The organism is Actinoplanes derwentensis (assembly GCF_900104725.1).
GTDB lineage: Bacteria > Actinomycetota > Actinomycetes > Mycobacteriales > Micromonosporaceae > Actinoplanes > Actinoplanes derwentensis.
On the sequence record NZ_LT629758.1, the window covers coordinates 2447354 to 2505024 of the forward strand.

Here is a 57671-nt window from a genome sequence, read left to right on the forward strand (position 1 = left end):
GCCGAGGACCTGCACGTAGACCATGCTTCCCATCCCCGAGACGCCCTGAGTTGCGGGACGCCATAGTGGCACGGGCCGGCACCCGGCCGGGAATCCGTGTGGCCCCACCGCGTCGTCAGCGAAACGGCCTTGCCGATCAGTCGAGGGCGATCAGTCGAGGGCCGGCAGCGAAGCCTTGCCCTTGTCGGCGATCACGAACGGCGTGTCGATGTCGGCGGTGCCCTCGCCGATGGTCACCGCGGCGACGCCGACGCCGGTGCCGGCGATCTCGCCGGTCGGATCCTGGATGATGAATGTGTCCGCGCCGGTCCGGATCGTGTAGGTGGGCTTGCCGTTCGACTCGCCGGTCTGCCGGAACCGGAAGATCTGGTCGCCGGCCGTGGCGTCGCAGCCGGCCGTCACCACAGTGCCGGGCCTGCCGCCGGCGCCGAGTTTCGCCGACACGCACAGCGCCTCGCCGCCGGCGCGCAGCTTGCCGGTGCGGATCTGGAACGTGTCGCCGCCGCGTGTGACCGGTGTGAGCACGAACAGCTCGTTGTCGCCGAACGCCCCGGACAGGCCGATCTTGCCGTCGTTGACGACACCGAGGGTGGCCTCACTGTTCTTCGGCAACAGGTAGACCTGGCGGGTGCCGCTGAACACGTCGCTGCCGGCACCACCACCGGCCGCAGTGGTGGTCGCTGTGGAGGCAGGGCGCGACGCGGGACTGGTGGTAACGGCGGCGGTCGTCGGCTCGGCGGCCGGAGCCGGCCACGCCGACGACGATGCCGGAATCTCCGCGAGCGACGGCGCCGCCGCCGGAGCGGGATCGCCCGTGCCGCTGTTGCAGGCGGAGGTCAGCAACAGACCGGCGAGGACCGCGGTGGCTGCGGGAACGCGAGCGGAGGAAAGCACAACGGACTCCTAAGGCAAAGGTATGTGCCGAAGTGTTTCCGCGGGGTCCGGGCCGCGACCAGCGGTGGAGGCGAACCGGTGACAAAGAGGCAGTCGCCGTGGGCCATTCCGCGCAACGGCGTGATGACTGCGGGCGAGCCGGTGGTTCACTCCTTGTTCGCAGCGGACACGTCGACGCAGACGATCCCCTGGTTGCCGTCCTGGTCGGCGATCACGGTGAGCGAGGGCGCGTTGCTGTCGTCGACGACGGTCCCGCCCGCGGCGACGGCTGCGGCGATCCGCTGCCCGGCCACTTCGGGCGCCACATAGACCTCGATGTGGAACCGCTGAACCGGCTCCTCGGCGTCCCCGAACCACAGGTTCGGCACCCGCCCGGTGGTGTCCCGGATCTCGTCGCCGGGTGACCCGTGTCCCTGGGCCTCGAGGTTCCCAGTCAGCAGGGCGGCCCACACCGGGGCGATGGTCGCGGAGTGGGCCGTGTCGAGACCGAGTTCGATCATGCTGACCGAGGCCGGGTCGGCGGCGGCCCCCTGGCCGGCGGCGATCTCGGTGATCCGCCGCGCGAGGTCGACGTCCTGCTGGGTCACCCACTGGAGAATGTGCTCGGTGCCTTCGTCGTCGCGATGGACGGCGTCGTCGGTGACCAGCTTGAGATCGACGAACCCTTTACCGATCGACACGTGCGGGTGATGGCCGAGCACATCACCCGCCTCGCCCACTGCGGCGACGAACCGTGCACCGGCGCCGAAGTCGTCGACCAGATAACGGGCATGCAGTCCCTGGGCCAGCTTGCGCCAGTCGGTCAGGTCGGCCCCGGCGATCTTCTCACCCGTCAGCATGTCCATGCACGAGGACCCTAGCCCGGATTCAGCCGCAGCGCGCGCTTCCCGCCCCTGGTCACCCGGCCCGCCCGAGGGCTACGGCTGGGATCGGTTACGCCAGGTGGGGCTGTCGAAGTAGTGGTTGTCGAACTGTTCGGAGGACGCGCCGATCTCGCTCGGTTCGGCCTCACCGCGGTAGACCCGTTCCAGCAGCCGGTAGTAGTCGAATCGGGCGATGCCGGGAGTGAACGTGACGAGGATGTCGGCATGTGCGCCGGGGACCGGCGCGAAGGCGTGCGGCAGTCTCGGGGGAATCACCAGGAGATCACCCTGCTCCAGGGTGCGGATCTCCTCGCCGGCCAGGACCAGCAACGTGCCGTCGAGAACGAAGAACGTCTCGGTCGTCTTCGTGTGGAAGTGTGGCGGCGCACCGGGCGAGCCCGGCTTGAGCAGGGACCGGTTCACGGTCAGCGCGCCGCCGGTGGCGTCCGCGTCGGCGAGTAGCGTGATGAGACTGGTGGCCCCGTCGGCGAGGGTCTCCGCGTCGGCCGCCGTGATGTGCAGGGGGGACTGATCGACGGACATCAGGTTCTTTCCTTTCTCGTACGCATCAAGGAACGGTCGCGAAATGCCGGACGGGGCCGACCGGTCAGCCGGTGACCTCGAAGGTGCCGGCCAGGTCCGCGGTGCTGCTGCCGCCGATCCAGAGGTCGAAGGTGGAGGCGTCCAGGACCGGACCGCGACTGACCGGGTGCCAGTATCGGCGATGCTCGGGACCGATGGTGAACCGTACCCGCCGGGTGTCGTTCGCCGGAATTATCACCCGCTGGAACGCTTTGAGCTCACGGGCCGGCCGGGAAGCGCCGCCGTGGCGCTGGTGCAGGTAGAGCTGGACCACCTCGGGCACCTCGCGGCCGGCGTCGTTGGTGACCTGGACGGTGACGGTCACGGTGCCGTCCAGGCCGATGGTGGTCTGGTCGACGGTGAGGTCGTGGTAGCTGATCCGGCCGTATCCGAGGCCGTGACCGAAAGCGAACAGCGGGGTGCTCGGCTCGTTGAAGTAGCGGCGGCCCTGGTTGTCCGGGTCGTGCGAGCGGGTGTGCGAGTGGATCATCGGGATCTGCCCGATGGTGCGGGGCCAGGTGAACGGCAGTCGCCCGCTGGGTGAGACGGCACCGAAGAGCAGATCGGCGACGGCGTTGCCGCCCTGGGTGCCGGGGTACCAGATGTCCAGGATGGCCGGGACGTTCTCGGCGGCCCAGCGCAGGTCGAGGGGCCGCCCGTTCATGATCAGCGCGACGGTCGGGGTGCCGGTGGCGACGACCGCCTGCAACAGGTCGAGTTGGCGGCCGGGCAGGTCCAGCGACGAGCGCGAGGCGGTCTCCCCGATCATGTTCTGCCACTCCCCCACCACGACGACGGCGACGTCCGCGGCGGTGGCGATGCGGATCGCGCGGGCGAACTCGGCGTCCGTGTCGAAGCCCGCCGGGTCGGCCTGGACCTTCGCACCGTCGCCGTCGAACATCGAGGGCACCAGGCGCTGGACCACCGGTACGCCGGCGGCGTGGTCGACACCGATCCGGTCACCGGCTGCCTGCCGGATGCCGTCCAGCACGGTGACCGTCTCGTCCAGGTCGGCGTCGAACACCCACGGGCCGAGCGTGTCGCGTTTCGAGTCGGCGAGCGGGCCGAGCACCGCGATCGATCCGAGGGTCTCCGGGGCGAGGGGCAGCAGGTCGCCCTCGTTGCGCAGCAGGACCGCCGAGCGCCGGGCGGCTTCCCGCGCGACCTGCCGGTGTTCCGGGTCGGCGAGGATCTCGCGGGCGCGGTCCTCGTCGGCGTACGGGTCGTCGAAGAGCCCGAGCCGGGCCTTCGCTTCCAGGATGCGGCGCACGCTGACGTCCAGGGCTGCACTGTCCACGGCGTGCGGGAGGTGGTCGTTGGCCGGGTCCTCGCTGGCCATCTCCATGTCGACACCGGCGGCGAGCGCGCGGGTCGCGGCGTCCGGCAGGTCGCGGGCGAACCCGTGGGTGACCAGGCTGCGCACCGCGTTGGCGTCGGTGACCACGAACCCGTCGAAGCCCCAGGTCTCGCGCAGCACCTCGGTGAACAGCCAGTGGCTGGCGGTCGCCGGCACGCCGTTGAGGTCCATGTAGGCGGTCATCACGTTGCCGGCACCGGCAACGACTGCGGCCCGGAACGGCGGGAAGTAGACGTTCCACAGTTCGTAGTCGGACAGGTTGACCTCGTCGTAGTCCCGCCCGCCGAGGGCCGCGCCGTAGCCGCCGAAGTGTTTCGGCCCGGCGATGATCCCGCCGCTCTGGAATCCGCGGACCTGCGCCGCGGCGACGGCGGCGCCCAGCACCGGGTCCTCTCCGGCGCCCTCGATGATGCGGCCCCACCGCGGGTCACGGGCGATGTCGACCATCGGAGCGAACGTCCAGTGGATGCCGACCGCCCGCGCCTCCCGGGCGGCGACGGACTGGCCGCGCTCGATGATCTCCGGATCCCAGGAGGCGGCCATCGCGATCGGCACCGGGAGGATGGTGCGCAGGCCGTGGATGACGTCATAACCGAACAGCGCGGGTACGCCGTGCCGGTTGCCGTCGATCGCCAGGCGCTGCAGCCGGTTGATCTCGGCGGGGTCGTGGACGAACAGCAGCGAACCGGCCCCGCCGCGTTCCAGCGCCGCTTCCACCGCCTTGGGCTGCTGATCCTTGCCGGGCGGTGCCGCGAAGTAGAAGTACTGGATCATCTGGCCCGCCTTCTCGGCAGCCGTCATCGTCTCCAGCAGCTCGTCGACCCGTTTGTCGGTCATCGGCTCTCCCCACGTCCACTCGGCGTTGCGTGTCCGAGGCGCACGCTACCGATGGGAGCGCTCTCAAATCCAGGGTTCAGGTCGCGGCGGGGGCGGGGATGTTCACGTTTGCGCCGTTAGGCACCGGCAGGAAGGTCGGGCAGCCCGCCCGGGTCTCACCGGTCAGGCACTGCTGCATGACCTCGTAGATCACGTAGCCGTCCGGGCCGAGCACGTCGACGAGCTTCTTGATCTGCTTGAGCTTCTCGTCGACGGTGGCGTTCTGCTCGATCACCGCCTGCCGCTGGGTGATCGCCACCTGCGCGGCGGCCAGCCCGTCCACCAGTTCCTTGCGCGGCTGCGGTTTCTGCAGGGTCAGGTTGAAGTCCACGAAATACCCTTTGCCGCCGGTCGTGGCGGACACCGCGGCACTGAGGTTGGCGTTGATGTCGGTCTCGAACCGGGTCCGGGTCTCCGGATCGTTGTAGAGCGCCATCCAGTCGTACTTCTGCGCCTCGGCGGCCAGCGCCCGGCTCAGCGGGTGGCCGATGTAGAAGCGCAGCATCTCCAGCCACGTCCCGGTGGTCTTGCCGTCCTCGTCGATCACCGGCTGGAACTTCAGCCCGATGTCCTCGTGGAACCGGCGCAGCATCCCGCCGTCCGGCTCGCAGCCGGTGTCCAGGTGGAAGGTGAGGCCACCGGCGACCGTCATCTCCTGGTTGTCCTTGGACACCACGGTGTACGGGGCGCTCTCGGAGTCGTCACTGCCGGTGAAGTCGAAGTTCCGCTGCCCGGCCGGGTAGGTGTAGTACTTCTCCCCGAGCCCGTCCCAGGCGCGGTTGTTCTGCGTCACACATTCCTGGTAAGTCGTACTGGAGAAGGAACCGGCGTCGTAGTGCAACGCCACCTGGTCGGATTCCGTGCTCACCGTGGTGCAGCCCGCCAGAAGCAGAGCCGCCACCACGACCACCGTCGAGTTCCACCGGCGCATATGGCCTCCCCGAGACGTTCCGGCCCTCAGCATAGAAATGAACGTCAATACGGCCGTCGGTGCAGAGGACGACGGTTCCGAATGTGCTTTCCTGATCTCTCGTTCAGAGTCACGGAGGTTGTACGGTGTCCGCCTTCAGTTCCCACCTGCGCGCGCTGCGGCAGGACGCCGGGATGACGATGGAACGGCTCGCGGAGACGTCGGGTGTCAGTGCCCGCGCGATCAGCGACATGGAGCGCGGGCACAGCCGGGCCGCGCAGGCGCGTACGCTCGCCGCTCTCGCCGACGGGCTCGGCCTGGACCCGCGGCAGCGCGATGAGCTGGTGGAGATCGCGCGGCAGAGCCGGTCCCGGACCGGTGCCGGGCGGCCACGCCTCTGCGAACTGCCCCGTGCGGTGGGCGACTTCGTCGGCCGGACCGCCGAGTTGGAGCAGGCCGCCGCGCTGGCCGGACCTCGGCCGCCGGACGTACCGGCGCCGGTCGTGGTGGTGCACGGGCAGGCGGGGCTCGGTAAGACGGCGTTCGCGGTGCGGCTGGCCGACGAGGTGGCCCCGGAGTTCCCGGACGGCTGCTTCTACCTGGATCTGCGAGGCACCGACGAGACCCCGATGCCGGTCGGTGAGGCCCTGATCCGGCTGTTGCGGGCCGCCGAGGTCAGCCCGCGGCGGATCGCCGAGACCGACGAGGAACGCTCCAGCCAGCTGCGGGCCGTGCTGCGTGAGCGGCGCTGCCTGTTGGTGCTGGACAACGCCGCGAACGAGGCACAGGTCCGGCCGCTGTTGCCGGGCGACGGCCCGGGGCTGGCCGTGGTGACCAGCCGACGCCTGCTCGGCGGGCTGGACGACGTGCTGCGGATCGGGTTGGAGCCGCTGGCACCGGCCGAGTCGGCACGGTTGCTGGGCGGGATCGCGGCACAGGCCGTCGACCCGGGTGCCGCCGGTGAGGTGGCGTCGGTCGCCGACTTCTGCGGGCATCTGCCGCTGGCGCTGCGGATCGCCGGGACCCGGCTGGCCACCCGCCCGGCCTGGACGGTCGCTCACCTGGTGTCCCGGCTCGCCGACGCGGACCGGCGGCTGGCGGTGCTGACCACCGGTGACACCGGGGTGGCCACCGCGTTCGCCCTGTCGCACGCGCAACTGCCGGAGGCGGCGGCCACGCTGTTCCGCAGGCTCGCGCACGTGCCGGGTGTCGACTTCGCCGCGCCGATCGCGGCCGTACTCACCGGGACCAGCCTGCCCGAGGCGGAGGACGGCCTGGACCTGCTGGTCGACCTGGGCCTGTTGCAACCCGACGGCGCCGACCGGTACCGGTTCCACGACCTGATCCGGTTGTACGCCGCGGAACGGTTGCGGATCGAGGAGCCGCCGGGCGGCCGGGCGGCGACCGCGCTACGGATGCGGGAGTGGCTGCTGGAGACCGCGATCGTGGCCGGGCGGTGGTTCGAACCGGAGTACGGATGCCTGCCCGCGGGCTGGACCGGGCTGGTGCCGCTGGCCACCGAGGAGGAGGCCGACGCCTGGTTGCAGGCCGAGTCGGACAACTGGCTGGGCGCGCTGCGCGCGGCGGCCGCCGCCGGGGACGACCGCCGGGTGGTGGACGTGGCCGAGGCGATGCACTGGTTCTCCGACCGGATGGTGTTCTGGGCCGGCTGGTACGAGGTCTACGGTTTCTCCCGGGCCGCCGCGGCCCGGCTGCCCGACCGCCTTCAGGAGCTGACCCACCTCAACTACTTCGCCTGGGCCGCCACGCACGGAGCCCGGCGGCCGCAGGAGGGCGCCGAGATCGCGATGGCGGCGTACGAGCTGGCGGTGCAGATCGGGGACCGGCGGCAACAGGGCTGGGCGTTGCAGTACGCGGGCACCGCCTGGCGATTCAGCCGGATCGACCGGGACCGGGCCCTCGCGGCGTACCGGCAGGCGCTGCAGTTGTTCGACGAGATCGGCGATCACGACGCGTACGTGCAGCAGTTCCAGGGCATCGGCCTGCTGCTGATGGAACAGGGCCGCTCGGACGAGGCGATCGAACAGTTCCAGACCGCGATCCGGGAGGTCGGTGCCCGTCCGGTGGCGACGGCACCGGCTCGGGGCGCGCTGGCCGGGGCGCACACGTTCATGGCCGAGGCCCTGGTCCGAGCGGGCCGGTGGGCTGCGGCGCTGGAAACCGCGCAGGTGGCGTTGCCGCTGGTCCGGGACTACGCGAGCACCACGATGACCGGTCAGGTGCACCTGACGCTGGCCCGGGCCCGGATCGGCCTGGGCATGCCCGCCGAGGCTCGTGACGATCTGGTGCTGGCGTTGCGGATGCTCGACGACAACCTGCCGGAACACCTCGACCTGGCCCGGGCGGAACTGGCCGCACTCGACGGTTCTGCCTAATTTCCTGCGTGGTCCCGGCCGCCGGGTATTGGTTGCATAGTGAGGAGGCGGTGCCGCTCCGGTACCCCGTACGAAAGGACCCTCATGGGTTTTGTCACCACGGCCGACGGCACGCAGATCTACTTCAAGGACTGGGGCGCCGGCCGGCCGGTCGTGCTCAGCCACGGCTGGCCGCTGAACTCCGACAGCTGGGAGGCGCAGCAGTTGTTCCTGGCGAGCAACGGCTACCGGGTGATCGCCCACGACCGTCGTGGTCACGGCCGGTCCGAGCAGACCTGGCACGGCAACGAGATGGACACGTACGCCGCGGACCTGGCCGCCGTGATCGAGCACCTCGACCTGCGGGACCTCACCCTGATCGGGTTCTCCACCGGCGGCGGCGAGATCTCCCGCTACATCGGCAACCACGGCACCGCCCGCGTCGCCCAGGCGGTGCTGGTGTCGTCCGTACCGCCGCTGATGTTGCAGACCGACGACAACCCGGGCGGTCTGCCGCTGTCGGTGTTCGACGGCATCCGGGCCGGTTCGCTCGCCGACCGCTCGCAGCTCTACCAGGACTTCGCGAACGGCCCGTTCTTCGGCGCCAACCGCCCCGGCGCGCAGGTGTCGCAGGGCATGAAGGACGCGTTCTGGCTGCAGGGCATGACCGCCGGGCACCGCAACACCTACGAGTCGATCGCCGCGTTCTCGGCCACCGACTTCCGCGGCGACCTGGCCAAGTTCGACGTTCCCACCCTGGTCATCCACGGTGACGACGACCAGGTCGTGCCGTTCGAGGCGGCCGGCAAGGCGTCGGCGGCGCTGATCAAGGGCGCCGAGCTGAAGGTGTACGCGGGTGCGCCGCACGGCATCACCGACACCCACAAGGACCAGCTCAACAGCGACCTGCTGGAGTTCCTGAACTCGTACGCCGCCTGATCCCGGCCTCCGGTGCCGCCCTCGCGGCGGCGCCGGGCACGGTCAGCGCGGCCACCCGGCGAACCGGGCCCGGATCGCCACCGCTCCGGCCGCGTCGACACCGTAGGCGACGAAGGCCCGGTCCGGGGTCCGGTCCAGACGCCGGCCGGCCGCGGTGACGTCCTCGTCCTCCAGCGCCGGATCGACTCGGCGCGCGGCGTCCAGCAGTTGCCCGGCGTCGCGGTCCGCCAGGAACACGGCCACGTCGATGAAGTCGCGGACCTCGGCCCGGCCGACCAGCGCCGCCACCTTCCACGCCAGCAGGTCCTCGACCGCCATGACCGGGCCGATGTCGAGCACCACCGGCGGGTACGACCGGTCCAGAAACCCCAGACTCACCCGTAACCCGTCCCGATCGTCCGGGTCGCGGAACACCGTCAGCTCCGCCATCTGGTAGGCCATCCCGGCGATCAGTTCCGCCAGGTCACTGTCATGATCGACCGCTTCGACCCGCAGACCGGCGCGCACCAGCGCATCCGTCACCGCCGCGGTCGCCGCGGCCACCGAGCCCTCCCCGGACGCGAACAGGTCGACGTCCTCGGTCGGGCGGACGACCAGGCCGTGTTCGATCAGGGCGAGACCGCCGCCGAGGACGAATCCGTACCGGTACGCGGCCGTCAGCGCCGTTCGTGCCACCAGCTCGTGAAACGGGTCGGGACGGTCGGTCAACCCGCGACCCGCACCGCGGCCAGCACCGGATGCCGCTGCTCCCACGCCGCGCGGACGCCCCGGGGCAGGAACAGCTCGGCCCACACCCGCGAGAGCACTCCGGCGTTCAGCATGGTCCGCAGCTCGTCCCATCGGACGGCTTCCCGGAGCACGATCTCGCACATCCGGGGGCGGTCGTAGTCGTCGGCGAGGTCGAACCGGCGGTCCCGCGGCGGCAGCCACAGCATCCGGTGCGGCAGTTCCACCACTCCGGTGTCCGGGCCGCGCAGCTCAGCGAGGTCGGCGACGACCAGCACCGCCCGGCCGGGCCGGGCCGCCGGCCGGCTCGGGGAACTGTGCAGCACCGATGTCATGCCCCCAGCGTAAGCGACCCGCCACTTCATCCACCAGGACGGCGCCCGGACCGGCTGGTTCACCGGACCCGGCGGCCGTTCCGGCGGACCCCGAATGGGCCTGTCCGGAAACCCGCCGGGCAGATCTCGGACGGGGGTTCGTTCCTGTGCTGCCGTGCCGGAGCCATGACGAGGGTGCGATACCTGCTGGTGTCCGGCCCGGACAGCAGCAACCGAGCCGCAACCGGAGACGCAACCGGTTCGAACCCACGGCCGGCAAGCATGGAGGCTCCCGAGCTGAGGAGCTTCTCCATGCGGATGCGCCGTACCGCTGTCGCCCTTGCCATGGCCACCGCCGTCGCTGTCCCCGCCGTCACCACCGGCATGGTCGCGTACGCCCAGACGAGTTCGCCGTCCGCCACAGGCCACATGTCGGCGGCTGAGAAGCCGACCGCGAAGCCGACCCGGAGCCCGTCCAAGAAGGTGAAGGTGAAGTTCTCGGCGACCGGCACGGTGACCACGGTCGACGCCGCGGCGAGCACGATCGCCCTCGTGGTGAAGGGCGGCACGAAGGACGTCAAGGGCAAGACCGTCACCGTCAGCGTCCCGACGAGCGTGCGGATCCTGCTGAACGGCAGGAAGGTACAGCTGAGCGCCCTCATGGCCGGGCAAAAGATCACCGTGACCGGCACCCGGATCGACACCGCTTACACCGCCGCGAAGATCCAGGCGACGGGCAAGGACAAGAACAAGCCGGCACCGACGCCGAGCGCCACCGCCACACCCACCACGCCGGCGTCGCCGACCGCTACACCGTCAGCGTCGCCGACCGAGTCCGGCGACCCGGAGACAGCCGAGGCGCCGTAGGTGCGAGACCCCACGGCCGCTGTCAGTTCCGGAGTCCGGTGAGAGAGGAAGCCTGGGGCGTGGCGATGTCAACGTCATCGAGCGGCACGCCGGCGACGGCGTTCGTGGTGACGTGCCGGAAGTGGCTGAACAGGAACGGCGGCGGGCCCGCCAGCCGAGCCGATGCGGAAGTCACCGCGTCGGCATCCGCGATGTACGGGGCACGCTCGGCGTCCCGCGACGGTGTCGCCGGGTACCAGACCTGTGCCATCAGCTCTCGATGGGCGGCCGGGTCGGCGGTGAAGAGCTCGGGCCTGGCCTGATCCACCCAGTGGTAGGTCACGGTGCCGATGCCGTAGCGCCCGGTCGGTACCGGGAAGTGAAACACCGGCAATGCCACTGACACGACCAGCATGATCACGCCCCCCGCCAGACCGGCGACCGTCGCGGTGCGCACGATCCACACCCGGGCGTCGAACCGCCCCACCATCGGCCGACGCAGTAGCCGGACAAACGGCAACACCAGTGCCAGCACGTACGCGGGTACCACCTGGCACCGGAAGTCTTCGGGTGGTGAGCCCACTGACGCACGACGGGGTCAGGTTGTTGTCAGGTCTCTCGACGGAACTTCGTGTTCCTCGACACAGGCTTTCGTCCACCGATGGGCATCTATATTGACGGGCAATGATTCCCGTTCCCATGGGAGGACACATGCGCCGACCGAGTGTGCCCGCGGTACTGCTGGGCATAACCACCGTCGTCTTAGGGTCCACGGTGGCCGGCAATCCGGCCGCTGCCATTCCACCAGAGAAACCGGAAAACACCACCGCGACGACCGCGACCGAGCGGGCCGCCACCGCCAAACCCGTCACCGTCACCCTGATCACCGGCGACGAGGTCACCGTTCGCGCCGGCGGCCGGCCGTCGGTGCGGCCCGCGCCCGGCCGGGAGAAGGTCGGCTTCGTGTCGAGCCGGGCCGGTGGCCGCAACCTCGTCGTGCCACGTGACGCGCTACCGCTGCTCACCGCCGGTCGCCTCGACGAACGGCTGTTCGACATCGACACCCTGGTCGGATTCGGGTACACCGACGATCGCACCACCGAACTGCCGCTGCTCATCGCGTACCCGGACAAGGGTGCCGATCAGGCCCGGACCACGACCGTGACCGCCGGGACCAGAGTGACCCGCGACCTGCCCGCGGCCGGGGTCCTCGCCGTGAGCGCGACCGCGACCGGCCGCAGCGGGCTCTGGCAGCAGCTCACGCAGGGAACCCAGCAGGCCCGCGCGCTCAAACCGGCCGTCGCCAACATCTGGCTGGACGGCAAGCGTGACCTGGTCCTGGACCACAGCGTGCCGCAGATCGGCGCCCCGACCGCGTGGGCGGCCGGTTACGACGGCACCGGCGTCAAGGTCGCCGTCCTGGACACCGGCATCGACGCCGACCACCCCGACCTGGCCGGGAAGGTCGCCGAGGCGGCCGACTTCACCGGCTCGGCGAGCGGCACCGACGACGTCGAGGGGCACGGCACGCACGTGGCCTCCACGATCGCGGGCACCGGCGCCGCGTCCGGCGGTAAGTACAAGGGTGTCGCTCCGGGCGCCGGCCTGGTCATCGGCAAGGTGTGCGGCGACCTGGGCTGCACCGACTCCGCCATTCTGGCCGGTATGGAGTGGGCGGCGAGCCGCGCCGAGGTCGTCAACATGAGCCTCGGTGGCGGCGACACCGCCGCGATCGACCCCCTGGAAGCCGCGATCAACAACCTGACTGAGCAGTACGGCACGCTGTTCGTGGTCGCGTCCGGCAACGCCGGCACGTTCGCACCGGTCAGTTCACCCTCCACCGCCGACGCGGCTCTGTCGGTCGGCGCCGTGGACCGCGAGGACCAGTTGGCCGAGTTCTCCAGCCGGGGCCCGCGCACCGGGGACGGCGCCGTCAAGCCGGAGATCACCGCGCCCGGCGTCGAGATCGTCGCGGCCAGGGCCGGGGGCACGACCGGGGAGGACGCGTACGTCGCGTACTCCGGCACCTCGATGGCCACGCCGCATGTCGTCGGGGCCGCCGCGATCCTGGCCCAGCAGCACCCGGACTGGACGGCGCAGCAGCGCAAGACCGTGCTGATGGGCTCGGCCGCGCCGATCGACGGCACCACCGCGTACCAGCAGGGCGCGGGCCGTGTCGACGTCGCCCGGGAGATCACCCAGACGGTCGCCGTCAACGAGGGCGCGATCAACTTCGGCATCCAGCGCTGGCCGCACGACGACGACCAGCCGGTGACGAAGACCGTCACCTACCGCAACGAGGGCACCGCCGCCGTCACGCTTACTCTGGCCCTGACCGGTCAGGCGGGCGTGTTCACCGTCGCCGACACCACGCTGACCGTGCCCGCGGGCGGCACCGCCACCACCACGGTCACCGCCGACACCCGCGGTGACCTGCCCGATCAGCCGCTCAGCGGGCATCTGATCGGCACCGGTCCCGGCGGCGTGCGTGTCTCGGCGCCGCTCGGTGTGGTCCGTGAGGTGGAGAGCTACGACGTCGAGGTCGACGTCGTCGAGCCGGTCGACTTCACCTATGTGGTCCTGGTCGAGTTGAACTCGGGCGAGTTCGCCGAGTGGCTGCCGGGCGGCGGCACGCTGCGGTTGCCCAAGGGCGAGTACGCCGTGGCCGCGAACGTCGAGACCGACGCGACGAGCGCCTGGCTCTACCACACCCGGTTCGCGGTGACCGGGGACCGGACCCTCACGCTCGACGCGCGCGACGCGAAACCGATCGCCGTCACCGTGCCGGATCCGGCCGCCGCCATCAGCTTCATCGGCATCGCCGGTGAGTGGGACGCACCGGCCGGCTGGGTCGACCTGTCGTTCGCCGGGTTCGACCCCGGCAACGCCTCGATCGGGCAGATCTGGGGCGCTCCAGCCGACAATCGGTTCCTGGGTTCGGTCACCGAGAACTGGGCCCGGCCCGGTGCGGACGGGCTGTTCACCGACAGTCCCGTGACGTACGACCAGACGTACTTCAAGAAGGGTTCGCAGTTCACCGGCTTGAAGAAGCGGACCCGAACTGGTGACTACGCCGCCCTGCGCACCACCTACCACGTCGACGCAGTCGGCGCCGGAGGGATCAAGGCCAACGGCTCCCAGCTGGGCGAGAGCCTGTTCTGGACACCGGTCACGCCGATCAGTGCGCTGCCCTTCCAGCGCACCGAGTACGTCAACGCCGACACCGGTTCCGGTACGTGGCTCGGCTTCTTCAACGAGACCGGCCCCGAACTCACGCTGAGTTCCCTGCAGAGCGAGCCGAAGAAGTACCAGCCCGGCCGGACGTACCAGGACCCCTGGAACAAGGCCGTCATCGCCCACACCGTCACCGGGTCCGACCTGGTCGGTGGACACATCGTCCGCTCCGGTGACACCGTGCTCGCCGCGCCGCCGAACCACGGCGACGGCGTGGGCCACTACGGGTTCACCGGCTGGGACAGCGCCCGCACGGCGCTCTACCGCAACGGTGAACTGGTCGCCGAGGAGCCGTCCGACTTCGGCTTCTGGGAGGTGCCCGCGGAGAGCGCCACCTACCGGCTGGAGACCTCCGTCGACCGGGGCACGCAGTACACGTACTCCACGAAGTTCAGCACCGCGTGGACGTTCGTGTCCGGGCACACCTCGGACGAGGAGTGGACGCCGCTGCCGATCACCACGGTCCGCTTCGACCCGCCGGTCGACGCCACCGGCAAGGCCCGCGCCGGTAAGACCGTCAAGATCCCGGTCCACCTCGACCAGCAGATCACGTCCCGGGCCCGGGCCGTCACGACCGAGGTCTCCTACGACGACGGCCGCACCTGGCGCCGGGTGCCGGTCACCGGCTCCGGCATCCACCGCACCGTCACCATCACCCATCCCGCCACGGCCGGTTTCGTCAGCCTCCGCGCCACGGCGACCACCGCGAACGGCACGGCCGAACAGACCGTGATCCGCGCGTACGCCATCGGCTGAGCACCGGCACGGGGGCACACCACCGGGTGTGTCCCCGTGTCAGCTCTGCAGGTCGGCGAGCCAGCGATGCCCCGGATGCACACGCACGAGCAGTCCGGCCAGCCTCGCGCGCCGGTCCGCGGTCAGGTGCGGGACGGTCCGCTCGAAGTCCACCTGATCCTTGGGGCGGGTGTGCTTGGCTTTGAACAACAGGACCAGCTCGGGTACGAGATAGGGAATGCCCTGCTCGGTGTGGTCGATGATGTCGCGGTACGGAAAGCGGATCGTCTCGTCACGGCGGCAGATCCAGGTGTCGCCCTGATGCGGCTCCCGGAAGACGTCGAGCAGATAGTCGCCGGTGGCCGGGTCCCGCACCCAGGTCTGATGGGTGGCCGCCAACTCGTCCGGTGTGGCGTTCGCCCAGATCCGGCCACTGCCGGCCGCATCGAACTCATACCCCCGGAAACAGTCCCGGATCTCCGGGAAGCTCGCGGCCGGAACGGCGATCTCGATGTCCCCGTGCGCACGTGTCCGAGCCCCGCGGAACAGATCCAGCGCCCAGCCGGCGGCCACGAACCAGGTCACCGCCGTACCGGACAGCCGGTGCGCGACCTGCTCCGGCGTCCAGCAGGACGCCCATCTGGCGTCCAGGGCCTCGATCTCCGCCGCCGACAACACGATGCCCCCGGCGGGCGTCTGCTCACTCATCACTGAAATCTAACGAACCTTCCCGCGTGAGGCGGTTCTGACTCCATGCCGTGTGCCGAGCGCGCAGTTCGGTGGCCGTCAGATCGCCACGGCCGAGATCGGCGTAGTTCGGGTGCCAGCCTTCGATGGTGTCGCGAGCGTTCGCCAGGGCGAAGAGGTCCCATGACACGATGTCGGGCACCGTTGTCCGGGCCGCCCTTTCGTAGGCGGCCAGGAAGGTGTCGGCGGCGGACTCTCCGTGCAGCAGGACCAGATCGAGCCGGCACCAGCTGACGTCGAAACCACGTGGCGCCCGAGAGGCTCCGGACCAGTCGACGATGCCCGTGATCACCTGGTCGTCCCACAACACGTTGCCGGACCAGAAGTCATAGTGCGTCAGAACCTGCTCGCCGGCCGACAACAGATCACCAGCGGCGGCCGAGACCGCGGCCATCCCGTCGCGCAATCGGCTGAAGCGGCCCACCGGGACGGCGTGAACGCGCGCCAGAGCTCGCCCCAACTGTTCGGCCGCCTCCGCCGGGGACATCGAGGTGAGATCGGCGCGGCCGGGCAGGCGGGTGATCAGGGTGGAGGGTGCACCGGTCCGTTTCCCGTCCGGGTCGACGTCGATCAGTTCGGGTGCCGAGCCCGCCAAACCGTCGAGCGCCGTCAAGACGGCGGCTTCCCGTGCGGCCGCGGTGTCGCCGGGCGGATACCGGCGCAACACCATCTGCCGCCGCGGTCGTGTCGTCTCCACCAGATGGGTGACGGCATGTGTGCCACCGACGAGATGCCGGACGACCCGCGCCGGCGTCTCCGATCCGACCGTCTCGGCAGCCCAGCGCAGCATGCCGGATGATGGCTCAGCCTCGGTCACCCGCCCATTGTCCACGCCGCGAACTCTTGTCGGCCGGGTGCGGGAAGGCGGTGTGGGTCAGTTCCTCGGAGAGCTTCCACATGCGTACGGCGTCGTCCTCGCTCGTCAGACGGGAGTAGACGGGGCGTTCCGCGGGCGCGCCGGCGAGTCCACCGGGACCGGCCGGGCCGTAGAACCGTCCGCCGCGGGCCTGCGATGCGGCGGCCGCGTGCAAAGCCGGCAGCGCCGCCGACTCGACCGTGCCGGTGAGACCGATCCGGGACAGGATCCGGATCAGCCGGACACCGGCGGTGTCGTTCGGCCGGCCGACCTCGGGACGTGCGGCCAGCAGGCTGGTCGGCGCGACCCCCGGGTGCGCGATGTTGCTGGTGATCCCCCATCCCCCGGCCCGGCTGCGACGATCCAGTTCAAGACCGAAAAGACCGAAAGCGATCTTCGATTGGCTGTACGCGCGACGACCGTCGTACGACCGTTCCCAGTTCGGGTCGGTCCAGTTGATCGGCCCCTGGTTCGCCGCCACGCTCAGTTGCGAGGTGATCCGGGCGTTCCCGGCGCGCAGCAGGGGCAGCAGGTGCGCGACGAGCGCGAAGTGGCCGAGGTGGTTGCTGCCGAAGCGGATGTCACGCGTGTTCGCGGCGGGCCTGCGCGAGACGGCCGCCCGCCGGGGACCCGGCTCGTGGGCGGCCCACCTGCAGAGCCTCCTGCTCGAACAGTCCGCACGTTTTCGCGAGGTGTGGGAGCGGCACGAGGTCGGGGTCCGGTTCGACGACCACAAACGGTTCGTCAATCCCGAGGCGGGCCTGATGGAGTTGGAGTGCCAGTCGCTGCTCGACCCGGTGCAGTCACACATGCTGCTCGTCTACGCCGCCGTGCCCGGCAGCGAGACCCAGGAGAAGCTGCGGCTGCTCTCCGTGCGGTGTCACACCGACCGGCCTTCCGGACGGCCGGTGTGACGACGTACCAGGACGGGGGTGTCAGGGGTAGGAGACGACCTGGCGGGGGGTGGTGTTGCCGGCCGGGTTGGGGACGGCGCCGCCGGTGTCGTTGACGACGTTGGCGATGGTGCCGACGTCACCGAGCGACACGGTCAGGACGCTGTGCAGGCGGACGCCGGAGCGGTTGGGCACCTCGAAGCCCCGGTCCACCCGGACGCTGGTGTTGGCGTTGAAGAAGCAGTAGACGCCGCCGCCCCAGAGTTCGTGGTCGGTGACGCTGTCGGCGACCTTGTAGGCGGCGTAACCGTTGCCACGGGGGCCGATCCAGGACGCTTGGTTCGGTACGTCGTACGGCTTCTCGTTCTGGAAGAAGATCGTCCGTCCGCGGTTGCCGTTCCAGATCACCTCGTACTTCTGGTAGTGCTCGACGAACAGTCCGGTGGCGAGGACGTCGTCGCCGTTGACGATCACGCCGGTGTCGCCGGTGTTGACCGCCCAGCCGGTGGGTGCGCCGCCGTGGTCGGCCCGCCAGGCCCAGATGTGGTCGATGATCGTGTCGTCGCTGTGCACGGCGAGGGTCGTGGTGGCCTTGCCCTGGACGCTGCTGCCGATCCGGAAGAAGACGTCCTGCAGGCTGATCGGGTTCGCGGCGTGGTCGGTGTGCACGCCGGCCTGTCCGACGCTCAGCAACGTGGGGCTGTTGGTCGTACCGGCGTCGAAGGTCAGGCCGCTGACCTTGACTCCGTCGACGTCGGCGATGTTCAGGGCCTCGACCCCGTTGTTCGGGATCAGGGTCGGGAAGCCGATGCCGGTCACCACCGTGTTGGCGCGGGTGACCCGGATGGTCTCGTTCAGGGAGTAGGTGCCGGGGGTGAAGAACAGGTTCAGTCCCTGGGCCAGGGCGGAGTTGATCCGGGCTGCGCTGTCACCGGGTTTGGCGACGTAGAACTCCCGCATCGGGATCGAGGTACCGGCCGTGTTCGGCCAGGTGGCACCGGCCGAGTTGCGCCGGATGGCGGGCACGAAGACCCGGTAGAGACCGGCGCTGTCGACGTAGAGGTACGGCTTCTCCCGGGTGACCGGCGTGGTGGCCAGGGTGGTGTGCGGCGGGTTCGGGAACGCGTTGGCCGGGGCGCCCTGCACACCGGAGTAGACCATGTTCCAGACGCCGCCGTCCCAGCGCGTGATCCGGCTGTCGCGGGTGTACCACTGCTGCTGGGAGCCGGAGGAGACGACCCCGTCGACCACCGAGTCGGCCAGGTAGCCGCCGCTGGAGTAGCCCTGCCCGTTGTCCTGGTTCGACGGCGCCAGGGTCAGGTTGCCTTTGATGTGCACCCGGCGCATCGGAGCGGCCTGGGAGACGGCCCACCGGTTGGTGCCGCCTTCGGGCACGATCGACAGGTTCTCCATGCTGCGCCAGAAGTTCTGGGTCGCGTTGGACTCGTCGCCGTAGTTCCAGCCGGAGTCGACGTTGACCGCGCCGTTGATCGTCACGTCGTCGGGGTTGAGGCCGAGACCGGCCAGGGTGGTGTAGAAGCCGACGTTGGCCCAGACCCGGCCGTACGTGCCGGGCTTGAACAGGAACACGTGGCGCTGGGTGCCGAACTGCGCGGTCGGGCTGCGCAACTGGGCGTTGAAGGCCGTGTCCACCGCCGTCTGGATGGTCGCCGCCGATGTGGACGGGTCGAAGATCCGCACGTTCGCGCCGAAGTCGGGGGTGTCCGAGGTCGGCAGGGTCGGCGTGGTACCGGTGCCGAAGACCTGGAATTCCCAGAGCGAGTAGCCGTACGGGGTGGCGCGGGTGGTGCCGTTCATCCGCACGTACCGGCCGCTGCCGGTGACGTTCAGCGTCTGCACGCCGGTGGTGCCCGCGGTGACCGCGGTGATGTTCGTCCAGGTGGTGCCGTTCGGCGAGGTCTGGATGGTGAAGGCCGAGGCGTACGCGGCCTCCCAGTTCAGCACGACCTGGCTGATCGTCTGGGTGCTGCCCAGGTCGACCTGCAGCCATTGCGGGTCGGCGAACGTGCTGGACCAGCGGGTGCCGGCGTCACCGTCGACGGCGGCGGACGCGGCGAAGGCGGCACTTTCGACGGACGAGGCGGTGGCCGGCTTGCCCTGCGACAGCGGGATGTCCGCGGCGCGGGCCGCGGTGGCGACCGAGGCGCCGGTGACGCCCAGGACGGCGGCGAACAGGGCGCTCAGGACGATCTTGCCGCGGCGCCGGTGTGTCCGCGGCGGAGGGGGAGTCAGTGTCGGGGGTGTCATGTACCTGCCTGTCGGACGGGGTGCCGCGCGTCCGTCGGGACAGACGTGCGGACGGGCGGGGGCAACATGTGCCACGGATCAGAGAGCGCTCTCTAGGCAATTGTTACCCCCTTGTTTCCACTCGTCAATATGTCGACAACCGCCGATCAGCGCACGAAATTCAATTCAGTTCCGCGAATAGAAAACTGTTATCCCGTGCATTGAATCCCGTCTCCCCGGCGGCGCGTTCGCCGCCGGGGGAACCGGATCACTCGGTGAGCAGCGGCGCCAGGCGTCCGGACAGGACTTTCGTCATGCTCGCGCGCACCCCGGCGTCGGTCTTCACCTGGTCACGCCAGGCGGTCCAGGTGAACGAGCGGGTCCGGCTGAACACCGCGACCCGGCCGGCGTTCACATCGGCGTGCCGACGGCCGGCGTCGAGGGTGTCGAGGGCGGTCCGCAGCCGCTGCCAGGCGACCTTGCGGTTCTCGTGCTGGCTGCGGGAGTCGGCGGCGGTGACCACGATCCCGGTCGGCAGGTGGGTCAGCCGGATCGCGGTCTCCACCTTGTTGCGGTGCTGACCGCCCGGCCCGGAGTCCCGGTACACGTCCACGCGGACATCCGTCTTCCGCATCTCGCCGGCCGTGGCGTGGTCACCCGGCTCGGCGGGCAACGCGACGACCACCACTTCGCTGGTGTGGCGCCGGCCGTTCTTCTCCGACGCGGGAACCCGCTGGACACAATGCCGGCCGGCCAGGGCGGCGTAGGCGGGGTCAAAGCCGGTGAAGCACTACCAGACGGCCCTCACGGGCGGTGGTGACACCGGCGTGGCGGCTCACCGCTGCGGCGAGCTCATCGGCGAACGCTTCCGCGTCCGCGCCGCCCGCGGTGGCGTGAATCTCGAGTCGGACGAACATTCCCGGCACCTCCTTCAGTGCTTCACTCCGGGCCCTTTCCCGGGTGATCCGGAACCCCCGGCCGGTTCACCCGGGCCGGGCGGTCGCCACTCTACGGTCGCCGATGGCCGCTAGGCACCCGAATTTCCGGGAGCGATGCCGGCCACCCGGTTGCGGCCGGCGCGTTTCGCCTCGTACAGGGCATCGTCGGCGATCTTGATGAGCTGATCCGGCAGGGCGCCCGGCCGGGGGACGGCCGAGGCCACTCCGGCACTGATCGTGACGAACCCTAGGCCGGCTTCGGGGTGTGGCTCCCCCAAGGCGGCGACGGCCTGCCGGACCCGCTCGGCGACAGCGAGGGCGTTCTCCTCGTCGGCTCCCGGCATGACGATGCAGAACTCCTCACCGCCGTAGCGGGCGACCATGTCGGTCTCCCGGACGTTGTCGCGCAGGGTGCGGGCGACCAGGATCAGGCACCGGTCACCGCCCTGGTGGCCGTAGTGGTCGTTGTACTTCTTGAAACTGTCGATGTCGATCATGGCGAGTCCCACGGGTGTCCGGGGCCGGACCGCGCGCAGCCACTCGTGGCCCAGGACGTCGCCGAGGTGGCGGCGGTTGGGCAGTTCGGTCAGCGGGTCGGTGATGGTGAGCAGTTCGAGCCGGTGGTTGGCCTGGGCCAGTTCCTCGGTGCGTTCGGCGACCTTGCGTTCCAGCGAGGCGTACAACTGGGCGTTGTCGAGGGAGACGGTGAGCTGACCGGCGAGCATCATCACCGCGTTGAGGCGGGCCGTGGTGAAGGCGCGGCGGGCGAGCCGGTTCTCCAGGATCACGATGCCCCGCGGTACGCCTTGGTGCAGCACCGGCACCACCAGCAGGGAGCAGTGCGAGGCTCCGGCCAGGTAGGGGTCACGGGCCACCCGGTCGTCGCGGGCGACGTCGTCGACGAGCATCGGTTCGCAGGTGCGTTCGGCGTAGCGGACGGCGGTGACCGGCAGCAGGTGCGCCGACTCCGCAAGTGGCGGTGTCCATTCGCCGCTGCCCGCGTCACGCAGCAGCAGCCGTACCGCGGTGGCTCCGGTCATCGCACCGAGGACGTCCACGACGGTGGCACGAAGCCGGTCCAGGTCGGTCTCGGAGCTGAGCGCCCGGGCGGCTTCGAGGACGCCGAACAGATCGATGGCGTCGGTGGACAGGTTGACACTCGTGGTCGCGCCCGGACGGTCCTCGGGTTGGCCGGCCAGGAACGGGTGTTCGCGGGCGAGTTCCTGGACCTTGCGGTGCGCACCCCAGTCCCGGTAGGCGTGCCAAGCGTCGGTGAGCAGGCGGTGCCCGGCGTGTTCCATGCCGTGGCCGAGGTGGAACCGGCCCGCGTACTCGGCGATCAGCGCCGGTTGCCAGGACCGTTCGACAGCGGCGGCATCGGCCAGCGCCGCGTCGAAGGACCGCGCGGCCGTGGCGAAGTCGCCGTCGGCCCCGGCGCAGACGGCGGCCGCGAACCGGTGCAGGTGCCGGTAGTTGCCGGCCTGGTCGTCGGCCCGCGCGGCCAGGTGGTCCCGGCTGAGCCGTGCCTGCTCCAGCGCCGCCGCGCGGGCGTCCTCGGTGGTGGCCGCACGGGCCCGGACGGCCGCGCCCAGCACGGCCAGCAGGTGGGCCTGGGCCTCGGCGTAACTCCCGCGCAGTGCCGGCAGTGCCTCCAGCGCGGCGGCACTCGATCGGGCCAGCGCCTCGTCGTCGTGGTCCACGGCCGCAGTGAGCGCCCGCATGATCTCGAAATTGGCCGCCACCGGCCCGGTACCGGTACTCGCGACGAGCATCCGGGCGTCGTCGGCGGGATCGGGTTCCTCGCCGCGCATCGACTGCGCGAACCGCCGGTGCACCACGAAGTTAGGCGCGCCGAACGTGAATCCGGTCCGTTCGCAGAGCGCGATCGCGTCCTCGGCCTCGGCGGCGTACGTCTCCAGGTCACCGATGTCGAGCAGCACCGGCACCGAGGCGTAATACGTGTTCGCGGCGTGGAACGGGTCGCCACCACGGAGCAGGCCGTCGCGGGCGTCGTGGGCGGCCCGGACCGCGTTGGCGAGCGGCTCGAACCAGGCGACGCAGGCGTACGCGTACTGGAACCGGGCCTGTGAGGTATCGGGTTCCCAGCCGTGCGCCGCACCGACCACGAGGATCCGGCGGGTCGCCTCGTACCCGGCGCGGTAGTCGCCCCGGTTCGCCATGATGACGCCGACCGAACCGCCGACACCGACCAGCTCGGCCGCCGGACCGTGCCGCATCCAGATGTCGAACGCCAGCATGACCAGCCAGGCCATCACCAGGCGATCGACGAAGAACGCCGCCGGGAACAGCTGGCTGACGACGTGCGCGACCGCGAGCAGCCGTGGGTCGGTCAGTGGTGCCCGGTCCGGATCGTCGGGTCCCTGGTCGAGCCAACGGTGCAGGCTCACCGTTCCGGCGCCGATACTGCGGGCCAGGTCCTCGGCGGCGGGAACCTCGACGCCCATCTCGGCGAGTTGCTTGAGGCCCATCTCGTGGGCGGCGGGCAGCATCCCGCGCCGGACCAGGCTGATCATCTGCGCGGCGACGACGCCGGCTGACGCGACCGGATCAGCGCCGGACGCCCGCAGTTCGGCGAAGACGGTGTCCGCGTCGGTGAACCGGCCGACCCCGCAGAGCGCGCTGTGCCACTCGGCCCTCGTCGCGAGGAACCCGGGATCACCGGGGCCGAGCAGTCGCCGGGCCCCGTCGAGCAGCGCTTCGGCAGCGGTCTGGTTGACGTAACTGCGCGCGGCGGCCGCGGCCTCGCGCAGCAGGGCGGCGACGGCCAGCTTCTCGCCGTGGTCAGTGATCAGCCCTACCGCGGTCCGGTACTGCTGGGCGGCGGCCAGCCGATGGACGTCCTCGGCGACGAGCCGCCGGGCCATCCGCAGCGCGAGTTCGGCCCGCCCGTCCGGGCCCAGCCTGCCGTACGCGGCCTGCTGCACCCGGTCGTGCCGGAAACTCGACGCCGGGGTGCCGTCCCGGCTGACCCCGACCAGGCCGTCCTCGGCGGCGGGCAGCAGACCGGCCGCCACGGTCGCGGCGTCCCGGCCGGTGGCGGCCCGGAGCAGGTCGAGCGACACCTCACCGCCGAGACACGCCATCGCTTCGACGAGTTCGCGGGTGGCCGGGGGCAGCGCCTCGATCCGGGCGCCGAGCAGGTCGACCACGTCGCCGCGGCCCACGAAGCGGCGCAGCGTGTCCGGGTCCCAGGCCCATCTCTCCCCCTCGGGCACGAGGGCACCGTCGCGGCGCAGCGCGTTGAGCAGTTCGACGGTGTCGAACGGATTGCCCGCGGTCCGGGTGGCCAGCACCGTGGCCAGCGGAGCGGCGTCCGCCGGGGAGATCCGCAGCATCCCGGCGAGCAGCTCGGTCAGCTCGTGCGGCGGCAGGTTCGCCAGGTGCAGTTCGGCGGTGTTGCCACCGGCGCGCCGCAGCCTGGTCCGGAGGGCGTTGAGGGGATGTGTCTCGTCGACCTCCGCCTCCCGGTAGGCGCCGATCACGAACACACCCGACAGGTCGGCGTTGTCGATCACGTCGTCGAGGAACGCGAACGCGGTCGGCCCCGCCCACTGCAGATCGTCGATGAAGATGATCAGCGGCTGGTCGGCGCTCGCCACGGTTCGCAGCAGGTCACGGCCCATCCGCTGGATCCGGTTGACCACACGCCAAGGATCGTCGGCTTCCTCCGGGGTGACGCCGAGCAACGCGGCGAACGGTGGGAGCACGGCCGCGGCGAGCCCGGCGTTGGTCCCGAGCGCGTCGAGCAGTTCGGGCCGCAGCCGCGCGAGGTGTTCCTCGGGTTCGGCCAGCAACTGTGCCCCAATGCCGCAGAACGCCTGCCGGACGGCGTCGGCGTCCAGGTCACGCCGGTACTGGTCGAACTTACCGGCCGCGAACCGGCACCCCGTCTCGGCACGCAACCGGCTGATCAGCGCGGTCTTTCCGACTCCCGGCGGCCCGGTCACCAGGACCATGCCGCGGCCGCGGTTCCCGGCCATAGCGGTCAGCACGGCCATCGGCTCGTCCCGGCCCACCAGTCCGGCGGGTGGTGCCAGGCGCATCGGGAAGTCCCGCTCACCGAGCCCGGTGAGGACACCGGCACGGAGCCGGTCCAGGTCGTACGCCAGGCCCTCGCCACTCTGGTAGCGGGCTTCCGGGTCCTTGCTGAGCAGTTTCAGGATGATCGGCGCCAGCGGGGTCGGCGGCGGTGCGGGTTCCCTGGCCAGGTGGTCGTGGACCAGGTGCAGCGGATCACGGTCCCGGCCGAACGGGGGCGCCCCGGTGGCCAGTTCGTAGAGGGTGGCGCCGAGGGCGTAGAGGTCGGCGCGATGGTCGACCGGACGGCCGGTGCGGCCGGTCTGCTCCGGCGCCAGGTACGGCAGAGTGCCGGCGAGCGTGTCGTGCTGCCCGCCCGGCGCCCCGGACATCTCGAAGTCGATGAGCGTCGGCGGCCCGCCGTCCGCCACGATCAGCACGTTGCCGGGGCTCACGTCACGGTGCACGATCCCGTGCCGGTGGATGGCGGCGAGCACGTGCGCCAGAGCACTCGCGAGGTCGAGCAGCGGCCCGGTCTGCCAGGGCTGGGGCAGATCACTGAGCACCGTCCCGTGCACGTCCCGCAGGATCAGCAGGCCCGGCTGCTGATCCGGCGCGAGCTGTGGCACCCCCGGGACACCGTCGAGGCGGCGCAACATCTCCCGCTCGTTACGCAGGCGGCCGGCCGCGTCCGCGCCCAGGGGCCGCTTCTCGATCAGATGCCCGGTACGCGTCACCCGCGTACGCGCGCTGTCGTACAGCAGGTCGCCCACATCTCTCTGATCGGCCACGACCGGGATGTCGCTGAGGCCGACCCAAGCCCGGGGATGCTCCTTGTTCCACCTCACAACCAGTCGTGTTCGCGGGCGTAGCGGGCCGCCTCGTGGCGGGTCTGTGTCTGGGTCTTCTGCATGGCGCTGGACAGGTAGTTGCGGACGGTTCCCGCTGCCAGGTGCAGCCGGGTGGCGATGTCGGCCACCGAGTAGCCGTCACCGGTCACCCGCAGCACGTCGAGTTCACGGTCGGTGAGGGGGCAGTCGTCGATGACGGCGAGGGCGGACACGTCCGGGTCGATCCAGCGACGGCCGGCGTGCAGGGTGGCGATGACGGTCGCGATGTGTGCCGGTTCCGCTGATTTGCTGACGAAACCCTGCACCCCCAACTTCAAGGCCTTGCGCAGTACGCCGGGACGAGCGTGCCGGGTCACCATCAGGATCACCTGTTGTGGCCGGGTCCGGCGGATCTCGGCGACCGCCGCGAGCCCGTCCACGTTCGGCATCTCCAGGTCGATGACGAGTACGTCCGGCCGGTGCCGTGCGGTGGCGGCGACGGCTTCGGCGCCGTCGGCGGCTTCGGCCAGCACGGTGATGTCGCCTTCCAGCGGCAGCAGTGCGGCGAGCGCCTTACGCAGCAGGGCCTCGTCGTCGGCCAGCACCACACTGGTCATCGGGTACCGACCCCGGCGAATGAGGCCGCGGTGGTGAACTCGCCGTCGGACACCGTCACGGTGAGTTCTCCGCCGTCGGTGACGATGCGTTGCCGCAGGGCGGACAGGCCCCGTAGTTCGGGGGTGCCACCGGGCGCGGCGCCGTCGTTGACGATGCCGATGCCGGAGGCCGCGAGGGTGACGTGGACCCGGGTGGCCTGGGCGTGGCGCAGGATGTTGGTGGTCGTCTCCCGGAGCACCTGGCCGAACATCTCGCTGACACGTTCGTCCGGCTCCGACTCACGGGTGACGCGTACCCGGATCCCGGCGGCCTCGAACAGGTTCTTCGCGTTCTCCAGCTCGGCCGACAGATTGAGCCTTCGCTGGGCGTACGCCAATTCCTTGGTCTGTTTGATCGTGTCACTGACCAGCCCGTGGATCTCCGCCAGTTCCTGTTCGGCACGGGCCGGGTCGGTGTGCACGAGTTTGCGGGCGAGCGCGGTCTTCAGTTTCACCACGTGCAGGGTGTGGCCCTGGATGTCGTGCAGGTCGCCGGCGAAGCGGACGCGTTCGCGGATGACGGCCAGTTCGGCCTCACGTTCCCGGGACATCTCCAGTTCCTGCACGATGTCGTAGAACCGCTCGCCGACGAAGGAAAGCACCATGATCACCGTGGTCAGGCCCACCGGGACGAGTACGTACGTCGCGAGCACGCCGAGGCCGGGCTGTACCAGCAGCCGGGTCGCACCGATCGCGGCCACGAATCCGAGCAGGGCCGCCACCGCGGTGTACCGGTGCCGTGGCAGACGCGGAACGGCCAGCGAGGCGACGCTGATGACACCCCAGTAGGCGTTGGGGCTACCGACCACCAGGACACCGACCGGCCAGCCCACGGCCGCGACGATCAGGCACGGCCACGCCACCCGGCCGATGTCGTTGGCCGTCCACCGTTCGAAGGCCACCAGCGCGGCGATCACCGCCGGGGCCAGCACCGGCACGTGCCACCAGGCGCGCACGTCGACCGCCACCATCGCCACCGCGGCCAGCATGATCGGCGGCATCGCGGTGTACAGGTTGAGCCGGCGCAGACGCCCCTGGGTCGCCTCCGTGAGGTGCAGCGATCTGGCCTTCACTCCCCCAGTATCGAGGGGAATCCAGACGGCCAACAGTGACACCACGTCATGTCCCGGTGGTGACACGGCGACACTGACCGTACGGGTGTGGTCGCTGGTCTGATCGAGTCATGTCCACCACGCCAGTGATCGAAGTCGAGAACCTCAACGTCACCTACCGGGACTTCCACGCCGTACGGGATCTGTCGTTCCAGGTCCGTTCCGGGGAGTTGTACGCGCTGCTGGGCACCAACGGCGCCGGGAAGACCTCGACATTGGAGACCATCGAGGGGCACCGGACGCCGACCTCGGGCACCGTGCGGGTGTTCGGCCGCAGTCCGCGGGACCGGGCGGCGGTCCGGCCCCGGATGGGCATCATGTTGCAGGAGAGCGGGTTCTCCCCGGACCTGACCGTGCGGGAGTCGGTCGCTCTGATCGGCCGGCTCACCCGCCGTGACGACGACGTGGACCGGGTCGTCGACCTGGTCGGGCTGACCCACAAGGCCAAGACCCTGGTCGGGCAGTTGTCCGGCGGTGAGAAACGGCGTCTGGACTTCGCGACCGCCGTCTACGGCACCCCGGAGCTGATCTTTCTGGACGAGCCGACCACCGGCCTGGACATCCAGTCCCGCGACGACCTGTGGACGGCGGTGGACCGGCTGCGGGAGAACGGTTCGACGGTGGTGCTGACCACGCACTACCTGGAGGAGGCGCAGCAGCGCGCCGACCGGATCGGGCTGATGCACCGCGGGGTCCTCCACCGTGAGGGCACGGTCGCCGAACTGACCCGCACGCTGCCCGCGGTCATCACGTTCACGCTGGCCTCCCCCGCGCCGGCGCTGCCGGTGCAGGCCGTGATCGGGGCCGGCGGGTCGGTACGGGTGGATACCTTCCAGCTGCAGAAGGACCTGCATCTGCTGCTGTCCTGGGCGCAGGACCACGCCCTGGAACTGGGTGACCTGTCGGCCGGTGCGACCCGGCTCGACGACGTCTTCCGCGCCATCGAAGCCTGAGAGGTAGTCACATGCTCGCCATCGCCCGCACCGAACTAGCCCAGATCTTCCGCAACCGTCTGGTGCTGGTCACCGGCTTCGTCATGCCGGTCGCGGTCAGCGCGTTCTTCGTCTACCGGCACCAGATCTTCGCGCAGATCGCCAGCCTCGGCTACATCGCCGCGGTCGTGATGTTCACGGTCGCCGCGTTCGGGCTCTACACCTCGACGGTAACCACACTCGCCTCACGCCGGCAGAACCTGTTCCTCAAACGACTGCGGTCCACGGCCGAGAGCGACACCGGCATTCTGGCCGGGCTGGTCGCGCCGACGACCGTGCTGGCCCTCGTACAGCTGACCGGGATCTTGATCGTCTTCGGTGTGGTCGCCGGTACGCCGGACAACATCGCGCTGCTGGTGGTGGCCGTGCTGGCCACGGTGGCGATGATGATCGGGCTGGCGCTGGCCACCGCCGGGGTGACCGACTCGCCCGAGCACGCCCAGGTCACCACGCTGCCGGTCAGCCTCGGCATGATAGCCGTCGCGAGCTGGATCGGCCTCACCGGAACCGAGGACCTGCAGCTGCTCAAGCGGCTGCTGCCGGGCGGCGCGGCCACCGAGCTGATGCTCAACGCGTGGAACGGCGGGGTCGCGGTGACCGAGTCGCTGCTGCTGCTGGCGCCCACGTTCGCCTGGGTCGCCGTGGCGGTCACGTTCGCGGTCCGGATGTTCCGCTGGGAACCGCGCCGCTGAGGCGATCCACAACAGTCCGGTACCCGGCGAAAGCGGCTCATCTTGATCTATATGCTCTGCGATCGTGAAGATGGCATTCGAACCGAACCGATCCGTCCCGCACGCGGACGGCTATCGCTGGGTACCGGCGAGCAACGGGCAGATCCCGGCCGGCGCGATCCCGCACGGCTACGAGGAGGACGGGACGCCGCTGTGGCTGTGCCGCGCCCACATGCACGGCGGCCTGCACCCCGGTAAGGTCCGCCCCGGACTGGGCATGGCCGGGATCGCCTGGGGCGGCGAAGAGCTGGGTGTGCGCGACTACGAGGTGCTGATGGACCGGGGGGTGTGGGGCATCGCCGACGGCGGCGACGTGCCCGACGAGGCGTACCAGGTCGGCTGGGAGAGCAGCGGCGAGCCGTTGTACGCGGCACGGGCGGCCGTCGAGGGCAGCAACCTGCAACTGGGCAAGCTGCGCCCGGCGTTCCAGGGGGCCAACATCGGCTACGGCGACGACGAGCATGTGATCCACGCGTACGAGGTGCTGCTCTCTCCGTCGTACAAGTAGGTCGGCGTTCCGGCGTCCGCTGTCTGGCGGACGCCGGAAACGAGCGAGGATCAGCGGCGGTAGGTCCGCTTGGCGAGGGTCTTCACGTTGCCCGCCTTGTCATAGGCGCGCACCTGCACGGTGAACTTCTTGCCGTACTTCCTGGGGTTGAGCGTGAAGGTGTAGCCCGCCTTGGTGTCGGTGGCGACCACTTTGCCGTTGACCAGCAGCTGAACCCGGGCGACACCGTTCTTGTCACTGGCTACCGCGGTCAGGTTCGTCGTCTTGGTCAGTTTGGCGTTGTTCTTCGGCGCCTTGGTGAACTTCAGCGCCGGAGCGACGGTGTCGTTGACGACGACCCGCCGGGCGGTGGTGGTGTTGCCGAGTCTGTCGGTCGCCACCCAAGTGATCATGTAGGCGCCCTGGGCTTTCGGCGTGAGGGTCCACACGCCCGAGCCGGCGGCCCGTCCACCGGTGACACCACTCGACCGGATGCCGCTCGGGTCGGACACCTTGGCGGTGGTGCGGATACTGCCGCGGACCAGGGCCCGCTCCCCCGGGGTGATCCCGGTGATCGACGGCCCGCTGTTGTCCAGCTGGTAGCGACCCAGGTCGACGGCGGCGTTACCGGCCTGGTCGAAGACCCGGATCGTCACCAGGTCGTCGTTGGTCCGGCCGCGGGTGTCCCAGGTCATCGTCCACGGTGCCGCGGTGCTGGCGGCGACGACCCGGCCGTCCCAGTCGACGATCTCGATGCGGGTGGTGTCGGCGGCGACGCCGGTGGCGTGGAAGGTGACCACGCCACTGAGCCGGGCCCCGAACGCCGGGGTGATCGACGCCGACGGTTCGATCAGGTCGGCCCGCACGCGGGTGCTGCGTTCGCTGCTGTTGCCGGCGGCGTCGAAGGCCCGGACGGTGACCTTCGGCGCCTGACCGTGGGTGGCCGACGGCATGACGAACGAGAGCTCCGGCGGCAGGTCGCCGTCGAAGACCACGGCGCCGTCGACGAGCACCTGAACCCGGGTGACACCGACGTCGTCGGACAGCGCCGGGGTGAACCGGGGGTACCGGCCGACCCACTGGCCCTCGGTCAGGCCGGTCGCGGCGATGACGGGCGGGTTGGTGTCGGTGCCGCCCGGTGCGGTCGGCGACGGGTTGAGCACCAGTTCGGCGATGTCGTTGGACCGGTCGAGGTCGGCGTCGAAACGCGCGCAGGTGCAGGCAGGGTTCACCTCGACCCGGCCGGACGCGTCCCGGATGACCCGGTCGATGCGCAGACCGAACGTGAAGCCGTACGCGGTACCGACCTTGAACCGGCGGGGCGCCTCACACGCGTACCGGCCATCGGTCTCGGCCTTGCAGTTGCTGGGCACGGTCACCACCGTGGAGCCGGGCGGAATCGTCACGACCACCAGCCCCGGGGTGGGACCGTCGTAGGGCCAGTCGAGAGTGGCCGGGCCGTTGTTGCGGACACTCGCCTTGACCTGGACCACGTCACCGACGGCACCGGACGCCTTGGCACCGGTGACGGCCAGGTCGGCACCCTGCTGCCCGGTGACGCCGACCTGGATCGTCTGCCACGAGGTGACCTCCGGCGTACCCGGCGCGGTGTCCTCCACCAAGCGCAGCGGCTCCCCCGTCCCGGCGGGCCGGTCCTTGCCCACCACGATGTCGTAGTCGCGGCCGGTCATCCAGTCGAACCGGATGGTCAGCGCGCCCGGCGCGTACCGGTCCGCGGGCACGATCAGCGGCAGGTCGACACGGTAGGTCTTGCCCGGTTCCAGGACCTGGTCGAACCGGCACGAGTTCAGCTCGCCGAAGATGCTGTAGAGGCAGTTGGAGTAGCGGTCCGGGGTGGCGTATCCGGAGGGCAGGCCGTACCAGAGGCCGGTGCCGTCGACCGCGGTGTCACCGATGTTCTTCACCGAGATCGGGGCGTGGACGACGCCACCCGGAGCGGCCGAGACCTGGGCCGGCTGACCGGCGACCAGCGGCCGGGTGGCGGCCTGTGCGGGTGCGGTCAGGGCCAGGGCGGGCGTGATCGCGGCCAGCCCGGCGAGAGCGCGCCAGGTGGTCGGGTTCTTCATGTGGTTCCTCCCGTGTTCCTCGACATCGATACATCGAGGCGTACGCATCATAGAGAAACCGGGACTTTTGGTCTGCTCGGGGAAAAGTTCCGACCCGGATCATCGAAAGATATAGACCTCTCGATGGAAGTTGGATAAGGATGTTCACAGTCATGAATCACCTCCGTAACGGGAGCGCAGATGAGACGTGCGTCCAGGTTCGCTTCGCTGACAGCCGCCACCGTCCTCACCGTGACACCGATGCCGGCGTTCGCCGCCGAACCGATCGAGCAGGAGCCGGGGGTGACCCTCCGGACGTACGACATCGGGGTGCCGCTCAGCCGGATCTGTGAACTCAAGCCCGGCCAGACCCCCAACGTGGACAAGCTGATGCCCACCGTCGACTGGTCCACCGACGAACAGTTCGGTCTGCAGTCCAACTTCGTCACACACGCCCTGGCCAACCTCACCGCGCCGGCGGCCGGCTCCTACCGGTTCCGGTTGACCAGCGACGACGGCTCGAAGCTGTGGATCGGCGACAAGCTGGTCATCGACCACGACGGGCTGCACGGTTCGGCGGCGAAGGAGGGCGTGATCGACCTGACGGCGGGCCTGCACCCGCTGCGTGTCGAGCACTTCGAGGCCGGCGGCGGTCAGGAGCTGCGGCTGGCCTGGCGGGCGCCGGGCGCCGACGACTTCACGATCGTGCCAGCCGGTGCGCTGACCACCGACGCGGGTGTGGTGCGGGTGACCGCGCCGGGGCGCAAGGAGTGTGTCTCCGGCACCGACACGCCCGGTGACGGGCTGCCGCTGACCGCGGTCAACCCCGGTTACACGCTCACCGATCTGCGCCCGCCGGGCTTCGAACCGCAGGTCACCGGTATCGCGTGGCGGCCGGACAAGAAGATGGTGATCACCACGTGGGGTGGCTCGGACGAGGTAGCCGGCAAGGTCTATCTGGTCTCGAACGTGACCGGGCGGACCGGGCCGGCCAGTGTGACGTACCAGGAGATCGCCTCCGGCCTCAAAGAGCCGATGGGTGTGGCAGTCGTCGACGGTTCGGTCTACGTGACGCAGAAACACGAGCTGACCGAACTGCGGGACACCGACGGTGACCAGGTCCTCGACACCCGCCGCACGGTGGCGGTCTGGCCGTTCGGCGGCAACTTCCACGAGTTCGCGTTCGGTCTGCTCTACCGCGACGGCGACTTCCACCTCAACCTGTCGGTGTCGATCAACCTGGGCGGCGCCACCACCGACCCGCAGCCGGTCGGCGGGCGCGGCACGCACATCGTGGTCAACCGCAGGAGCGGCAAGGTCACCACCCTCGCCGGTGGTCTGCGGACCCCGAACGGCATCGGCTGGGGGCCGGACCACTCGATCTACGTGACCGACAACCAGGGCGGATGGCTGCCGTCGTCGAAACTGATCAAGATCAAAGACAAGGCTTTCTACAATCACTACACCAACCCCGACGGGCCGTACGATGCCCGACCGGTGACCCGGCCGGTGCTGTGGATGCCGCAGAACCAGATCGGCAACTCCCCCAGCACTCCGGTCTTCCTGGACTCCGGCCCGTACAAGAACCAGGTCTTGATCGGTGATGTCACCTATGGAGGCTTGCAGCGCGCCGCGCTGGAGACCGTCAACGGTGTCGAACAAGGCGCGATCTTCCGGCACACCCAGGGTCTGGAAGCCGGCATCAACCGGGTGTCACTCGGCCCCGACGGCGCGATCTACGTCGGCGGGCTCGGTGCCGACGGCAACTGGGGCCAGGAGGGCAAACTGCGGTTCGGACTGCAGAAACTCACCCCGAACGGCACCAGCGTGTTCGACATGAGGACGATGAAGGTCACCGGGGACGGCTTCAAGATCGAGTACACCGAGCCGCTGTCCGACACCACCGTGGCGAAGCTGGCCACCGCGTACCAGATCGAACAGTGGCGGTATGTCGCGACCGAACAGTACGGCGGTCCCGAAGTCGACACCGAGAACCTGGCGGTGACCGCCGCGAAGGTCTCCGCCGACCGCAGAACGGTCACGCTGACCGTTCCCGGGCTGCGCCGCGACCGGGTCGTGCACCTGCGGTCGCCGCGCCCGTTCGCGTCCCGTGACGGCGAGACGCTGTGGAGCACCGAAGCCTGGTACACCGTGAACGAACTGCCCGGCAAGCCGGTCCAGCAGGTGTTCTACGAGGCCGAGGAGGGTTACCGGGAAGGCGGCGCGACCCTGGCGAAGGATCACCGCGGTTACTCGGGCATCGGTTTCACCGCCGGTTTCGGCAAACTCAACGCGTCCACCACCATGCACGTGAGCGTGGACAAGGCCGGCGAGTACGCGGTCGGGCTGCGCTACTCCAACGGCCCCGACCCGTTCAGCGGCACCAAGACGGTCAGCCTGCACGTCAACAACCGCAAAGTGAAGCAGGTGCCGTTGCCGACCACTGTCACCTGGGAGGAGTGGGCGACCGCCACCTCGACAGTGCACCTGCGCAAGGGCCTCAACACCGTCACGTACCGCATCGACGCCCTCGACACCGGCCACGTCAACCTGGACCTGATCAGTGTCCGGAAACCCGGCGAGCGGGTCGTCCTGTTCGACGGCGGCGACCTGGACGACTGGCAGCACACCGACGGCCGGCGTCCCGAGTGGCCGCTGACCGGCGGCAACGCCACCGAGGTGTGTTGCGGGGACCTCCGGACCAAGGAGGCGTACGGGGACTACAAGCTGCACGTGGAGTTCAAGGTTCCGCTGCTGCCGCCCGACGTGACCGGGCAGAACCGTGGCAACAGTGGCGTCTACCAGCAGGAACGCTACGAACTGCAGATCCTGGACTCGTACGGTGACACCACTCCGGCCGACAACGAAGCCGGTGCCGTCTACACGGTGAAGGCACCGGACTTCAACGCCGCCACCGCACCGGAGACCTGGCAGACGTACGACATCACGTTCCGGGCCGCCCGCTACGACACGGCCGGAGCCAAGACGTCGAACGCCCGCATCACCGTCGTCTGGAACGGCCGCAAGGTCCACGACAACCTCGAGATCCCGCGCGGGACCGGCGGCAACATCCCGGAAGGCCCGTCCACCGGCGCCATCCGCTTGCAGGACCACGGCAACAAGGTCCAGTACCGCAACGTCTGGATCGAACCGGCCGCCTGACAGTTGTGCCCCGGCGGTCCTGCTGCCGGGGCACACGTCCAGGTTCGGACGACGACGGAAAACAACGGATCCTCACCTTCGCCGACCCTGAGATCGCGGCGCGGACGCCAGGCTCGCAGTGCAACACCGGTGTATCCGGTCGAGTGCTGCTAGATGGCGTCAGCGGATCCGGAATGCGAAGGCATCATTGTCAACAGCACGACCCGCCAGATCAGTGTCGTCATCAGCAAGACGTCAGCACAGTCCGCGGTGGACTAGGTGGTGGGCGTCGTCGGGATTCTCCAGGATGAGGACCGTCATGGCCAGCAGGCGCCGGCAGTAGAGTGCGTCCTCCCCGCCCAGGGCAGGAATCACCCGGATGAGGCGCTGCTCGCACTCCGCAAGGGTGTTCCACCGCCGGTCGTCGAGGCGTCCACCGTTCTCCAGCCAGGTGCCGACGCAGCCCGACACGTTGACGTCGACGCCGACCATCTCGACACCGTTGACGTCGTCGTATTTCAACCGGGACGGAAACGCCGCCCGCCGATGCTCGTCGAAAAGGTCGGCAACGGTACGCACGACTTCCTCTAACCGCAGTTTTCGCGGGCGTACGCCGCAACGTCGAAGAGCAGAGCGGGCTCGAGCAGTAGGTCGACGAGTCTCTGCAGGCCGGCGATGGTCAGATCAGCGTCACCCATGCCGTACAACGGGTCTCGGCCGCGCCGCTTCGGCATGCTGTCGCGGTACTCGACGGTTGCCGGTGCCCAATGTTCCACCGTTCGCTCTACCAGATCATGTGTGCGCTGTTCGACGGCAGGCGCCGGGTCGGGAAAGGTGAACGCGCCTTCTTGTTCCTGATAGCGGTCTTCGCGGAATGCGAGACTCCAGCCCGGCCAACGGGCGGCGAAACGGTCGGACAAGCCGAGGACCGGATCGATCGACCAGACTGTGGCACGACGATTGGCCGGGTCCAGGTGCAGCCCACCGCGAGGAACCTCCGGACACGTCGACAACTGCGGAAGCCCGGCCAACTGATCGAGCAGATCGGGTCCGATCTGCCACGGCCGCACCGCCCAGCCGTCCAGGCCGTAGGCACTGTCACCGACCGTGACCAGATAACGCAGATCGAACGGCTCATCCCCGTCCGAACGTCCCCACCGGAAAAGATCCGTGTCGTCCCACGGATCACGATCAAGAACAGACCGGTCCAGATCGAGTACGTCGGTGACATCAGCGATGCCGTTGTACGCCCACCGGACAGTCCAGCCGGGCCAGGTACGCCGATACGCGTTCAGCAGGGCGAGGCGCTCGTCGTAAGCGGCATTCAGGAAGACCAGTAGGTCCTTTCCGTCGAGATCGATCAGCGCCCCCGCCTCACACACCGACTCGCTCTGCCACTCGTTCCGATCCCACGCCGGAAACGACCGGACGACCGCCAGCGCGGGATCGGGACCGAGTGCGAGCCACGCGTCGAGGCTGTAGCCCAGCCCGTTGCTCCCGCAGTGCGTCCACGTATCGTTCTGTTTGACAGCGACATTCGCCCGAGATCCCACCCTCGGATCGTAGATCCTTGTCAGTCGGTGTCGCGCGCGAGCAGTTCGTACGCGTCGGCGGTCAGTTCGCCCTTGATCGTGGCCGGGATCGCCGGCGCCTTGGTCAGGCCGTAGTCGGAGATGCCGATGACCAGTGGCGGTGTCGGCTCGACGGGCTCGGCCGGCTGCGAGGTGATCTCATCGGGCATCGTGACGGTGACCTCGGTGAGCCGGCCCTGATCGTCCAGGGTCGCCCGGTAGGACATCGCCTTGGCGGCCGGGCCGTAAAGGTAGGCCGCATCGCCGAACGCCTGCTGCAGGAACGGGTCCTGGCCGGTGGCGTCCAGCGTCCCGGTGATCACGTTGCCGGACCGCTGGGCGCTGGTCACCGCGGTGATCAACGCGCCGGCTCCGGTGGCGTCGGGTTGTTTCACCGTGGGTAGCTGAGCCATGACGTCCAGGCCGCTCTGTTCGTCCACGGCGGCGGCGTCCGCCAGTTTCCTCTCGTCGGCGCGTACCCAGTTCCTGCCGTCCAGCTGCTCGTAGATCTTGTCGATCTTCCGGGCCTGGGCCGGCGTGGTGTTCTTCCGCCAGTACTGCCGGTACTGGTCGTGCAGCTCGGGTTGCACGTGGAGCAGGTACTGCAGGCGCGTCGCGGAGCCGGTGCGCGCCACCGCGAAGGTGCCGGTGTGCCGGATCGACGCCCCAGCGGGCAGAGCCACCGTGCCCTGCTGGATGTCGGCGATGAAACCGGCACCGGTGCGGGTGAAGGTGTAGTTGCCGGTACGCAGTGCGGACACGGAGTCCTGCAGCGCCTGCCCGGCATCGGCGGCTGCCGCGGTGGGAGCCTTGGCGTTGAGTGGTTTGCTCGGGTTGAACGCCACGACCCCCACCGTCACCGCCACGACGGCCGCCGCTGTCGCAGTGGCCGCCCAGATGCGGCGCGTATTGGTCGAACGGCTCTTCGGGTTTGCCATGCGAGACACCATAACCCACCCTTGCAAGCATCTCTACATAGGGTCTGAAATGCGAAGACACGAAGCCGCCGTACGAGGCCCTACAGTCGGTGGCGGATCTGGAGACCAGTGACGGGGTCCACAATGTGGTGTGAGTAGGGTGCGGCGGATGACCCAGGCTTGGGAACAGGACGCGATCTTCGCACCGCACCGGGTGTTACGGACCCCGCTCGGCTTCGACGAGAAGCACACGTTCGACGATGTCGGGCCGGCCGCGCTGGTCACGGTCGCGGGGCGGCCCGCGCTGGCCGCTTTCGGGTTGCCGACCGATGCGGGGTCCTACTACTGCGTGGTGGATCTGGAGACCGGCGAGCGCGTTCCGGATCGGGCGGCGCTGCACGGTTCGGCGGGGCCACGCGCCGCGGCCGCCGGCATGTGCGGTGACCGGGCCGTCCTCGCGCTGCTGCTCAAGACCCCTGCCGAGGGCGACGACTGCTTCCGTACGCTGCGGTTACGCGACGCGTGGTCGGGTGAGCCCCTCGACGTGGAGTTCCCGCGCTTCCGGCTGGACAGCCCGATCGCGGTCGCCACGATCGACGGCCGGGGTGTCGTCGCCGTGGGGCCGACGGTGTGCGACGCGGGGGACGGCAGCGTGATCGTCCAGCGTGACGGCCTCGGCTGGATCAAGGCGCTGGTCGAGTATCAGGGCAGGCTGCTGCACCTCTGCTACGACGTCCGGCTCCGTCTCCACACGCTGCGGGACGCGTTGACCGGCGACACCGTCGGTGAGCCGTTCACCGGCCGGGACAGCGGCGAAGTCGCGACGGTGGTGGTCGGCGGCCACCTCTGGGTGGTGTTCCCGTACGGGCGGCAGGCCTCCGGCGCCTTGACGGCGTGGGACGTCACCGCCGGATGCGAGGTGAGTCTGTCGGCCCTGTGGGACGTCGACCTGGTCGGTGACCGGCGGATCGAAGATCTGCGGCTGTCCGCCCAGGGCGACGAGATCACCGCCCTGGTGCAGTGGGGATACCAGGGCCGCAACGGCACCGAGGTCTGGTCGCCGGGGCCGGGCGGGCGGCGGCTGCGAGGTGTCGACCTCGGCAAGTCCAGCGCCCTGGCCCTGGCGGTCCTTGACGGCCGGACGACGGCGGTCACCGGCTACGACAACCGGGCGCTGACGGTGTTCGACGCCACGTCGGGTGTCTTGGTCCCGAGCCCTTACTATGCCGGCCCGATCCAGCCCGAGATCCAGAAGCGGAAGTGTTCCTTCGCCGACGTCGGCGGGCGGGGCGCGCTGCTGGTGTGCGGCGGCACCACGGGTGTGGTGTGGGACTTCGAGTCGGGTCTCCCGGTCCGCACAGCGCCGTTCGGTGCGGGGGTGCAGACGATCGCGGCCGGTGTCCTGGACGGCCGGGCGGTGTTCGCCGTCCTGACCGGCCGTTCGGACACCGTCCCGACGGCGTTGCGGGTGTGGGATCCGCAGATCTCCCGGACGGTCTTCTACCGGGAGATCCCCGCCGAGTCGGATCGTTTCCACAAGTGGCCCGGCCCGGTCGTCTTCGTGGAGTTCGCCGGGCGGCCGACCGTGGCCCGGCGGTTCAACCGGACCATCGAGTTCTACGACGCCCGGACCGGTGAACTCGCCGGCGCCGTCAGCGCGGAGAACCTGAAGATGGCAAACGTTCTCGCCGCCGGCCGGATCGGGGACCGGACGCTGCTCGCCGCCGGTGACAGCAGCGGAACGGTCCAGGTCTGGGACGCGTCCACCGGGCACGAGGCAGGGCCGGTGCTGCGGGGCCACCGGATCGGCGACGGCCTGCCGAAGGACACCAGCGAATGGGTGTCGGCCATCGCGTTCGTTCAGGTCGCCGGGCGCGACACGGTGGTCACCGGTGGCGATGACATGACCGTCCGGCTCTGGGATCTCGCCACCGGCGAAGCGATCGGCACCCCGTTCGCCGCCCACACCGGCAAGATCACCGCGCTGCTGCCGACCGGTGCCGGTGACGAGACCGCGGTGATCTCGGTGGCCGCCACCGGCGCGCCCCGGATGTGGATGCTGGGCGCGCCGCCGCTGGACACCGGGCACACCGCCTGGATCACGGCCCTGGCCGCGGGTGTCCGCGACGGCCGGGCGGCGTTCGCGTCCAGTTCCCATGACGGGACCATCCGGCTGTGGGAGGCGGCCACCGGCCGGATCACCGGCACGATCACGGTGGGTCCGGTCCGGGTCACCGGGGTGGCGTTCGGCGGGCCGGGCCGCGACATCCTGATCGGGGTCACCGCGGACGGGCTGGTGCAGCGCTGGGACGCGAACTCCGGCACCGCGCTCGGCGTTCCCCTGCACCGCGGCGACGGCGAGATGTATGCGGTGGGCACCGTGACGGTGGACGGCCGGTCTCTGGCCGGCGCGGCGGGGGCCGACCGGACTCTGCGGATCTGGGACGTGGTCACCGGCGAGCAGGTCTCCGAACTGCCGGTCGGCCGTACGGTCACGGCCCTGTCGATGGCCGCTACCGGCGACCGGCTGCTGGCGTACGTGCACGGTTCCGCCGTCGGCGACGAGAGACACCAGGCGGATTCGGTGGCGGTGCTGTGGGACGTGTTCGCGCGGGAGCCGGTCACCGAACCGGTCTACCTCAGCGACGGCGGCGAGGTGGCGGTGCTCGGCCTGATGAACGGCCGGCCGGTGGTGTTGCACGGGCGCGACGCCAACGAGGAGGACCACGAATGGGACGTCACGACCATGGACGACCTGGTTCTGCTGGACGCCCTCACCGATGACGTGATCGCCGCCCTCGATCAGCACGACCACGGCCGCAACGGCGCGACGGCGCTGGTCACAGTCGCCGGCCGGACCCTGGTCGTCGCCGGTTTCGAGAAGGGCGCCGCGATCCTGGACGAGCGGATGCGAGAAGTCGGTGACCACTACCGCGAACACCGGACCAGCATGGTCAACAACGTGGCCGCAATCGAGGCCGACGGCGGTCTCGTGGTGGCGTCCAGCGACCACGCCAACGCCGTACGCATCTGGCGGCCGTCCCGGTAGAGCCGCGCCCGGAGGGGGCACGGCTCTACCGGGCGTCTACAGGTCGGCGGGTCCGGCGGCGGTGGCCTCCCGGACCGCCGACGTGCGGCGATCCCCGGCCGACCGGTCGACGGCGGTGTCACGGGCCTCCGCAGCCGGGGCACGGCGCTGGACCGCACCGAGTGCCTGCGGGCCGTGCACGCCGCCGCGGATGCGGTTGTTCGCGGCGACCTGGGCGACCGGGCTGTTACCGGCCAGGTTCAGGGCGCCGTCGATGATGGTGTCGTCGACGGTGACGCCACCCGTGGTGTTGCTGATGCCGACCTCACGGCCGAAGTAGCCGCCGGAGGCGCAGCTGTCCAGGCGGCCGTTCGGGCCGAGCTGCACCCCGCCGAGATTGCCGGCGAAGGTCGACTTGCCGCGGACGGCGCTGCCGCAGACGACGCTGCCGCCGGCACTGTTCAGCACCGACAGGGTGCCGTCCACGAACGAGTCGTGCACGTCGGTGTAGTGGCTGTTGTTGGTGCTCACCGACTCGGACACCGCACTGCCGCGGTCCAGGCGCACCTGCCCGGCCTGGGCGTTCACGGTTCCGCTCACGCTGCTGGCCTCGACGAACAGGAAGCTTTCCCCAGGGGCCGAACCCTGCGGGCGTACGGCTACCGAACCGGTCGTCGAGTCGCGCAGGTAGACGCCGTAGCCGCCGGCCGCGAGTTCCACCGAACCGTTGACCGTGCTGCCGTCCGCGTCCAGGTAGCCGTCCCCGGCGATCTGCAGGTCCCCGGCGATGCGAACACCGTCGGTGACCAGGTTGGCACCGGCGAGCACGCTGACGTTGCCGGTGATGATCGTGCCGGTCAGGGTGCAGGACTCCCCGGCCGGGACGAGCAGGTCGTTGGGGACGGTGACCGCTCCCCCGGTGCCGACACAGTGGGTGACCAGGGCGGCGTGTGCGGCGGGAACGGCCACCAGCGCGGTCACGGTGACCACGGCGGCGACGACGGCCGATTTGATCATAGGAGTGCTCCCTCGGCGGTTCATGAGCCGACGCTCGAGCGCGCGGCGGTGCGGACGATGGTTCCGGCCCGTCGGCTGGTGAGGGTGCCGGCGGCGACCAGGCCGGCGGTCACCGTCTCCACGTGCCGGACGAAGGCGGCGTGGGTGCGGTAGGTGGCGTGTTCGGCGATCAGGTCGTTGATGGTGCAGCCGTCGCCGGTGACGGTGTTGGGGATGCCGGTGTCGTCACCGTCGATGATCACGGTGGCGCGGGTGTCGGAGCACGCTCCCGGCACGGCGACGGTGAGGGTCACCGACTTGACCGCCGCGGTGTTACCGGCGTTGTCAGTAGCGCGGTAGCCGAGGGTGTGTGCACCGGCGGCGGTCACCACGACAGGCGCGGCGTAGCCGGTCCACGCTCCCCCGTCGAGCTGGTACTCCACCGAAGCCACCCCGGAATCGGCGTCGGTGGCGGTCACGGTGACGGTGGCCCGGCCGGGCGACGAGGCCACGGTCGCCGTCGTGACCGGCGGGGTGGTGTCCGGAACGGGCGGCACCACGATCGTGAAGTGCTCCATCCGCACTGCGGAGGTGTTGCCGGCGTTGTCGACCGCCCGGTAGTGCAGCATGTGCGTCCCGGCCGTGTTCACCGCGCCCGGAGCCGTGTAGACGGTCCACGCTCCGCCGTCGAGCTGGTACTCCACCGACGCCACCCCGGAGCCGGCGTCGGTCGCGGTCAGCGTGAAGGAGACCGAGCCGACGTAGTCACCGGCGGCGTCCCGGGCGCCGGCGAGCTGCGCGGACACGGCCGGTGCCGTGGTGTCGTCATCACCCGCCGCCACGACCGTGAACGTCACCGAGCCGGCCGCGGACACGTTCCCGGCCCGGTCCGTGGCCCGGAACTGCACCGAATGATCACCCGGAGCGGAGACCACGACCCCGCTGCTGTACGCCTGCCAGCTGGCGTCGTCGACCTGGTACTCGACACCGGCGACACCGGAACCGGAGTCCGACGCGGTGACCGTGACGGTGGCCGAGCCGACATACGCGCCGGCCGGATCACGGGTCCCGGTGACAGCCCCCGAGACGGTCGGCGCGGTGGTGTCCTCGCCACCCCCGGAGGTGACGACGAGTTCACCGACCATGGTGCTGTGCCCGGGGATCGTACAGAAATAGCGGTATTTGCCTGGGGTCAGATTGACGGTCGCGGTGTGCTTGCCGTCGGTGGCGTCGAACGGGCTGGCCAGGATGTTGAGGGTGACGTCGTGGTTGTAACCCTCGGTGCTGGTGTCGAAGGTGAGGGTGTGCGGCATGCCGAGGGTGTTGCCGGTGGCCTCGCTGTTCTCCCACACGATGGTGGTCTCGCCGGCGGTCGCCGTGGTCGGCGCGGACTTGTAGCGGGTGATGTCGCCGTCGGCGGTCCAGGTCAGGGTCTGCGCGGCGGACGCCGGCGGCACGAGCAGCGGGGTCATCGCGACCACGAGCCCGGCCACCAGGGCCAGCACACGCCTTCTCCAGGAAGCGGAACTCATAGGGCACGCACCCGGACGTTGCGGAACTCGGCGGTGTCGCTGTCGCCGTGGTTCTGCAGGCCGATGTGACCGCGCAGGAACTGCCGCAGGTCGGTGGGCGGGTCCCCGGCACGCGACGACTGCTTGCCGGGAGTGTTGTCGAACTCGTTGATGACCACGCCGTTGCGGATGATGGTGTAGTGCTGGCCGGTCACGCGTACCTCATAGTCGTTCCATTGGTTCTTGGGTGTGCTCCGGCCGTCGGCGAGCGTGACCGGGTCGAAGTTGTAGACCGATCCGGTCTTCTGGGTCTCGCCGGTCTCCCCGTCGTAGATCTGGATCTCGTGTCCGCAATAGATCGCGACCCAGGCCTGCGACGTGCGGGCGCTGCCGGCCGTTCCGCAGCTGTCCGGTGGACGCTGGACGAGCGGGATCCGCGGGTCGGGGAACCGGGTGAACACGCCGGTGTTGGCGCGGCCGGTGCCGGGGGCGACGTCCTTGAACTGCAGGCGCAGCGAGAAGTCGCCGAGTTCCTTGGTGTGCCAGAGCATGCCGAGTCCACCGGCCGACCGCAGCGCACCGTCCGCCTGAATGCTGAAGGATCCGGACGGTGCCTGTTCCCAGCCTTGCAGCGAGGTGGCGGTGCCGTCGAACAGCGGCTCGTACCCGGTGGGAGGTGTGGACGCGGCGGCCCTGGTCAGGACGCCGGCCTGCCGGACGGGCAGCCAGGCGTCGGCGATCGTGGTGACGTGCCGGACGAACTGGTCGCGGCTGGCCCACTGGCCCTCGTCGTCGATCAGGTCGTTGAGGGTGCAGCCGCCACCGGTCGGCTTGCTGGGCACGCCGGTGTCGGTGTCCCCGATCCACACCGTGCTCCGGGTGTCCGGTACTGAACAGCCGACGGTGACGGTGGTGGCGGTGGTGACCGTCTCGCCGTCGGCGTACGTGACCGTCAGCCGGGCGGTGAAAGAGCCGGCCTTGGCGTACGTGTGGCGAGGATCGGCCTCGGTGGAGCCGGTGCCGTCACCGAATTCCCAGCGGTGGCCGACTCCACCGGAACGGGAGCCGTTGAACGCGTACGTCAGCGCCTTGTTCTGCACTTCCACCACCGCGGCGGCCGGGGTGGGTGTCGGGGCGCCGCCGGTGTAGACCACCCGGAGCAGTTTCTGCGCGGCGTGCAGGGTGAAGAAGCCGCCGCCGTAGTCGAGCAGGTACAGCGCCCCGTCCGGGCCGAACTTGGCGTCCATCCAGCTCATCAGCCGGGTATCGGCGTTGCCGCCGGGCAGGATGGCGCGCAGGGTTTCGGCGAACAGCGGTGGTTTCTGCTGCGGGACTCCGGCCGGGTCGACGGTGACGGCCACCCGGTTCGCGGAGTTGCTCTGGTCGCCGATGAACCACTTGTCGTCCCAGTAGGCCGGCCAGGCGACGGTGCTGGCCGGGTCGACCCGGTCGTGGTGGTAGGTGGGGCCGGACATCACCGCTTGTCCCCCGCCGCGCAGGTAGGGCTGGGTGTAGACGGCGTCGGCGGCGTTGTAGGTGGGGATGCCGGTGCCGTCGGCGCGGGGCGGGAAGACCGGGCCGCCGCCGCCCGGCGAGTACCAGATCATGTTGTCGCGGGCCGCCGGGATGTCGGTCAGTCCGGTGTTGCGCGGTGAGGTGTTGGCCAGGTTGCCGCAGTCGTACCAGCCGGTGAGCACGGTGGCGTCGGTGCTGCTGCGGTCGCGGTACGGCTGCCGGTTGCCCATGCAGTACGGCCAGCCCTGGTTACCGGCTGACGTGATGATGGTGGCGGTCTCGTATTTCGCCGGGCCGAGCTGCGGGTTCGGGGTGGACGCGTCCGGGCCGACCCATCCGGCGGTGAGCCAGTCGTGTTCCGGGTCGATCTGCAGGCGGGCGATGTTGCGCACGCCCATCACGTAGATCTCCGGCCGGGTCTTGGCGGTGCCGGGCGGGAACAGGTTGCCGCCGGGAATCGTGTACGTGCCGTCGGCTTCCGGGTGGATGCGCAGGATCTTGCCGGCCAGGTCGTTGGTGTTGCCGGAGGTGCGGCGGGCGTCCTGGAACGAGATCCCGGCGTACTCCTGGGTCCAGTTGTTGCCGGAGTAGCCCTGAGAACCCTCGGAGGAGTTGTTGTCGCCGGAGCCGATGTAGAGGTTGCCGCTCTTGTCGAAGGCCATCCCACCACCGGCATGACAGCAACTGTGGATCTGCACCGGGAACTTCAGCAGGTCGATCCGGGTGCCCTGGTCCAGGGAGGCGGTGGCGTGGTCGTAGGTGAAGCGGCTGACGGTTCTCTCGCCGACGCGACGAGTGCGGTCGATGGAGGAGTGCGGCATCCAGTAGACGTAGAGCCAGCCGTTGTCGGCGAACGCCGGGTCCGGGGCGATGCCGAGCAGGCCCTCCTCGTTCTTCACCAGCTCGGTGCCGCTGCCCCGGTTGCCCATCACCGGCAGGGTGGTCAGCAGTTTGACCGCTTTGGTGCGAGGGTTCCAGGAGTGGATGGTGCCGCAGCCCAGGCCCACTTTCGGGTCGTCCCAGCTGACCACCGGCCCGGTCGGGCAGGCGGCCTTGCCGACGTAGAAGACGGTGCCGTCGGCGGCGATGGTCAGCCCGTGCGGTTCACCGATCTGGTCCAGTTTGCCGGTCTGGTTGACGGCGGTGAGTCGCTCGGTCCGGTAGTTGGCGGCGATGGTGGCCTGGCAGTCGCCGCGCACCAGCCCGGCCGCCCAGGACAGCGCACCGGTCAGGTGTTTGCGGAAGCCGTCCTCGGCGTAGCTGTCGGCGGTGTGGCCCATGCCGGTGTAGAAGGAGCGCCCGCCCTGGTAGTCACGGCACCAGGAGATCGGGTGGAACGCGCCGTTGGCGCTGATGCCCGGGCGGTAGTGACGTTCCTCGACCTGCGCCAGGGTGTGCACGGTGCCGATCGGGTTGGGGTCCCAGTTGTACCAGCGGTCCGAGCGGCTGATCGTCGCCGGCAGCGAACGTGTCGCCGGGTGCCGGCTGTCGAGCACGTTCACCACCGACCGGTCGACGCCCGGTTCGGCCGGTGGGGTGCTGGCTCCGGTGAACAGGCGTAGTTCGGCGAGCTGGGTCAGCGGCTGGCCGTTGTTGGCGGTGATGTCGAGCCGGAAGTGCGCGGTGGTCGCCGGGGTGGCCAGTTCGAAACGGCGGGTCTGGAACCGGTCGGTGAAGGCGTGCCCGGTGCGCTTGTCCACGTCGGTCCAGGTCTGGCCGTCCGGGGAACTCTGCAGTGTCCAGTCCTTCGGGTCGCGGCCCTCGGTGTCGTTGGCCGAGGTCAGCGCGTACCCGGTGATGGTCTTGGCAGTGGCCAGCTGGTAGGCGACCCAGCCGGTCGGGGTGCGGACCAGCCACTTGGTGCTGGAATCGTTGTCGGTCAGCTTCTCCTTGGTCTCGTTCGGCGCGTTCTCGCCGCTGGCGGTGACCGTGGCGACCGGTTCGGCGGCCGGGATCGCGCCCGCGGGCCGGGTGCCGATCAGACCGGTGAACCAGGACGAGTCCAGTTGCGCCTTGGCCGCGTCGGCGACACCGACAAAACCACCGCCACCCTTGATGTACGAGGTGAGCGCGCTCTCCTGGTCGCGGGTCAGGGTGACCCCTTCAGCGGACAGGAACACCACCGCCCGGTGCCGGTTCAACTGTGCCGCGGTGAAAACGGCCGGATCGCTGGTGACCGTGACAGTGATCCCGGCCGCCTGCCCGAGCTGCTGGATCGTGCTCGCGGCGACGGCGACCGGATCATGCTGCCCGTTTTCAAGACCGTGGAATACGACCACCGACACCGGTGCCGCAGCGACGGCCGGTGCTGCACTCACCGGCAGCGGTGTCGCCCCGGCCGCCAGGGCCAGTGTCGCGATCACCGACAGTCCTGCTCGTCTCATTGGTGCACCCCTTGATGAGCGGTGGTGTGGGCATGGCCCCGGAAGCGCTCGATGGCCTCCTCGGCGCCGGGTGGCATGCCGCCGTCGGCGTTGCGGACCAGGAAGATTCCGGACATGCCGCCGTCGGAGTGGCTCTGCACGTGGCAGTGGTACATCCAGGCGCCCGGGCCGACGCCCTCACCGGCGATCACCTGGAACCCGAACGAGCTGCCCGGGTTGAGGTCCTTGTTGTCGATCGTGGGACTGGGGTCGCTGACGCTCTCCAGCATCCCGGTGCGGTTGTCCACCCAGCGGTGCGCGTGCAGGTGGAAGGTGTGGAACAGGTTGCCGTGGCCGATGGCCAGCCACTCGACCCGCTGGCCGAGGTTCGCCTCGAACATCGGCGTGTTCGGCGCCGTCTTGTTGTTGATCGTCATGTCGTGGAAGACCACGGTGAACTGCTTGTCCGGCAGGACGTCGCCTCTACGGCGCACGATCAGGGCGCCGTAGAGGCCCTTGGCCACGCCGCCGGTGCCGTGGTCGGTGCCCATCGCGTGGTCGTGGTAGTGCCAGTAACCGGCGCTGCCGGGCATGAACCGGCGGCCGGGGGCGGTGGACATCTCGCGGGAGCGCCACTGGTAGGTGCGGGTCTGGCCCGGCTCGTTGTAGGAGGCGTGCAGCGGGCTGCCGTCCGAGTCGGTGCTGTAGTCGACACCGTGCGCGTGGATGGAGAGGCGCTTGTCGGTGGTGTTGACCAGGGTGATCTCCAGGGTGTCACCCTCGTAGATCTCCAGGACCGGGCCCGGGACGGTGGCCTTGCCGGGTTCCAGGCCGTAGCCGTAGAGGCCGCCGGGCAGTGCCTCGGCATAGATGGTGACCTTCTTGACGACGGCGAGACCGGCGCTGGCCGGGGTCTGCGGGAGTGCGACCGCGCTGATGGCCGGTACGGCGGCGCCGAGCGCGCCGACGGCGAGAAGTGAGCGCCGTGGGAATCTTCCGGTTCGATGGGTGGTGTCGTCCATTCGTCTCCTCATCGAGGAAAGCCGGTCGCGGCCATGATGAATCGTCGCGTTGATACCGGCTCGGTGGATGAGGTAAACCTATGGCTTATATCAGCACGAGTAAATACAGAATGGCTCTTTCTTTTGGTTCCGGAACCAAAAGGTGGAAAGGCACGACGGCAGGCCCGGCGTTGACGCCGGGCCTGCCGTCGTGATCGGTCTCGGGTCAGTCGGTGGGGGTCAGCACCACCTCGGCCGAGCCGGTCTGGCCCTGGGCGTCGGTGTACTCGGCGACGAACACCGCGGTCAGGTTGTCCTGGCCCTCGTGTCCGGGGTCGACGAACGTGGTGATCGAGCCGGTGCAGCCGGACGCGGTGGACAGCGGGTGGCCGTGCTGGTCGTGGCCGAGGATGTAGGAAACCTGGACGTTCGCGCAGTTCACCGGGGCGTCGTCGACCACGTTCACCTGGAAGGTGACGGTGTCGCCGAACGCGAACTCCTGACCGTTGGTGGGGGTCACGAACGACACTGTGGGCGCCACCGGGCCGACGTGCAGCAGGATCTCGGCGGAGGCGGACCGGCCGGTGGCGTCGGTGACCTTCAGGGTGGCCCGGTAGTCACCGTTCTCGGTGTAGGTGTAAGACGGGTTCGGCCGCCGGGAGTCGACCCGGCCGTCGGCGTCGAAGTCCCACGCGTACCGCAGCGCGTCGCCGTCCGGATCGACGGTTCCGGCACTGGAGAAGTTCACCGTGAAAGGCGCGGATCCCACCGTCGGGGTGCCGCTTGTCTTCACGATCGGCGTCTTGTTCTTCGGCGCGTAATCGACACGTGCCAGCTGCGCCTCGGGGTTCTCGGAGAAGTAGCCGTCACCGTATTCCAGAACGTACAGCGCCCCGTCCGGCCCGAATTCCAGGTCCATCGGATTGTCGAAGGCGATCGACGGCAGCACCGGGTCGATCGCGGTGACCTGGTGGCGGCGGTCCAGGCTGAACGCCTTGACGTAGTCGCGGGTCCACTCGTAGAACAGCGGCTTGCCCGCGAAGTCGGCCGGCCACTGGAACGGCGACCTGACGCGCTTGTCGTACTGGTAGGCCGGGCCACCCATCGGGCCGATACCACCGGCACCGAGCTGCGGGAACTCGGTGCCGGCCGAGTAGGTGTAGATGACCTCGGCCTTCTCCACCGGCGGCAGCTCACGCAGACCGGTGTTGTTCGGCGACGCGTTGACCGGTGCGGCGCAGTCGAACGGCGCGCCGGAGGTGCCGGTGGCGAAGTCGAAGTCGACGTACGGCTTGTCGGGCGCCACACAGTACGGCCAGCCGTAGTTGGCGGGCTTGTCGACGGCCATCCAGCGGCCGTGCCCGGCGGGGCCGCGCTGCGGGTTGGGCTGCTGCGCGTCCGGCGAGTAGTCGGCCAGGTAGATCACGCCGGTCTTCTCGTCGACGTCGAAGCGGAACGGGTTGCGCAGACCCATCGCGTAGATCTCCGGGCGGGTCTTCGCGGTGCCCTTCTTGAACAGGTTGCCGCGCGGGATCGTGTAGGAGCCGTTCGCCTTCACGGTGATCCGCAGTAGTTTGCCGCGCAGGTCGTTGGTGTTGCCCGCGCTGCGCTGGGCGTCGAAGGCCGGGTTGCGGTCCGGGCTCTCGTCGATCGGGGTGTACCCGGCGGAGAAGAACGGGTTGGTGTCGTCGCCGGTGGACAGGTAGAGGTTGCCGCCGGAGTCGAAGTCGATCTTGCCGCCGACGTGGCAGCAGATGCCGCGGTCGACCGGCACCTGCAGGATCTTCTGCTCGGTGCCGAGTGCGAGGGTGTTGCCACGCAGCTTGAACCGGGACAGTTGCAGGTGGCCCCGGAACGGGGCGAAGTCGGCCGGGGTGCCGTTGAAGGGCGCGTCGCCCTCGTTGACCGCCGGGGTGGCGGGATCGTCGACCGGGGTGTTCAGGACCGGGCTGTAGTAGACGTACACCCAGTTGTTGGTCTTGAAGTCGGGGTCGACGGCGATGCCCTGGACCCCTTCCTCGTCGTGCAGGTAGACCGGGATGGTCGCGGCGAGCACGTTGCGGCCGGTGCGTGGCTCGTGGATGCGGACCTGGCCTTTGCGGGCGGTGTGCAGCACCCGCCCGTCGGGTAGCACGGCCAGGGCCATCGGCTCGCCGGGGAAGTCGTTGAGGGTGACCTTCTGGAAGTCGCTGTCCGGCGGCGGCGCGGCCCGGACCGGGCTGGGTGCACCGAGAACGAGCAGGCCGGCGGCGCAGGCGGTGAGAAGTCGGCGCATGTCAGAACCTCAGTCCGGACAGGTACTGGTAGCCGACCCGGGCCGTGTCGAGGGCCTGGGCCGGGGTGCGGGGCGGGCTGCCCGCGTCGTCGCGTTCCACGATGTACTCGACCAGGCCGGCCTCCCTGGCCCGCCGGAAGATCCGCTGGAAGTCGATCAGGCCCGCGCCCGGGTCGGCGAAGCTGCTGTTCACGTCCATGTCCTTGACGTGCACCTGCTTGATCCGCTTGCGGTTGCGCTCGATCAGGTCGATCGGGTCGGCGGCACCCCGCCACGCCCAATAGAGATCCACTTCGAGGTGTACGAGCCGGGCGTCGGTCTCGTCGGTGAGGATGTCGAATCCGGTCCGGTCCCCGCCGCTCTGGCGCAGGAACTCGTTGTGGTGGTTGTGGTAGCCGAAGCTGAGCCCGGCCCGGCGGGCCAGTTCACCGGCCTTGTCGAGGTCGGCGGCGAACGCCCGGTAGACGGCTGCGTCCCGGATCGGACCGGTCGGTCCGGTGCCGAAGTAGGGGTGGACGATGAACTTGTTGCCGACGATCGCGGCGTCGTCCAGGGCCCGTTTCCAGGTCTCGGCGTTCCACGGTTGCGGGATGCCGGCGTGCCCGGAGGTGGCCTTCAGCCCGGCGTTGTCGAGGGCGGCCCGGAACTGGGCGGCGGTCCGGCCGACGAAGCCGGCGTGTTCGACCCGCCGGTAACCGATCGCGGCGAGCTCGGTGAAGGTGGTCTCCAGATTCACCGAGAGCTGATTGCGCAGCGTGTAGAGCTGCACGCTGATCTGATCGCGGGGAACCCGGTGGGCGGAGTTCGAGTGTCCGCCGGCGGAAGCGGGCGAGCCCAGGGCGGTGGATGCCCCGACGGCGGCCGCTGCGCCGAGAAGATGACGTCGGCTGAGTTCGGTCATGATCGTTCTGCCTCCGGTTTCGGTGATGAACTCGGATGGCATGCGGGAGCGGAATCCTCCCGTAGCCGGCAACTTCCCGGACGTTACCGCGTATTTACGTCTGTCACTAGTTAAACATCGGCATGAAACAATCTAACTTCTGCACGATCTGATGAAACAACGCATGGCCGGACGCAAAGCGCCCGGCCTGACCGCGCTGACGGTGCTATTGGTTCGAGGAGAACGCCGCGTCGAAGGCCGCCGACGGCGCGTCGAACGCCAGCCCCCGCACGAACTTCAGAGCCTCCGGCGCCCCGACGAGCCGATCCATGCCGGCGTCCTCCCACTCGATCGAGAGCGGGCCGTCGTAACCGATCGCGTTCAGCGCCCGGAAACAGTCCTCCCACGGCACGTCACCGTGCCCGGTGGACACGAAGTCCCAGCCCCGGCGCAGATCCGCCCACGGCAGGTGGGAGGCGAGCCGGCCCCGGCGGCCGTCACCGGTGCGCACCTTCGCGTCCTTGCAGTCCACGTGGTAGATCCGGTCGGCGAAGTCGAAAATGAAGTTGACCGGGTCCAGGTCCTGCCAGACGAAGTGCGACGGATCCCAGTTCAGGCCGAACTCCGGCCGGTGGCCGATCGCCTCCAGGGTCCGCTTCGTCGTCCAGTAGTCATAGGCGATCTCGCTCGGATGCACCTCGTGCGCGAACCGGACCCCCACCTCACCGAACACGTCGAGGATCGGGTTCCACCGGTCGGCGAAGTCGGCGTACCCACGTTCGATCATCGACGGCGGCACCGGCGGAAACATGGCCAGGGTGTGCCAGATGGAAGATCCGGTGAATCCGACGACGGTACGAACCCCGAGCTTGGCGGCCGCCCGGGCGGTGTCCTTGATCTCGTCGGCGGCCCGCTGCCGGACCCCCTCCGGTGCGCCGTCGCCCCAGATCCGGGCGGGCAGGATGTCCTGATGCCGCTCGTCGATCGGATGGTCGCAGACGGCCTGCCCGACCAGATGGTTGCTGATCGCGAACACCTGCAGGTTGTACTTGGCCAGCTGCTCACGTTTGCGGTCGACGTAACCGTCGTCGGCCAGGGCCTTGTCGACCTCGAAGTGGTCGCCCCAACAGGCGATCTCTAGACCGTCGTAACCCCACTCGGAGGCCAGCCGGCACACCTGGTCGAACGGCAGATCGGCCCACTGGCCGGTGAACAGGGTGATGGGTCGTGCCATGATTTCACTCCTCACTGCGACAGTGAGGCAGCGCGAGGAACCGCCCGGGGCGTGACGTCGTGGCGGCGGCCGGCGGCATGGAAGTGCCGGGTGGGTTTGCGCCTCCCACCCGGACACCGGGCGGCGTCCGTGTTCGTCGCCGCCTACTCTATGCCGCCGGTCAGCCCACGGTCCACAGTTGATTGGCCGCGCCGAGGCAGTCCCACAGGTGGATCTGCTGGCCGTCGGCCGGGCGGGCCTCCGAGACGTCCAGGCAGCGGCCGGACTGCGGGTTACGGACGGTCCGGCCGGCCTGAGCCACCCAGTTCTGCGCCCCGCTGCCGTTGCACGTCCACAGCTGCGCCTTCGTGCCGTTCACGGTCGCGCCACCGGCCGCGTCCAGGCACTTGTTCGACGCGGGGTTCCGCCACACCTGGCCGCTGACCTGCCAGTTCTGCGCCCCGGTTCCGTTGCAGGTCCACAGCTGGATCTTGGTGCCGTCGGCGGTTCCGGCCCCGCTCACGTCCAGGCACTTGCCGGCCAGCCCGACCACCGGGCCCGGACCGGCCGGTGGGGTGCCGAGCTCCTTGATCCGCACGTTACGGAACGACACGTCGTCGCCGTCGCCGTGGTTCTGCAGGCCGACGTGACCGGCGAGATCACGTACCGGATCGGTGTTGGTGAAGTCGTTGATCTTCACGCCGTTGAGCAGCACCTGCAGACGCTGGCCCTGAACCAGCAGCTCGTAGGTGTTCCACTCCCCCGGCGGATTCAGCGCCGCGTCCCGGGCCGCCGCGTTCGCGCCCTGGAAGCTGTAGACCGCGCCGGTGGTCCGGTCGGCGGCGTCGGTGGCGTCGATCTGGATCTCGTAACCGTTGTTCACCGCCGACCACGGGTCACTCGACGGCGGGAAGCCGATGAACACCCCGGAGTTGTCGTCCCCGGCCATCCTCCAGTCCAGTTTGAGCGAGTAGTCGGTGAACGCCTTGCCGGAGTACCACAGCAGGCCGAGCCCACCGGTCGAGGTCAGAGTGGCGTCGCTGTTGGTGAAGGCGCCCGGCCCGGCCTGCTGCCAGCCGGTGGTCGAGCCGTCGTACAGCGGGGTGTAGCCGGTCTCCGGGCGGCAGTCGGCCCGCACCTGACCGGCTGTGTAACGGATGCCGCCGAGCAGGTGGGCACGGAAGGCGGCGTCGGCGTACGACTGCTGGGTGTGCCCGCCGCCGGTGTAGAACGACCGGCCCGCGTCCAGGGTCTTGCACCAGGCGTGCGGGTGATCGGCGCCCATCGTCCCACCGGAGTACGACGTCTCGTCCAGGGTGGCCAGCACGTGGGCGGTGCTGCGGGCATTGGTGCGGTAGTCGTACCACTCGTCGGTGCGGTTCCAGATCTGCGGCAGATGCGCGGTGGCCGCGTGCGCCCGGTCCGCCACCTCCACCCGGGCCGGCTGGATCGCCGGGTGGGAGGCGAACCAGGCGCCGACCAGCTGACCGTAGAACGGCCAGTCGTATTCGGTGTCGGCGGCCGCGTGGATACCGGTGTAGCCGCCACCGGCGCGGATGTAGGACTCGAACGCGGTCTGCTGGACGTCGTTCAGCACGTCGCCGGTGGTGTTCAGGAAGACCACCGCCTCGTACTGGGCCAGGTTCGCGCTGGTGAACGCGGTGGCGTCCTCGGTGGCGGTGACGGTGAAGCCGTTCGCGGTGCCCAGCTCACGGATCGCCTGCACCCCGGTGCTGATCGAGTCGTGCCGGAAACCGGCGGTCTTGGAGAAGACCAGCACGTCGTACGGGGTGTCGGCGAGGGCCGGCGCGCCGCTCGCCAGGAGGGTCAGCGCGGCTGTCGCCGCACCGAGAAGAATTCTGCGCACGATGGGTCTCCTTACCTGGTCAGGGAAGGTTCCAGAGTTGGTTGGCGGCGCCGTTGCAGTCCCACAGGTGAATCTGCTGGCCGTCGTCCGGTTTGACCTCGGAGACGTCCAGGCAGCGGCCGGACTGCGGATTACGGACCGTCCGGTTGCTCTGAGCCGTCCAGTTCTGCGCGCCGCTGCCGTTACAGGTCCACAGCTGCGCCTTGGTCCCGTTGGCGGTGGCGCCACCGGCCGCGTCCAGGCACTTGTTCGACGCCGGGTTCCGCCACACCTGACCGGTGATCTGCCAGTTCTGGGCGGCGGTGCCGTTGCACGTCCACAGTTGGATCTTGGTGCCGTCGGCGGTTCCGGCCCCGCTCACGTCCAGGCACTTACCGGCCAGCCCGACCACCGGGCCGACGGTCCGGAAGGTGAACGCGTCCAGGTCGAACAGCGCCCCGGTCCCACCGGCGAACGTCAGGTAGAGCGTGGTGGTGCCGGCCGGCGGGTTGCTGATCACGCCGGTGACCTCGGTGAAGACGTCCCAGCCGCCGGTGACCGGCACGATCGCCGAACCGAGCACGGTGCCGGTGGCCGACCCGGCACGGACCTGCACGGTGCCGCCCGCTCCGGCCGACGAGGCCCGGACGGTGAACCCGGTGGTGTCACCCAGCCGGTACGGATCGAAGGAGATCCAGTCGCCGGCGTTGATGTCGCCGACGGTCCGGCCGCCCTCGGCGGTGGTCTTGGTGAACGTGTTGACCCCGGAACTGTTCTTGAAGTGCTCGGCCTGCCGGTGCCGCGGCTGCAGGACGTGCTGGGTGTGCGTGGTCAGACCACCGGCGTCGGTGTACTCGGCGTCGAACACGGCGAAGATGTTCGCGGCCGCGTCGTGCTCACCGTCGACCGGGATGCTCAGCGAGCCGGTGCAGCCGGTGGCCGAGGTGATCTGGTGTCCGTGCTGGTCATGGCCGAGCACGTAGGTCATCTTGACCTTGGTGCAGTCGATGGCCGGGTCCTCCGGATCGGTGACGGTCACCGCGAACGGCACGGTGTCGCCGAAGGAGAACAGCCGGCCGTCGCCGGGCGTCGTGATGGTCACCGTAGGCGCGGTGTTACCGACGCCGATCTGCACACCAGCGGTGCCGGTCGCGCCTTGCGGGTCGGTCACGGTCAGCGTCACTTGATAAGAGCCATTGCTGGTGTACGTCTTGGAAGGGTTCGCCGCCGTGGAGGTGGTGCCGTCCCCGAAGTTCCACAGGTAGGTGAGCGTCCCGCCCTCGGGGTCGCTGGAGCCGGCCGACGAGAAGGTGACCGTCAACGGCGCCTGCCCGGTGACCTTGTCCGCGGTCGCGTTCGCCGTGGGACTGCGGTTACCGCCGCCGACGTGGTCGTAGCGGTACAGCGCGGAGTTCTCGTCCCCGTTGAAATATCCGGTGCCGTAGTCGAGCACATAGAGCGACCCGTCCGGCCCGAACGCCGAGTCCATCACCTGCTTGCCGTTCCACGGGAACGTGGTGATCTCACCGGGACTGCCGTCGGCGCCGACGTGGATCGGTTTGATCCAGCCGCGGCCGAGTTCACCGGCGAAGAAGTGGCCCTCGAACGACTGCGGGAACTTCGTCGCCGACGTGGACGCGGCGTCGTAGCGGTACACCGGCCCGGCCATCGGCGACTCCGAGCCGCCACCGAACTCCGGCGGGCTGCCCGCGTCACCGGCGTACCGGATCCAGGCCGGTCTCGCCGGTGGCAACGTGGCCTGGCCGGTGTTGCGGAACGAGTTGTTGACCGGGCCGCCCGCGCAGTTGTACTTCGGTCCGGCGGTTCCGGTGGCGAAGTTCCATTCGGCGTACGTCTCGGTCGCGGTGTTCGTGCCGGTGCAGTAGGGCCAGCCGAAGTTGCCGGGTGCGGTGATCCGGTTGAACTCGACCTGCCCGCTCGGACCACGGCCGGTGGTGGTGCCGGAGTCGGGCCCGTAGTCGCCGACGTAGACCGCACCGGTCGCGCGGTCGACACTCATCCGGAACGGGTTGCGGAAGCCCATCGCGTAGATCTCCGGCCGGGTACTCGCGGTGCCGGGGGCGAAGAGATTTCCGGCTGGTACGGCGTACGACCCGTCGCTGTTGACCTTGATCCTGAGGATCTTGCCGCGCAGATCGTCGGTGTTGGCGCTGGTGCGCTGGGCGTCGAAGGCCGGGTTACGGTCGGCGCGTTCGTCCAGTGGGGCGAAACCGTCGGACTGGAACGGGTTGCTGTCGTCGCCGGTGGACAGGTACAGGTTGCCGGCGGCGTCGAAGTCGATGTCGCCGCCGACGTGACAGCACAGGCCCCGGTCGGCGGGCACGTCCAGGATCCGGGTCTCGGCCGACAGCTTCCAGTCGGCGGTCAGGGTGAACCGGGCGAGCCGGTTGACCCCCTGCCAGAGCGACCAGTCACCGCCCGCGGCCGGGGCGTCGCCGGCCGGGGTGGACAGCGGCGGCGCGTAATAGAGGTAGATGTGCCGGTTGGTGGCGAAACCCGGGTCGACGCCAATGCCCTGCAGACCCTCCTCGTCGTGGGTGTAGACGGGCACGGTGCCGGCCACGGCGGTGGTGCCGGAACTGTCGGTCCGGCGCACGGTGCCGTTGCGGGCGGTGTGCAGCACCGAACGGTCCGGCAGCACGGCCAGGGTCATCGGCTCACCCACCTCGGGTTCACCCTTGGCCAGGGTGACCTGCTGGAAGTCGGCGGGATCGATCGGGTGGGCGGAGGCCGGAGCCGGGAGGGCGACGACGGCGGCCGCGACCGGGAGCAGGGCGGCGACGGCGATGGTCCGCCACCGGCACAGGGTGGAGTCGGGCATGGGTGGGTGACCTCTTCCTGACCGGACGGGATCTTTCAGAGGAGGAGCGCACCCGCGCGGGTGGTGTGTCAGGAACATTAAGGAGTTAATAGAAAAGTGTCTATACTTTTCGTTTCCGGAACTCGACTTCTGTCGATGCGTGCGAAACGCTCAGCTCTGCCGGGTGACGACCTCGTCGGCGAGCCGCCGCAGCGCGGTGGCCACCTCGGCGGGCAGTGCGGCCCGGTTCAGGGCGGACAGGGCGGTGCTCAGGCGGGTCTCGATCAGGCGCTCGGTGGCCTCGCGCGCGCCGGTGTCGACGATGATCCGGCGCAGTTCGGCCGCGCCGTGGTCGTCCAGTTCCGGGTCTCCGAACAGCTCCCGGATCCGGGTCAGCTGCGCTCGGTCGGCGCGGTCCCGGGCGTACGCCACCATCGCCGTGCGTTTGCCCTCACGCAGGTCGTCCAGCACCGGTTTGCCGGTCACCGCCGGATCGCCGAACACCCCGAGCACGTCGTCCCGCAGTTGGAAGGCGTCGCCCAGCGGATCCCCGAACTGCACGAACGACGCCAGCAACGCATCACTCGCACCGGCCAGAGCCGCCCCGATCTGCAGCGGGCGGGTCACCGTGTACCGCGCCGACTTCATCCGGATCACCGTCAGCGCACCGGCCACCGAGCCGTCACCGACCCCGGACACCAGGTCCAGGTATTGCCCGGCGATCACCTCGGTCCGCATGCCCGCGAACACCGGATAACCGCGATGCACCTGCTCCCGGGTCAAGCCGCAGCCGTTGAACATCTCGTCCGCCCAGGCCGCGCACAGGTCCCCGCCGAGCAGGGCGGTGTTACGGCCGTAGCGGGCCGCGTCGCCGCGCCACGCCGACCGGGCGTGCCGGTCGGCGAAGAACTGGTGCACCGACAGTTCGCCGCGGCGCCGCACGCTGCCGTCCATGATGTCGTCGTGGATCAGCGCGAACGCGTGGAACAGCTCCAGCGACGCCGCGGCGGTCACGATGGCCTCGTCGTCCGGGCCGTCCGCGCCGCGCCAGCCCCAGTAGCAGAACGTCGGCCGTAACCGTTTGCCGCCGGCCAGCACGAACCGGTGCAGCGTGTTCAGCAGTCCGTGCGGGGCGCCGTCCGGCCAGCCCGGCCCCTGCCGGCTCAGGAACGCGGCCAGCCGGGCGTCGAACCGGGCCCGCAGGTCCACGGCCAGTTGGGTCACGACGTACTCCGGTACAGGCCCGCCAGTTCCAGCAGCAGCGCTTTCACGTCGGTCGCGGCGATCCGCGCCGGGCCGCCGGCCCGTGAACACAGCAGCATCGGGGAGTCGGCCTCGTCGTCCGGCAG

General features: G+C 69.8%; 43 protein-coding genes and 1 pseudogene (2 of these 44 running past the window's edge). 10 read left to right on the forward strand and 34 right to left on the reverse strand.

The window, feature by feature from the left end; genetic code table 11:
* The 6 genes from BLU81_RS11390 to BLU81_RS11415 all read right to left on the reverse strand — a co-directional run.
* Positions 1-24, reverse strand: the 5' end (the start) of a protein-coding gene (locus BLU81_RS11390) for a BTAD domain-containing putative transcriptional regulator (RefSeq protein ID WP_172890530.1). Its footprint begins 1962 nt before the window's first position; only the first 24 of its 1986 coding nucleotides appear in the window; it begins with the start codon at positions 22-24; its stop codon lies beyond the left edge, outside the window.
* Between the two features lie 126 nt (positions 25-150).
* Positions 151-894: an RICIN domain-containing protein gene (locus tag BLU81_RS11395; RefSeq protein ID WP_092544128.1), complete on the reverse strand. Its 744-nt coding sequence runs from the start codon at positions 892-894 to the stop codon at positions 151-153.
* 146 nt (positions 895-1040) lie between these two features.
* On the reverse strand, positions 1041-1739 hold the full coding sequence (locus BLU81_RS11400; RefSeq protein WP_092544130.1) for a 4a-hydroxytetrahydrobiopterin dehydratase: 699 nt from the start codon (positions 1737-1739) through the stop codon (positions 1041-1043).
* Between the two features lie 72 nt (positions 1740-1811).
* Entirely contained in the window at positions 1812-2300 is a 489-nt protein-coding gene (locus BLU81_RS11405; protein WP_092544132.1) for a cupin domain-containing protein, read from the reverse strand.
* A 64-nt stretch (positions 2301-2364) separates the two neighbouring features.
* A complete protein-coding gene (locus tag BLU81_RS11410; protein ID WP_092544134.1) occupies positions 2365-4533 on the reverse strand; it encodes a glycoside hydrolase family 3 N-terminal domain-containing protein in 2169 nt (722 codons plus the stop codon).
* A gap of 76 nt (positions 4534-4609) precedes the next feature.
* The gene (locus BLU81_RS11415) at positions 4610-5503 is read right to left on the reverse strand and encodes an SPFH domain-containing protein (protein WP_157751483.1); all 894 of its coding nucleotides are present in this window, start codon (positions 5501-5503) and stop codon (positions 4610-4612) included.
* A gap of 125 nt (positions 5504-5628) precedes the next feature.
* On the opposite strand from BLU81_RS11415, the gene BLU81_RS11420 reads away from it, so the two are divergent.
* Both BLU81_RS11420 and BLU81_RS11425 read left to right on the forward strand, forming a co-directional pair.
* On the forward strand, positions 5629-7878 hold the full coding sequence (locus tag BLU81_RS11420; RefSeq protein ID WP_092544138.1) for a helix-turn-helix domain-containing protein: 2250 nt from the start codon (positions 5629-5631) through the stop codon (positions 7876-7878).
* Positions 7879-7962: 84 nt separating this feature from the next.
* On the forward strand, positions 7963-8796 hold the full coding sequence (locus BLU81_RS11425; RefSeq protein WP_092544140.1) for an alpha/beta fold hydrolase: 834 nt from the start codon (positions 7963-7965) through the stop codon (positions 8794-8796).
* Positions 8797-8838: 42 nt separating this feature from the next.
* Here BLU81_RS11425 and BLU81_RS11430 read toward each other — a convergent pair whose 3' ends face one another.
* Together BLU81_RS11430 and BLU81_RS11435 are read right to left on the reverse strand one after the other, a co-directional pair.
* Entirely contained in the window at positions 8839-9504 is a 666-nt protein-coding gene (locus tag BLU81_RS11430) for a nucleotidyl transferase AbiEii/AbiGii toxin family protein (protein WP_092544142.1), read from the reverse strand.
* On the reverse strand, positions 9501-9857 hold the full coding sequence (locus BLU81_RS11435) for a hypothetical protein (protein ID WP_373873317.1): 357 nt from the start codon (positions 9855-9857) through the stop codon (positions 9501-9503). Before BLU81_RS11435 ends, BLU81_RS11430 begins: the two co-directional genes overlap by 4 nt.
* A 291-nt stretch (positions 9858-10148) precedes the next feature.
* On the opposite strand from BLU81_RS11435, the gene BLU81_RS11445 reads away from it, so the two are divergent.
* Positions 10149-10703, forward strand: a complete 555-nt coding sequence (locus tag BLU81_RS11445; RefSeq protein WP_157751484.1) for a hypothetical protein — start codon at positions 10149-10151, stop codon at positions 10701-10703.
* 22 nt (positions 10704-10725) lie between these two features.
* Here BLU81_RS11445 and BLU81_RS11450 read toward each other — a convergent pair whose 3' ends face one another.
* Complete coding sequence (locus BLU81_RS11450) at positions 10726-11217, reverse strand: hypothetical protein (protein ID WP_157751485.1); 492 nt, start codon at positions 11215-11217, stop codon at positions 10726-10728.
* A gap of 176 nt (positions 11218-11393) precedes the next feature.
* Here BLU81_RS11450 and BLU81_RS11455 point away from each other — a divergent pair, with 176 nt between their 5' ends.
* Positions 11394-14672 carry a S8 family serine peptidase gene (locus BLU81_RS11455; RefSeq protein WP_157751486.1) on the forward strand — a complete coding sequence of 1093 codons (3279 nt, stop codon included), beginning with the start codon at positions 11394-11396 and terminating at the stop codon, positions 14670-14672.
* Positions 14673-14711: 39 nt separating this feature from the next.
* Here the strand turns inward: BLU81_RS11455 and BLU81_RS11460 are convergent, their stop codons facing one another.
* The 3 genes from BLU81_RS11460 to BLU81_RS11470 are packed head-to-tail and all read right to left on the reverse strand — an operon-like array spanning position 14712 to position 16834.
* The gene (locus BLU81_RS11460; RefSeq protein ID WP_092544152.1) at positions 14712-15359 is read right to left on the reverse strand and encodes a nucleotidyltransferase domain-containing protein; all 648 of its coding nucleotides are present in this window, start codon (positions 15357-15359) and stop codon (positions 14712-14714) included.
* Entirely contained in the window at positions 15352-16215 is an 864-nt protein-coding gene (locus BLU81_RS11465; RefSeq protein WP_157751487.1) for a phosphotransferase family protein, read from the reverse strand. Before BLU81_RS11465 ends, BLU81_RS11460 begins: the two co-directional genes overlap by 8 nt.
* The gene (locus BLU81_RS11470) at positions 16202-16834 is read right to left on the reverse strand and encodes an SDR family oxidoreductase (RefSeq protein WP_231954759.1); all 633 of its coding nucleotides are present in this window, start codon (positions 16832-16834) and stop codon (positions 16202-16204) included. Before BLU81_RS11470 ends, BLU81_RS11465 begins: the two co-directional genes overlap by 14 nt.
* On the opposite strand from BLU81_RS11470, the gene BLU81_RS50510 reads away from it, so the two are divergent.
* The gene (locus tag BLU81_RS50510; protein WP_231954418.1) at positions 16833-17168 is read left to right on the forward strand and encodes an MmyB family transcriptional regulator; all 336 of its coding nucleotides are present in this window, start codon (positions 16833-16835) and stop codon (positions 17166-17168) included. The two genes, BLU81_RS11470 and BLU81_RS50510, sit on opposite strands and share 2 nt — an antisense overlap.
* A gap of 21 nt (positions 17169-17189) precedes the next feature.
* On the opposite strand, the gene BLU81_RS11475 is transcribed toward BLU81_RS50510, so the two are convergent.
* The 7 genes and pseudogenes from BLU81_RS11475 to BLU81_RS11495 all read right to left on the reverse strand — a co-directional run bounded on the left by BLU81_RS11475 (position 17190) and on the right by BLU81_RS11495 (position 26929).
* Complete coding sequence (locus tag BLU81_RS11475) at positions 17190-19415, reverse strand: discoidin domain-containing protein (RefSeq protein WP_092544158.1); 2226 nt, start codon at positions 19413-19415, stop codon at positions 17190-17192.
* A gap of 247 nt (positions 19416-19662) precedes the next feature.
* Positions 19663-20082: a peptide chain release factor family protein gene (locus BLU81_RS11480; RefSeq protein ID WP_092544160.1), complete on the reverse strand. Its 420-nt coding sequence runs from the start codon at positions 20080-20082 to the stop codon at positions 19663-19665.
* Positions 20083-20151: pseudogene (locus BLU81_RS52040) on the reverse strand (PCRF domain-containing protein); the annotation flags it as partial. It abuts the gene before it with no gap.
* 16 nt (positions 20152-20167) lie between these two features.
* Positions 20168-20311, reverse strand: a complete 144-nt coding sequence (locus tag BLU81_RS47905) for a hypothetical protein (protein WP_157751488.1) — start codon at positions 20309-20311, stop codon at positions 20168-20170.
* Between the two features lie 110 nt (positions 20312-20421).
* Positions 20422-25161, reverse strand: a complete 4740-nt coding sequence (locus tag BLU81_RS11485) for a diguanylate cyclase domain-containing protein (protein WP_157751489.1) — start codon at positions 25159-25161, stop codon at positions 20422-20424.
* A gap of 53 nt (positions 25162-25214) precedes the next feature.
* Complete coding sequence (locus BLU81_RS11490) at positions 25215-25817, reverse strand: response regulator transcription factor (RefSeq protein ID WP_092544164.1); 603 nt, start codon at positions 25815-25817, stop codon at positions 25215-25217.
* The gene (locus tag BLU81_RS11495) at positions 25814-26929 is read right to left on the reverse strand and encodes a sensor histidine kinase (RefSeq protein ID WP_197686193.1); all 1116 of its coding nucleotides are present in this window, start codon (positions 26927-26929) and stop codon (positions 25814-25816) included. Before BLU81_RS11495 ends, BLU81_RS11490 begins: the two co-directional genes overlap by 4 nt.
* A gap of 110 nt (positions 26930-27039) precedes the next feature.
* On the opposite strand from BLU81_RS11495, the gene BLU81_RS11500 reads away from it, so the two are divergent.
* The 3 genes from BLU81_RS11500 (at position 27040) to BLU81_RS11510 (ending at position 29199) form a co-directional block, all read left to right on the forward strand.
* On the forward strand, positions 27040-27921 hold the full coding sequence (locus BLU81_RS11500) for an ABC transporter ATP-binding protein (RefSeq protein ID WP_092544166.1): 882 nt from the start codon (positions 27040-27042) through the stop codon (positions 27919-27921).
* Positions 27922-27932: 11 nt separating this feature from the next.
* Positions 27933-28652 carry an ABC transporter permease gene (locus BLU81_RS11505; RefSeq protein WP_092544168.1) on the forward strand — a complete coding sequence of 240 codons (720 nt, stop codon included), beginning with the start codon at positions 27933-27935 and terminating at the stop codon, positions 28650-28652.
* Between the two features lie 70 nt (positions 28653-28722).
* Positions 28723-29199 carry a DUF3421 domain-containing protein gene (locus BLU81_RS11510; protein WP_231954760.1) on the forward strand — a complete coding sequence of 159 codons (477 nt, stop codon included), beginning with the start codon at positions 28723-28725 and terminating at the stop codon, positions 29197-29199.
* Between the two features lie 50 nt (positions 29200-29249).
* Here BLU81_RS11510 and BLU81_RS11515 read toward each other — a convergent pair whose 3' ends face one another.
* Positions 29250-31265 (reverse strand): Ig-like domain-containing protein, encoded by a 2016-nt coding sequence (locus BLU81_RS11515; RefSeq protein ID WP_092544172.1) that lies wholly within the window; start codon positions 31263-31265, stop codon positions 29250-29252.
* A gap of 180 nt (positions 31266-31445) precedes the next feature.
* Here BLU81_RS11515 and BLU81_RS11520 point away from each other — a divergent pair, with 180 nt between their 5' ends.
* A complete protein-coding gene (locus BLU81_RS11520; protein ID WP_092544174.1) occupies positions 31446-34406 on the forward strand; it encodes a family 16 glycoside hydrolase in 2961 nt (986 codons plus the stop codon).
* A 234-nt stretch (positions 34407-34640) separates the two neighbouring features.
* Here the strand turns inward: BLU81_RS11520 and BLU81_RS11525 are convergent, their stop codons facing one another.
* The 3 genes from BLU81_RS11525 to BLU81_RS11535 are packed head-to-tail and all read right to left on the reverse strand — an operon-like array spanning position 34641 to position 36894.
* The gene (locus BLU81_RS11525) at positions 34641-34964 is read right to left on the reverse strand and encodes a hypothetical protein (RefSeq protein ID WP_092544176.1); all 324 of its coding nucleotides are present in this window, start codon (positions 34962-34964) and stop codon (positions 34641-34643) included.
* An 8-nt stretch (positions 34965-34972) separates the two neighbouring features.
* Entirely contained in the window at positions 34973-35938 is a 966-nt protein-coding gene (locus BLU81_RS11530) for a hypothetical protein (RefSeq protein WP_092544178.1), read from the reverse strand.
* 20 nt (positions 35939-35958) lie between these two features.
* Positions 35959-36894, reverse strand: coding sequence for a hypothetical protein (locus BLU81_RS11535; RefSeq protein WP_157751490.1), 936 nt, complete (start codon positions 36892-36894; stop codon positions 35959-35961).
* A 148-nt stretch (positions 36895-37042) separates the two neighbouring features.
* On the opposite strand from BLU81_RS11535, the gene BLU81_RS11540 reads away from it, so the two are divergent.
* Positions 37043-39922 carry a WD40 repeat domain-containing protein gene (locus BLU81_RS11540; RefSeq protein ID WP_092544182.1) on the forward strand — a complete coding sequence of 960 codons (2880 nt, stop codon included), beginning with the start codon at positions 37043-37045 and terminating at the stop codon, positions 39920-39922.
* 36 nt (positions 39923-39958) lie between these two features.
* Here BLU81_RS11540 and BLU81_RS11545 read toward each other — a convergent pair whose 3' ends face one another.
* The 11 genes from BLU81_RS11545 to BLU81_RS11595 form a co-directional block, all read right to left on the reverse strand.
* A complete protein-coding gene (locus BLU81_RS11545; protein WP_092544184.1) occupies positions 39959-40918 on the reverse strand; it encodes a hypothetical protein in 960 nt (319 codons plus the stop codon).
* A 20-nt stretch (positions 40919-40938) separates the two neighbouring features.
* A complete protein-coding gene (locus tag BLU81_RS11550) occupies positions 40939-42429 on the reverse strand; it encodes an OmpL47-type beta-barrel domain-containing protein (RefSeq protein ID WP_092544186.1) in 1491 nt (496 codons plus the stop codon).
* Positions 42426-46307, reverse strand: coding sequence for a ThuA domain-containing protein (locus tag BLU81_RS11555; RefSeq protein ID WP_092544188.1), 3882 nt, complete (start codon positions 46305-46307; stop codon positions 42426-42428). The genes BLU81_RS11550 and BLU81_RS11555 overlap by 4 nt, the downstream gene beginning before the upstream one ends.
* Positions 46304-47308: a multicopper oxidase domain-containing protein gene (locus BLU81_RS11560; protein ID WP_231954420.1), complete on the reverse strand. Its 1005-nt coding sequence runs from the start codon at positions 47306-47308 to the stop codon at positions 46304-46306. The genes BLU81_RS11555 and BLU81_RS11560 overlap by 4 nt, the downstream gene beginning before the upstream one ends.
* A gap of 205 nt (positions 47309-47513) precedes the next feature.
* Positions 47514-49562 (reverse strand): PQQ-dependent sugar dehydrogenase, encoded by a 2049-nt coding sequence (locus tag BLU81_RS11565; protein WP_092544192.1) that lies wholly within the window; start codon positions 49560-49562, stop codon positions 47514-47516.
* A 1-nt stretch (position 49563) separates the two neighbouring features.
* Positions 49564-50463: a sugar phosphate isomerase/epimerase family protein gene (locus tag BLU81_RS11570; protein WP_231954422.1), complete on the reverse strand. Its 900-nt coding sequence runs from the start codon at positions 50461-50463 to the stop codon at positions 49564-49566.
* A 205-nt stretch (positions 50464-50668) separates the two neighbouring features.
* Entirely contained in the window at positions 50669-51676 is a 1008-nt protein-coding gene (locus BLU81_RS11575) for a sugar phosphate isomerase/epimerase family protein (RefSeq protein WP_092544194.1), read from the reverse strand.
* A gap of 160 nt (positions 51677-51836) precedes the next feature.
* Positions 51837-53522: a ThuA domain-containing protein gene (locus BLU81_RS11580; protein WP_197686194.1), complete on the reverse strand. Its 1686-nt coding sequence runs from the start codon at positions 53520-53522 to the stop codon at positions 51837-51839.
* A 19-nt stretch (positions 53523-53541) separates the two neighbouring features.
* On the reverse strand, positions 53542-56343 hold the full coding sequence (locus tag BLU81_RS11585) for a PQQ-dependent sugar dehydrogenase (protein WP_092544196.1): 2802 nt from the start codon (positions 56341-56343) through the stop codon (positions 53542-53544).
* 150 nt (positions 56344-56493) lie between these two features.
* The gene (locus BLU81_RS11590) at positions 56494-57546 is read right to left on the reverse strand and encodes a polyprenyl synthetase family protein (RefSeq protein WP_092544198.1); all 1053 of its coding nucleotides are present in this window, start codon (positions 57544-57546) and stop codon (positions 56494-56496) included.
* A protein-coding gene (locus tag BLU81_RS11595; protein ID WP_092544200.1) for an alkaline phosphatase family protein crosses the window boundary here: on the reverse strand, positions 57543-57671 show its 3' portion. The gene runs 1239 nt beyond the window's last position; 129 of the gene's 1368 nt are visible here — the last part of the coding sequence; the start codon falls outside the window, past its right edge — the gene reads right to left on this strand; it ends in the stop codon at positions 57543-57545. Before BLU81_RS11595 ends, BLU81_RS11590 begins: the two co-directional genes overlap by 4 nt.

Bases quoted from the DNA above. Each gene is read 5' to 3' on its own strand.
- BLU81_RS11400 (WP_092544130.1), bottom strand. From the start codon at position 1,739: ATGGACATGCTGACGGGTGAGAAGATCGCCGGGGCCGACCTGACCGAC.
- BLU81_RS11405 (WP_092544132.1), bottom strand. From the start codon at position 2,300: ATGTCCGTCGATCAGTCCCCCCTGCACATCACGGCGGCCGACGCGGAG.
- BLU81_RS11410 (WP_092544134.1), bottom strand. From the start codon at position 4,533: ATGACCGACAAACGGGTCGACGAGCTGCTGGAGACGATGACGGCTGCC.
- BLU81_RS11415 (WP_157751483.1), bottom strand. From the start codon at position 5,503: ATGCGCCGGTGGAACTCGACGGTGGTCGTGGTGGCGGCTCTGCTTCTG.
- BLU81_RS11425 (WP_092544140.1), top strand. From the start codon at position 7,963: ATGGGTTTTGTCACCACGGCCGACGGCACGCAGATCTACTTCAAGGAC.
- BLU81_RS11435 (WP_373873317.1), bottom strand. From the start codon at position 9,857: ATGACATCGGTGCTGCACAGTTCCCCGAGCCGGCCGGCGGCCCGGCCC.
- BLU81_RS11445 (WP_157751484.1), top strand. From the start codon at position 10,149: ATGCGGATGCGCCGTACCGCTGTCGCCCTTGCCATGGCCACCGCCGTC.
- BLU81_RS11455 (WP_157751486.1), top strand. From the start codon at position 11,394: ATGCGCCGACCGAGTGTGCCCGCGGTACTGCTGGGCATAACCACCGTC.
- BLU81_RS11460 (WP_092544152.1), bottom strand. From the start codon at position 15,359: ATGAGTGAGCAGACGCCCGCCGGGGGCATCGTGTTGTCGGCGGCGGAG.
- BLU81_RS50510 (WP_231954418.1), top strand. From the start codon at position 16,833: ATGTCACGCGTGTTCGCGGCGGGCCTGCGCGAGACGGCCGCCCGCCGG.
- BLU81_RS11475 (WP_092544158.1), bottom strand. From the start codon at position 19,415: ATGACACCCCCGACACTGACTCCCCCTCCGCCGCGGACACACCGGCGC.
- BLU81_RS47905 (WP_157751488.1), bottom strand. From the start codon at position 20,311: ATGTTCGTCCGACTCGAGATTCACGCCACCGCGGGCGGCGCGGACGCG.
- BLU81_RS11490 (WP_092544164.1), bottom strand. From the start codon at position 25,817: ATGACCAGTGTGGTGCTGGCCGACGACGAGGCCCTGCTGCGTAAGGCG.
- BLU81_RS11500 (WP_092544166.1), top strand. From the start codon at position 27,040: ATGTCCACCACGCCAGTGATCGAAGTCGAGAACCTCAACGTCACCTAC.
- BLU81_RS11505 (WP_092544168.1), top strand. From the start codon at position 27,933: ATGCTCGCCATCGCCCGCACCGAACTAGCCCAGATCTTCCGCAACCGT.
- BLU81_RS11510 (WP_231954760.1), top strand. From the start codon at position 28,723: ATGGCATTCGAACCGAACCGATCCGTCCCGCACGCGGACGGCTATCGC.
- BLU81_RS11515 (WP_092544172.1), bottom strand. From the start codon at position 31,265: ATGAAGAACCCGACCACCTGGCGCGCTCTCGCCGGGCTGGCCGCGATC.
- BLU81_RS11520 (WP_092544174.1), top strand. From the start codon at position 31,446: ATGAGACGTGCGTCCAGGTTCGCTTCGCTGACAGCCGCCACCGTCCTC.
- BLU81_RS11535 (WP_157751490.1), bottom strand. From the start codon at position 36,894: ATGGCAAACCCGAAGAGCCGTTCGACCAATACGCGCCGCATCTGGGCG.
- BLU81_RS11540 (WP_092544182.1), top strand. From the start codon at position 37,043: ATGACCCAGGCTTGGGAACAGGACGCGATCTTCGCACCGCACCGGGTG.
- BLU81_RS11545 (WP_092544184.1), bottom strand. From the start codon at position 40,918: ATGATCAAATCGGCCGTCGTCGCCGCCGTGGTCACCGTGACCGCGCTG.
- BLU81_RS11550 (WP_092544186.1), bottom strand. From the start codon at position 42,429: ATGAGTTCCGCTTCCTGGAGAAGGCGTGTGCTGGCCCTGGTGGCCGGG.
- BLU81_RS11555 (WP_092544188.1), bottom strand. From the start codon at position 46,307: ATGAGACGAGCAGGACTGTCGGTGATCGCGACACTGGCCCTGGCGGCC.
- BLU81_RS11560 (WP_231954420.1), bottom strand. From the start codon at position 47,308: ATGGACGACACCACCCATCGAACCGGAAGATTCCCACGGCGCTCACTT.
- BLU81_RS11565 (WP_092544192.1), bottom strand. From the start codon at position 49,562: ATGCGCCGACTTCTCACCGCCTGCGCCGCCGGCCTGCTCGTTCTCGGT.
- BLU81_RS11570 (WP_231954422.1), bottom strand. From the start codon at position 50,463: ATGACCGAACTCAGCCGACGTCATCTTCTCGGCGCAGCGGCCGCCGTC.
- BLU81_RS11575 (WP_092544194.1), bottom strand. From the start codon at position 51,676: ATGGCACGACCCATCACCCTGTTCACCGGCCAGTGGGCCGATCTGCCG.
- BLU81_RS11585 (WP_092544196.1), bottom strand. From the start codon at position 56,343: ATGCCCGACTCCACCCTGTGCCGGTGGCGGACCATCGCCGTCGCCGCC.